Below are 57,149 nucleotides of genomic sequence, written 5' to 3'. Positions count from 1 at the left end.
TTTGATAGTTCCTTTAACATAGAGGTCCCCGCCAGCTACAGCGCTTCCCTGGAGGGTACCGTTTACAGTTAAATTTCCACCGGCAGCCACATTAATGACGTTATCCTCGCCGAAAACAACTTTCAGATTGTTGATATCCCCCAGGGCAAGGATATCCCCTCCGGCAATAATTAATTTGTCCTGCTTATCCAGGTCACCGGCAGTAGCCAGGGCAAAGGTATACAGGGGTCGCGCCAGATCGACCTCTACGGCCCGCTGAACACCACCAACCTGGGCCAGAGAGCGAAGGCGGTAGCTCAATACCTGCTGGCTAATATCTACTCTCTGGATATATCCCTGGACGCCAGTTAAAGATGTTTCCCCCAGCCCCTCCCGCCAGCCGGGATCTTGGCGTAATCTTGCCAGGGCCAGGTTGATGCCGGCTTCGGACAAATAAGTGGCCTGGGTAATTTTGACTTCATTAGCCGCGCCCTGGCGCTCCACCAGGGAGAGAGAAAGAAGCCCGGCCCCCAGGAGGGAAAGGACCAGGATTGCCAGCAGGACCCCCGGCAGGGCGCTGCCGCGCCGGTACCAGCACCTCCCCGGCAACCTCACCGCATCAATTCTTCCCTTGCCTGTAGCTATACTCCGCCGCCAGGTGCCGGCCAAAGAATATCACCTGCAATAAAAATCTTTACCAGAATTTTTACCAGCAAGTTAAATGCTAACCTCCAGGGTTCATCACCCTGAGCCGCAGGGCTGCAGCGGTAATTACGTCAAAGTCCCGTCCTTCGGCGTCCCGGGTAACAAGGTGGATGGTTACGGTTTTACTGTTTTCCGGCGCCTCTGGATGGTCATAAAAAAATTCCAGGGTCTGCACCCCATAGGCCAGGAGATTATAGCCGCTGAAGCTTAAAGATCCTTTATTTTTAACAGCCCGCCGGAGATCGCTACCACTAAGCTCGTATTTAAACTGGTTTCCGGCCGCGTCGGCAATTATAAGGGTATATCTCCCCGAACCGCTAACCACCTGGCCGGCCGCCTGGATCTCCCTGGTCATCTGCATCAGGGCCACGCGGGCGTTCTGCTGGGCATCCATACGGTCCCAGCCGCGCTGCCACCATTTTAAACCCGCCTGGAGGATGCTCAAGGAAGCCATAAGGACCAGGACCATCAGGCTGGCGGCAATTACAGTTTCAATTAAAGTAAGGCCGGCCCGCCGCCACTTCACGGCCACCTGGCAACCAGGGTTGCCAGTTCCACCTGCCCCGCCGGGTCATTCACCGGGCGCACCCGCACCATCACTTCCTTCACCTGTAGGACGAGGTCATAATCTGTTATAGTTATCTGGTACTCATATCCCGGCCGGCCGGGGTAAGCCTGCCAGGTGCCGCCAGCTCCAGGCAGGGAGGCCAGGCCATTATAACCGGCTGCCAGGCAGGTTTCCATACGTTCCCGGGCCAGATTCAAAACGATGGTTTCCTGGCCGCCCCTGGTATAACCCCGGGCGGCGGTGATAAACATACCCAGCATAGGCGCCAGCACAGCCGCCAGCAAGGCTGCTGCCACCAGGACTTCAATCAGGGTTAGACCACGGTTGTTACCAGGCCAGCAACACTTTTTCACGTCGTTTTCCCCGCCTTGACCCGGCCGGTAACCGGCATAATGGTTATATAATACTCCCGGCCATAGCGGTCCTTCAGCACTATATCCCCGCTATTTACCGGTTCCCCCTCGATCGTAAAGGATATTTCACTACCCAGCCGGGAACCGGCATGCTGTAAACGTAATTCCATAGTTATGCCCGCGGGAAGTTTGGTTTCCCGGATAATCTCCGTATTTTTTTTCAAGAAATACAGTTCGTTGACGTCGTCAAGGAGGAGCTTCCACTGGCGGTCCTCGCCGCCCATGGCCCTCTGCTGTACTTCCCGGATATCGCTGACCAGCTGCCAGGCCGCCGTCTGCACCTGCCACCATGCCAAGCTCTTAGCCACTACCGGCAGGACCACCGTAGCCAGGAGCCCAGTGATGGCCATGACAGCTACCATTTCTATCAGGGTAAAACCGCGCTCTCCCTGCACCGCCTGCGTGGAACTATATTTTTCCGTCCCCGCCATATCAACCGCCGCTATATAAACTGCTCACGCTTCGCGTTTCATTGCTTTACATAAACCTAACAAGATACCAGTGCAACATTTTCTCGCCAAAAAACAACGCCAACAGCCCCCCTATGGCGATAAAAGGCGCGAAAGGAAGGGGGTCCTGCCGCTTTTTCCGGCCGGAAACCAGCAAGCAAACGCCCGCCAAGCCGCCTGTGACCAGGGAAAGGAAAAGAGCCAGAGATGCCAGGGGCCAGCCGAGGAAAAGCCCTACCATACCTGCAAGCTTGACATCCCCGCCGCCCATGCCACCTTTACTTATTACGGCAACCAGCAGCAAAAATCCTGCTGCCGCAACAATTCCCCCTAAGGCAGCCCAGAACCCCACATCCCGCGCCAACAGGCTTAAAAGAATACCGCCGCAGGCACCGGTCACCACGAGGCGGTCAGGGATCAGGTAGTGCTCCAGATCGATGAAGCTGGCGGCTACCAGCACGGCGCTTAGAAAAAGGTATTTTACCAGGATCCAGGAGAGGCCGAAATTATAAAAAAGGGTGGTAAATACCACGCCCGTGACAAGCTCGACTAAAGGATATCGTGAGGAAATCGGCAGGCGGCAGTAACGGCACCTGCCCCGCAAAAACATGTAGCTCAATACGGGTATAAGGTCGTACCAGGCCAGCGCCCGCCCGCAAGCCGGACAATGCGAACGACCCCAGACCACCGTTTCCCCGCGCGGCAGGCGGTAAATGACCACGTTAAGGAAACTGCCGATAAAAAGACCCAGTAAGAAAAAAAACACCAGCATGACTTTTTCCTTTTACCCCTGCAAAATTTGCTTAATCATCATAGCTGTCAAGCACTAATCTATTCCAGTCTTACGTCATGACACGTAAATCTTCACGTTACCTGCCAGCTACACCTGTAGCCAGAAGCAAAACTGCACAGTGTAGTATATAACGCTTCCTAATTTCAATTACAATCCTTCCCATAAAAAATGACATCTGCACACCATCCCCCCCCTGCCGGAAAAGGGGCGGGACGGATTAAGGTGGGGCCGGGTAGCCTGCTACGACGTATGAGCACCGCAGGTAGGCTACTCCGACCGCTCGATATCGCGTTGCAGGATGTTTTTACACGAATGACTGGCCAGTGATCTGATCCAGTAGCTTTCTTACTCGACAAAAAAACAAAATACAACAGCAGTAGCACGTTTTAATAGTTCCTATTTAACCGCTATCAATATATTGACTTCGGTGGTAGTACTAGTCTGATTGGTGAACTCTACTACACTATCACTAAGATCACTTACTATTTTGTTTGCGGCACTTAAGGGGACACCAGTCAATTTAAGATACACCGCTGCATCATTGCCACTTTGGCCATCCCAGTCTATATATGGGCCGTTCTGGAATTTATAATCTCCTCCCCACGGATTCTTGTCTTTCCAGCGCTCCAGGTAAGGGCCGTTCCAGCCAGGTTTGTTACCAACGTTGGTAGTCAACCCGGGATCTGAGTTAGCTGATTGATGTTCCGGCCACTCACCTACGTCCGTATAGTAATTCAACGCCGCCGCTTTAATCGCTTTGTAATCCGCTTCGGCCGTCGCCACTTTGCCCTTCTCAATGGCCTTGAAGGCATTAGGAACAATTATGGCGGCCAAGATGCCGATGATGGCGATGACTACCAGCAGTTCAACCAGAGTAAAGCCCTTTTCGCCTTTACATACTTGCTTCAGCAACCAGACTCCCTCCTTCTTAGAAAGATTAGTTTTGCAAGGGTAACAAAGCAACCCCGCTAAGACGGAAAACAACAAAGAGTATTAGTTACATTTTTCGACATCTGACAAAACCTTGCCCTATATCAAACGTAACCGCAATTATTAATACCTAGAAACCAAAATCTTTACTAAACTACCGTCAAACTTGACAATCTCTTCTCCCAGATCATTCTGCAATTGCTTCGCAGCACCAGTGGATGAACTCCCGTTTGCACCTGGTACACTACTTAATTCAATCCACCTAGCAGGGCTTTCCCATGGAGAGTCATTGCCGGTCCAATAAACATACTTATAGTAGCCTCCCCACGGGTTCTTGCTCGGCCAGCGCTCCAAATATGGGCCGTTCCAGCCCTCGTAACCTGAGTCAGGCTTTGTCACAAGGTAGACGTCAGCAGGAACTCCAGACTCCCAGGGGTTAGGCGGCCACTGGCCCGTGTCCGTGTAAAAATTCAACACCGCAGCCTTAATCGCCTTGTAATCTGCTTCCGCGGCCGCCACCTTGCCCTTCTCAATGGCCTTGAAGGCGTTAGGGGCGACGATGGCGGCCAGGATGCCGATGATGGCAATAACGACCAGGAGCTCCACCAGAGTGAAACCCCGCTGGTCCCGCGCCTTTTTCAGTCTCTGCCACATGAATCAATCAACCTCCCTGATTTTTTTGCCTGCGCTTTTTACTTTCCTGCTGCCAGCCCGCCGGGGAAACCTAAAAGTAAATCACCCCCGTACTTGCCTGGCTAGCGAGTACCGGCTCCCAGTAGCCGGGGAAACCTACAAATAGATCACCCCCCTCTTACCCGCATTATTATCCCCGATCTCAAACGCGGCAGGATGCAGAGTTATCCTGGCACTCCTCGACATGGAGCCGCCGGCCAGGGCATTGTCATGAGGGCAGGCTGCTAGGATAGCCACCGGCAAAATGAGAAAAAAGATACCCCGCGCGCCTCTACCTTATGCCGCCCAGCATCTGAAAGTAGGGCAGAAAGACCGAAATTACGATCACCCCCACAATGCCACCAAGCCCGACAATCAGGATTGGTTCTATGAGTGAAGCCAGGCGGGCCACGACCGCCTCCACCTCCTGCTCATAAAGAGTCGCCACTCGTTCAAGCATGGCATCCAGGGCCCCAGTTTCCTCGCCTACCGTAATCATCTCCACCACCATGGGAGGGAAGACGCCGCTCGCTTCCAGTGGAGTCGCCAGGCTCTGCCCGTCGCGAACGCTTTCTGCCGCCCGCTCCACCGCGCCGGCCACCACAGCATTGCCCACCGTACGCCGCACTATTTCCAGGGCCAGCAGGACCGGTACACCGCTGTGCAGGAGGGTACCCAGGGTACGGCTGAAACGAGATAGAACCGCCTTATGATGCAGGGGACCGAAAATTGGTAAACGAAGGAACAAACGATCGACCTGGTAGCGCCCCGCTGGCCTTTGCTGCCAGCGGTAAAACCCATAACCGGCGCCGGCCATAAAAAAGACCAGAAAAGGCCACAAGCGCCGTAACCCTTCACTTAGTCCCAGAACCAGGCGCGTCGGCCAGGGCAGGGGCACCTGCAGGCTGTTCAACATGACCTGGAAGGAAGGCAGGACATAAGTCAGGAGAAAAATAACTACCAGGAGGGCAACCATGCTGACTATCGCCGGGTAGGTCAGGGCCGACTTGACCTTTTCCTCTACTTCATGTTCCCGTTCCAGGTGCCCGGCCAGGCGCTCCAGGGTCTCGTCCAGGGCCCCACCCAGTTCACCGGCCTCGACGGTGTGAATGAAGATAGGCGGGAAGACCCGGGGCTGCCGTTCCAGGGCCCGGTAAAAGGCCTCCCCGGACTCCAGGTCCTGGAGAAGCATACCAGTACTTTCTCGCAGGGAAGGATTTTCTGCCTGTCGCTGTAAAATATGCAAGGCCGTCACAATCGGCAGGCCAGCCCCCAGCATGGTCGCCAGCTGGCGGCAGAAGAGGGCCAGGTCGCGACGGGATACCGGCCGCCGGAAAAGGCGCCGCCAGTCCCGGGCTGGGGTTACAACTGCCGGCCGGCAGTAAGTAATAAAAATCCCCTGCCGGCGCAGTTCCCGGATGGCCAGTTCCTGGCTTTCCGCTTCTATATTCCCGCTAACTGCATTCCCCCTGGCATCCCTTCCCCGGTAGGCAAAATTCATGCTTTCCCTCCAAAATATAAATAGCCACCGGCAACAGGGAAAGATAGAACTCTTCCCCGGCAGCCCGGCGGCCATGACAGCGTCTACAGGCCCGTAGCTTTGCGCCCCTGGCTTTCGCCAGGTTTGCCTTGAACGAGGATATATGGACATTTATTCGTCATAAAAAGGCAAATTCCTGCTAATCCTGGCGCCATTAACCATTGTTTAATTCTCTATCCGCTATCACCCCCCTGGTGACCAGCTGCCGCAGAGCCATGTCCATGGTCTGCATGCCGTAGCGGGCTCCCGTCTGCATGCTGGAAACAATCTGGTGGGTTTTACCCTCGCGGATGAGATTCTTAACAGCCGGGGTAGCAATCAGCACTTCCACGGCTGCCACCCGGCCCTTCCTGTCGGCCCGCGGTAAAAGCTGCTGGGTGATAACCCCTTCCAGGGTGTCGGCCAGCTGGATGCGGACCTGCCCCTGCTGGTGGGGCGGGAAAACGTCAATGATCCGGTCCACGCTCTGGATGGCACTGCTGGTATGTAAAGTCGCCAGGACCAGGTGGCCCGTTTCCGCGGCCGTGATGGCCGTGGCAATGGTCTCTAGGTCCCGCATCTCGCCGACCAGGATAACATCCGGGTCCTGGCGCAGGGCGGCCCGCAGGGCACTGGCAAAGGACTGGGTATCAGAACCCACTTCCCGCTGGTTGACTATACTGCGGCGGTGTTGGTGCAGGTATTCAATGGGATCTTCCAGGGTTATTATATGGCAGCTGCGTTCCCGGTTGATTTTATCCACCATGGCCGCCAGGGTGGTGGACTTGCCGCTACCCGTTGGCCCCGTCACCAGGACCAGGCCGTGCTGTCGTTCCGCCAGCTCGGCCACCACCGGCGGTAATCCCAGGGTTTCCAGGCTGGGTATTTCCCTGGGTATAAGGCGGATGGCTGCGCTAACGCTCCCCCGCTGGTGAAAAACATTGACCCGGAAACGGCTTACGCCGGGCAGGGAGTAAGCCAGGTCTATTTCTCCCCGCTCTTGCAATACCTCCCACCTCTCGCCCACTATAGGCCGTACCAGGCTGGCAGTCATTTCGGAATCCAGGGGCTCCCACTGGCGCTGGACCTGGAGTTCGCCGTGGACCCGGAAAACCGGCGGCAGGCCGACAGAGAGATGGACATCGGAGGCCCCGGCGGCAGCCGCCGCCCGCAGGATGATTTCGATATCAATCATCTTAATCCTCCCGGATAAAGCCAGATAACAAAGGCAGGGATTTCTAACAGCCAGCTACCAACAGTGTCAATGATCAACGTATGGGGCCGGGCTGGCTGCAAAGGGCGAGACTGGGAATTCAACACCTGTGGTCACTGGAAGTATATGCCACCCAGGCCCCAGATTCCAGCAGTACAGTCTGGTCTTTACAAACCGCCCAGGGAAACACGCAGGACTTCACTCACCGTGGTAATCCCCTGACGGACTTTTTCCAAGCCGTCCTCGATTAAAGGCACCATACCGGCAGCTACGGCCGCCTCTTTCAGGGCCATGGCCGGTGCCTTGGCGGTCACCAGGCTGCGGAGTTCTTCATTCATCACCAGTACCTCCTGGATAGCCGTCCGGCCAGCATAACCGGTAAAGCTGCAGCGCTGGCAACCCCGACCCCGCCAGAGTTCTTCTACTTCCGGCAGCCAGGTCTTTTCCAAAGACCCCGGTTCGGGCCGGTAAATCTCCCGGCAGTGGGGGCAGAGCCGGCGTACCAGCCGCTGGGCTACTACGCCGATAAGGGAAGAGTTGACCAGGTAAGGTTCGACGCCCATATCTAAGAGGCGGGTGACGGCCCCGGCGGCGTCATTGGTATGAAGGGTGCTGAACACCAAATGGCCGGTGGTCGCCGCCCGGACGGCGATGTCGGCCGTCTCGCGATCGCGAATTTCTCCTACCATAATGATATCGGGATCCTGGCGCAGGATAGACCGCAGCCCGGAGGCGAAGGTCAAGCCTGCCTTGGGATTGACCCGCACCTGGTTGATGCCGGGCAACAGGTATTCTACCGGGTCTTCAATGGTAATGATGTTTTTTTCCGGTGAGCTTAAAATGTTAAGGGTGGCATAGAGGGTCGTCGTTTTACCGCTGCCCGTGGGCCCCGTAATGAGGAGCATGCCGTAGGAACTGTGGATGAGGCTCGCAAAGCGCTCTTTTATGGCCGGCAAAAATCCCAGGTCGTCCAGAGACAGGAGCATGGCCTCCTGGTCCAGCAGGCGCAGGACGACCTTTTCCCCGTAAACCGTGGGCAGGCTGGAAACCCGCAGGTCGACGTTGCGTTTACCCAGGGTAAACTGAAATCGACCGTCCTGGGGCAGGCGCTTTTCGGCAATATCCATGCCCGCCATGATCTTGATCCTGGAGATCAGGCTGCTTAGAACCCCCAGGGGCAGGCGGGTTAACTCCCGCAGCAGGCCATCCACCCGCAGGCGTACGCGCACTTCCCCCTCCTGGGGTTCAATGTGGATATCGCTGGCCCGCATCTGGATCGCCTGCTGGATAAAGCTGTTAACCAGCCGTACAGCCGGTGCCCCTTCGGTACCGCCGGGACCGGGAGCTTCCAGGGCAGCGGCGGCCGCCGCCTCGCTCATGCTGGCAGCAGTTTCCTTCTGCCAGAACCTGCTCAAAGCCTCTTCAATTTCCCTTTCAGCAGCTATAGCCGGCATGATCTCCTTGCCGGTAGCCAGGCGCAGGTCGTCCAGGGCCAGCAGGTTCAGGGGGTCGGCCATGGCTACCAGGAGACGGTTGCCGTCCAGGCGAATAGGGATGGCCAGGTAGCGCCGCGCCAGGCCCTCCGGCACCAGGCGCACCAGCTCAGGGTTCAGGTGGTAGTCGGCCAGGACGACTTTGGGTATGCCCAGCTGAAATTCCAGCACTTCCAGGATGCTCTCTTCTGTGATGAAACCCAACCGCACCAGTACCCTGCCCAGGCGTTCGCCGGTACGCTTTTGTTCCCGCAGGGCCTCCTCCAGCTGGGCCGAGGTGATCATCCCGGCCGCAATTAAAAGGTCCCCCAGCCGCCGCCGGGTGTCCATCTTGCTCCCCTCCCGCAACATTCATTCTTTAGCAGGCCAAGGCGCCCAGCCCCCGGCAATTCCTCAGCATATTACCGCCATAATCTCCTCTAAACTAACCGGGGTAACCTGCACCCTGCCCAGCCGTTCCGGCAGTACCATACGCAGCTGGCCCTGGCGGACTTTTTTATCGTGGCCCAGGGCCGCCCGGAAAGCGGCAGGGTCGACGGCAGGCAAATCAACCGGCAGGCTCGCCCGCTGCAGCAACCGCACCAGGCGGCTGGTTTCCTCTTCCGAAAACATTCCCCGCCGTACGGCCAGGCGGGCGGCAGCTACCATCCCCATGGCCACCGCCTCACCGTGGCGGTAGGCGGCAAAATCTGTTGCGGCTTCTACGGCATGACCGATGGTGTGGCCAAAATTTAAAATAGCCCGTAAATCGCTTTCCCGCTCATCCCGGGCAACTATTTCTGCTTTCAGGGCACAGGAGCGCAAAACGATGGTTTCCAGGACCCCTTCTTCCCTATTCAGGGCGCCTTCCAGGTGTTCTTCCAGGTAGGTAAAAAAGCCGGCATCCATGATCACGCCATATTTGATGACTTCCGCCAGGCCGGCCCTGACTTCCCGCGGCGGCAGGGTGGCCAGGGTTGCCAGGTCGGCTATGACGGCCGCCGGCTGGTAAAAGGCGCCGATGAGGTTCTTGCCCCGGGGATGGTTGACGGCCACCTTGCCCCCTACGCTGGCGTCGACCTGGGCCAGGATAGTGGTGGGAATCTGGATAAAAGGAACCCCACGTAGCCAGGTGGCGGCGACAAAACCTGCTACATCCCCGACCACGCCGCCGCCCAGGGCCATGATGGCTGCCCCGCGCTCGATACCGGCTGCCAGGGCAGCATCATATAGTTCAGCCGCAACTTTAAGGGTTTTGGCCTCCTCCCCTTCGGGAACCAGGGCGAGATGCGGCTGAAAACCGGCTGCTTTGAGGCTTTGCTCCAGGGTGGGCCAGTAATGGCCAGCTACAATGGCATTGCTTACCACCAGGCAGGGAGCGGCCAGGTCCAGTTTTTTAAGCAGGGAGCCTGCTTCCGGCAACAGGCCGGAACCGCAATGGATTTTATAAGTACGCTCACCCAGGTCTACTTTAAGCTCGCCAGCCATGATTTTAAAGCCTCCTTTATTTCCCCGGCCACGGCGGCTGCATCTTTGCCATCAGTGTCGATATAAATGTCGGCAAAGGCATAATAGGGTTCGCGGCGCTTGAAGAGCCCGGCCACCTCTTCCCGGCGCCGTCCCTGGAGGAGGGGGCGGTCCCCCTTCACCCCGGCCCGCTGCAGGGCGGTTTCCAGCCGTACCTGGAGCCAGACGACTTTGTTGCCTTCCCGCAGGCGCCGGACATTGTCTCCGGAAAGGACGGCCCCCCCACCGGTGGCAATAACTGCCCGCCGGGAGGCGGCTGCCCGGGCAACTGCCGCCTGCTCAAGTTCCCGGAAATATTGCTCTCCGTAGTGGGCAAAAATTGCTTTAATAGACAAACCGGTATCCTCTTCGATCATGGCGTCGGTATCCAGAAAAGACCAGCCCAGGTTGGCGGCCAGGATCTTCCCTACTGTTGTTTTGCCGCTGCCCATAAAGCCGATCAAAACAATATTGTCCGGCATCCGTCTTCGTCTTCCTCTTTCTCTATCTCGCTCAAGGGTGGTTGTTTTGCTCGCTCCCCCACAGGATCATAGACCCTTACCTGTTAAATACCGCTTAAATACTCCCGGTAAGCCGCCATTCGCTCCTTAATTTCCGGTAAATAATCGCCGCCAAATTTCTCCATCACTGCCCCGGCCAGGACCCAGGCCACCGCTGCCCAGGCAACGACCGCTGCCGCCGGGACGGCGCAGACGTCAGAACGTTCCACAGCAGCAGTAGCAGGTTTTTTTGTCAGGAAATCAACGCTGGGCAGGGGCTGCATAAGGGTGGGGATTGGTTTCATGGCCGCCCGCAGGACAAGGATTTCTCCATTGGTCATACCACCCTCCAGGCCGCCGGCGCGGTTGGTGGGATGGTAAAAGCCCTGTCCTTCCCGGTAGGCAATGGCATCATGGGCCAGGATTCCCGGAATACTTGCGAGCTCAAAACCGGCTCCGATTTCTACCCCTTTGATGGCCGGGATGCTCATTAAAGCCTGGGCCAGGCGCCCGTCCAGGCGCCGGTCCCAGTGAACATGGCTGCCCAGCCCGGCTGGTACGCCGGCCGCCAGGACTTCCACCACCCCTCCCAGGGTATCCCCCTTTTGCCGGGCTTCTTCAATAACGGCTACCATGGCCCGGCTGGCTTCCGGGTCGGCACAGTAGACGGGCGACCCCCAGGCCTGCCGGGCAGCACTCAATTCTACCGCCCCTTTGACTGCAACCGGTCCAATCCGGACCACATGGGCCGCCAGTTCAATCCCCAGTTCTTTGAGCAAAGCAGCAGCCACAGCCCCGGCCGCCACCCTGGCCGCCGTTTCCCGGGCACTGGCCCGTTCCAGGATATTACGCAGGTCCGCCTGGTGGTATTTCAACCCCCCCGCCAGGTCGGCATGCCCCGGCCGCGGCCGGGTGACTACCCGCTCGGCCCGGGCCTCCGGCCCGGGAGCCATAATCTCCTGCCAGTTGGCCCAGTCCCGGTTGGCTATAAAAAGGGCGACGGGGCTGCCCAAGGTATAACCGCCTCTCACCCCTGCCAGGATCTCCACCCGGTCCCGTTCAATGCTCATGCGCCCGCCGCGGCCGTAACCGCCCTGGCGGCGGGCCAGCCAGGTATTTATCTCTTCAGCCGTCAGGGGCACCCCGGCCGGCATACCCTCAACAATCACACTTAACCCCCGCCCGTGGGATTCCCCCGCAGTAAGATAACGCAGCAAAGTATCTCCTGCCTCTCCTAATTATCCAGCCTTCCGCCAGAACTCCAGGCTGGTATTGTCTTGCTCGCTCCCTGGTCCGCGCGGATCAACCCACGTCTCAGCCCCGGGCTGCTTTACCGCTCGGACCAAATCGCTCGATAAACAAATGCCAGCCTGTTATTTTCATCCTTCTGATGGTGCCGATTTAGCGGCATGAGAGTCTTGTATTGCTTTCCGGAGGACTTCTCCCATTACCTCCACCGGTGCCGCCTTTCCCGTCCACAGGGTGAAGGCCGCGGCTCCCTGGTACAGGAGCATCCCCAAACCGGATATAACCCGGCAACCCCGCTGCCGGGCTTCCCGCAAAAGCTTCGTTTCCAGGGGGTTATAGACCAGATCGTAGACCCATTGCCCGGCGTTGAGCCAGGCGGCCGGCAGGGGTACGGCTCCCTCCATGGGGGCCATGCCGGCACTGGTGGCATTTACCACCAGGTCGGCCTCTTCTACCCTGGGACGCAGCTCTTCCTCTTCCAGGGTGCAGGCCTTTACTGGGGGGCTTAAGCCTGCCAGGGCGGCTGCCAGGTGCCCGGCCCGTTCCAATGTGCGGTTAGCAATGGTCAGCCCGGCACAACCTGCCCCGGCCACGGCAAAGGCCACCGCCCGGGCCGCCCCCCCAGCCCCGAGGATAACTGCTTTCTTGCCGGCCGGATTAAAACCTGCCTCCTGGAGGGAACGCAAAAAACCGCTGGCGTCAGTATTGTAGCCTGTCAGGCGCCCGTCATTATTAACAATTGTGTTCACGGCTCCGATGCGGGCTGCCGCGGGATCAATTGCATCCAGGTATTTGATAACTGCTTCTTTATGGGGTACTGTAATATTGGCGCCCCGGAAGCCCAGGGCTTTAAGTCCGGCCAGGGCAGCCGGCAGGCCGGAGGGGGTAACGGCAAAGGCCAGGTAAACCAGGTCCAGCCCGGTGGCGGCAAAGGCCGCATTTTGCATTAAAGGCGATAAAGAATGTTCTACCGGGTACCCCAGCAGGGCCACCAGCCCGGTTGAAGCTTTTACCTGGAGCATCCTTCCACCTGCCGTTTTCTTTTAGGATCTGGTTAAAGGCGCACAATGATTACCCGGACAATCTCCGCGAAGTTAAATTAAGCATATCGCTTTTTCCGTTCAATTAATAGTTCATGCAAAATAACGGGCTTTTATATCCGGTTCAAGCAGCCGGGACGGTTATAGACCATCAAACCTATGTGCTGCTATCGTTACTATTAAACTCGCTGAGCACCAGGCGCCTGGTTATCAATCTTTCTAACTGGCGCATCATCCTGGTGCCAATGAATTCGCGCCGGTTAATGGGCATCACCAGAACTGTGTACAGCCCCAGGCGGTTTCCTCCCAAGATATCGGTAAAAACCTGGTCACCAATGACGGCAGTATTGCCAACTGCCGTATCCATGACGGCCATGGCCTGGTAAAAGGCCCGCCGCCTGGGTTTACCGGCCTTGGAAATTCCGGGAATACCCAGGTAAGCAGCTATTTTTTGTACCCGGACATCCCGGTTGTTGGATACAAGGCAGGCCCTTAAGTCTTGCTTCTTTAATTCCGTAAACCACCGGTATATTTCCTGGTCCAGGGTCGCCCGTCCCCATTCGGTCACGGTATTATCCAGGTCAATAATCAAACCGCGGATACCCCGGGCCTTTAAAGCTGCCAGGGGTATATCCCGCAGGGAGCGCACATAGAGGTCCGGTTGCAGCAGCTTGAGCATGTTTCACCCCTAATGCAGGCACTTACAGGTTATTATACCACAAAAAGACTGCTAAGGGGAAAACATTATTTTCATTGTTTTCGGGAAAACTGACATATTTTGTCGGAAAATGTTGGTAGGGAGGAAAAACAGGGAAAAAGCGCGAATATGCTAATTTAAGGAAGCTACCACACCGGGGTGAAGGAAAGGGTTGTTCAGGGGTAAAGCTGGATTGATTCTGGCCCTTACCTTTGGGTTCATGCTTCTCTTGGTGCTGCAAAAAGGTTATGAAGCAGTCGCTGGAGCAACTTATCCAGTTTATAACGTGACGCAGCGGGTGTACGCCAGTGACTTGCAGGCTGCCCTGGATGGAGCTAGGCCGGGCGATTTCATCCAGGTTGTTGCCCAAAATGCTAGTTTTATCACAAGCCTAAACTGGCAGGTAGAGGGTGTAACCCTTGATTTAAACGGCGCTGTTATTACCGCTCCCTCCGGGAAGAATGCTATCAGCGTGGCCGGGACGGTCTACAGTCTTACCCTCCAGAACGGTACTTTAAAGACCAGCGGTATAAATGATAATGGTATAGAGGTTACCAGTGCAGGAAATACCTGCCTGGAACTGCGGTTGGAAAACATGGTGATAGATGGCGCGAAAGCAGTCTACTTTAAACGCAACGGACGTCTGGAATGGTCGGGCGGGAGGTCTGGAAGCCTGGACCATGGTGTCAGGGTGGAATATGGGGTTAATGATTTTTCGGGGGTTTTTCGGGACGTAACTTTCACGCGCAGTTCCAGGGGAGCCATCTATTTCAGCGGCCTTAGGCAGAACAACCCGGTCACCAGGTTCGACCTGGCGAACTGCCGGCTGGGTGAGGATAACAATCCATTAGCCGGCCCGGCCCTGTGGATAGAAGCAGGTATGACAGAAATTAATATCCAGGGCTGCACCTTAACTGCAGGCGGAAACGGTAGCGATTTTATTCATATCAATGCCAGCGGCACGGTATCCATTAGCGATAGTTCCTTCCAGTGCCTTAGTAGAACTGCTGTCTACACCCAGGGAGTCAATTCCCTTATCCTGACAAGAAACCGGATCGTAACCAGGCATGGTTTCGAGAGCCCGGCTATTAAGGTTATTTCTCCCTCTACCGTACAGGTGGAGGGTAATACCATGATGGGGCCAGGACCTCTGGGTATTATGGTGGTTGGAGGTCGAGTTATCCTCCAGCAAAACCAGCTCCAGGGTTTTACCGCCGGCATAGACCTCCAGAAAGGTGACGCAATGGATATGCTCGTAACAGCTCTAGAAAATACGGTCACTGTCGACGGAACAGCTTTTACGTTAAACAGTGCTCTGGAGGGCAACCTGCAGGGGAATGAATTAAAGGGCGATATCGCCTTGCAGCTACTCTCCAGCCAGGGAGTACAGGTGGAAAACAATTTTCTTCAGGGTTCATCAGCTGCCCTGCTGGTTAGCAGTAGCCAGGGAGTAACAGTGAGAGGGAATACTTTTACATATAACGCCACAGGGATATCTGTACTCAATAGCAGGAATGTAAGCATTAATGCATGTGATCTTAGCTGCCGCAGTGGCGATACAGCGGGAACTGATATCACCGGGTTATTGATAGACAATGGTTCTGGGGTGAGCGTTACTAAAAGCACTTTTAGCAGGAATAGCACTGGTGTAATTGTTACCGGCAGCAGCGCAGTGACGCTAAGGGAATCGTCCTGGAAAAATAATGGCACTGGCCTGCGCCTGGCTGGTAGAGTTGAAGGGGAGGTAACCGGCAACACCATTACGGCCAATGCGGTAGGGCTTGACCTGCTACAGGTGACAGAGCCAAATTTGCGGTTTATTGGGAACAACATATACAATAACGAGCAAGGTTTGCTGGCTTCTCCAGGGAATAACCTGGCAGTTCTTGAAAATTACTGGGGTAGCAGTAGCGGGCCGTACCATGCTGCCTTAAACCCCCAGGGTCACGGGGATAAAATTACAGGCGACCTGAGCTTTACCCCGTGGGCGCCATATGCCTATTATGAAGACGATACTCCTCCGCAAGTAAGTTTAGCCCTTCCAGGGGAAATGTGGCTCACAGACGAGCCTGTGCCGCTACAGGTTTCCCTGGCCGAAGAGAAATGGCTCGACCGGGTGATGCTGGGGGTTTATGGGCCAGGTGGCGAGACAGTAATGGCGAAAAGCTGGTGGCGGGATGAATGGCCACCTTCCAGTGCATCCCTGTCCTGGGAACCGGATACAAAAGATAAAGATGGGGTCTATCGTTTCACAGTCCTGGCTATAGATGGTAAAGGTAATCAAGGCGAGGCTGGAGATTACCTGATTTTAGACCGTCAACCTCCAACCGTGCTGCAAGTATGTATCAACAACGAGGCTGAAGAAACTTCCAGTCTTACAGTGGAACTCACTCTCAGGGCCGCAGATGCTAATGGTATAGACGCCATGATGATAACTAACGAGGGCGGCCCACCAGGTGAGTGGGAATCTTACCGGGAAACCCGGAGCTGGCAGCTACTGCCCGGACCACCGGGCTCACGCCAGGTAATAGTGCATTTCCGCGATGGCGCCGGCCGTGAAAGCGTGACCACGGCTAGTATTATTTTCAAACCGCTCAGGGAAAGCTCTGGTAGTGACAGCGAAAGCAGTGGTGGCCCCGGACAGGATCCCGGTGGTGGCAGCAGCGAAGAACCGGAAAGCATTAAACCGCCCGCAGAGAATACTACATGGAGAGGAAGTAAGGGTTCTCAAGATTCGCCCGAGAAAAATAGCGAGGATATGTCTGGCGTGGAAAGTGAAGAACCAAGCAAAGAACAAGTCCCAGTAAGGGTGCCGCAGGGAGTGGCAGAGTTCGTTGACGTGCCGCCTGAACACTGGGCGTGGCCGGCAATAATGGCTTTAGCCGGTGAGGGCTTGCTCCGAGGCGATGGCGAGGGAAGGTTTTATCCCGACGCGCCTCTGAGCAGGGCGGAAATGGCAGCTCTGTTGGACAGGATGCTAGATATTACTCCTGATACGCCCCGGGTAAAGTGGGTAGATATACCTCCGGATTCCTGGTATGCCAGTGCTGTAGCGAGGGCAACAGGGGCAGGATTAATGGAAGGTTATACCGGCGGTACATTCCGGCCCCTCCAGGGGGTGAGCCGTGAGCAGGCGGTTATAATTCTGGCCCGGGCAGCAGAATGGCTGCTTTCCAGCAAAATAAAAGCCCCTCCTACCTGGCAGGCGGTAGACCCGCTGCCTCATATACTGCCTTCCTTTCCGGACGAGAGTGATATTTCACCACCAGCGCAAAGGGCGGTTCTCTGGGCCGTAAAAGAAGGGCTGCTCCGCGGTTATCCGGACGGTACCCTGCGGCCTCTTGCCCCCATGACCAGGGGAGAAGCCGCAGTGCTTATGGAGCGCTTCCGTATGAAGTTTAGGCAAATCATAATACCTGCAGCAACAGGCACTTGAGGTAACGCGACTCATCATAACCCAAAAGCACTGGGTGGTCGGGTGCCTGGCCGCGCCTGGCCAGCAGGCGCAGGCGCCGATGGGCATCCGAGGCTGCATCCCGTATAACCTCCAGAAAGAGATCCTCCGGCATGTGGTAGGAACAGGAGCAGGTCACAAGAAAGCCGCCAGGGGCTAAAATCTTCATCGCCCGCAAATTTATCTCCTTGTAGCCCCGGATGGCTCCCTCTAAGGCCCTCCTGGCCTTGACGAACGCCGGCGGGTCCAGGATAACCACATCAAACCTTTGTTCCCGGCGCTCCAGCTCCCGCAGAGCGTCAAAGACATTGGCCACTTCAAAAAAACATAGGTCCCCATAGCCATTGAGCACCGCATTGCGTCGCGCCACAGCGATGGCTTCTGCCGAAATATCCAGGCCCAGTACCTCGCGGGCGCCGTAATGGGCGGCGTGAAGGCTAAAACCACCGGTATGGCAAAAGCAGTCCAGTACCCGCGCCCCCTTCACAAACGGCTGGATGGCGGCCCGGTTTTCCCGCTGGTCCAGGAAGTACCCAGTCTTCTGTCCCCCGGCCAGGTCCACATAAAATTTAAGGCCGTTTTCTCGAATGATTACCAGCGGGTCAAAGGGTCCTTTGAGGAATCCAGACCGCAGCTCCAAGCCCTCTAGCTCCCGTACGGGAGCATCATTGCGCTCATAGATCCCCGCTGGCTGGATTAACTCATCCACGATTTCCACCAGAGTATCTTTAAAACGGTCAATCCCTAAAGCCAGCGTCTGGACTACTAGGTAGGGGCCAAACTTGTCGACAATCAACCCGGGCAGGAAATCTGCTTCGCCAAAGACAATGCGATAGGCGTCCGTTCTCGTGCCCTGGAGAACCCTCTGGCGGTAATCCCAGGCAGCCGCCAGGCGCCGCCGCCAGAAGGCCTTATCGATTTTCTCATCACGATTATAGGTAAGGAGGCGGACAGTAATCATGGAGGCCGGGTTGATATACCCCCGGCCAATAAACCTGCCACGGTGATCCTCTACGGTAACTATGTCTCCCGGTTCAAAGGTGCCATAGATGGTCTCAATCTCCGTCCGGTAAACCCAGGGATGACCTCCTTTAATACGCCCCTCTTCGCCCCGCCTCAGCTGCACCCTTGTCATATTAAACATCACCAGTTTATTAGTTTACACCTGCAACCATTAATCTCATGCCAGGCTCCTGATGGCAGGCTGGCAAAATTATACCACAGGAAACCTGCTCTTTACACGGGTCCCTGCAAATAAAAAACTGGCCATCTTGCCAGGCCAGGGGATAACCTTTTGAGGTTCACCTGCTACACCCTTCTGCCGACAGCTCTTTCAAGAGCTTCTGGATGGCCTTTTTCTCGATGTGTGCAAGTTAAAACACTACTGCAAGGGGGTTCTTTTAAGTTCTTCTGTGGGGTTAATACTGTAAGTTCTTCGCAATGATCCGGGAGATTTTTGCCCGGCCCGGTAAAGGGAAGGTTAAAGTACCCTTCTATTTCCAGGCTGCCGTCAGCATATATTTTTACCCTCTGCACCAGCTCGCGGGTAATATTCTGCTTTTGAAAAAAGTTTAGTTCATCCACCGACCGTGCCAGGTTTTCAGCGTACTGGCGCAGGAATTCTACGCCTTTTTGCACCTGTTCCTGGGCGTTAATTACGGCTTCGAGCCTCTTGATATCTTCTTCTATTCTTACTAGCTCTCCTTCTTGTTCCGCCCGGTAACGCTTGTAGTCTTCTTCTGGCAACGCCTCCAGGATAAAATAAGCCCGGTCAATTCGCTCGATCACCCGTTGCACTTGCTCTAGCCTCTTCCGCGCTTCCTCCAGGCGCCTCCGGGGTATGCTGGCTGTTTCAAGCTTCTCGCTGGTAATATACTGGTAAAAAAGCTCCGGGTTCTTAATTATAGAAGCTATAGTATCCCATACTGTCTTATCTATTTCTTCCGTCCGCCAGGGTGGGAGCCCGCACCTGCCTACCCGGCCTTGGTTGTCAAACTTGGTTGGGTAACGTCCGGGGCAGGTATAATAGCTATACTTCGCCTTCTGGGGATTGTTATGGGTGACGACTGTAAGCCTCCGCCCGCACTCCCCGCATACCAGCAACCGCTGCAACAGGAATCTTCTCCTGGTAGTCTTAGGGTTAAAACGCTTGGACCTGACAAGCATCTCCTGGGCTCTCATAAAGGTTTCCTGGTCAATTATGGCCGGCACAAGGACCGGTTTCCAATCAGGCTGCTCATCCTTGCGCCTTAACCGGCCGGTATATACGGGATTTTTCAGCATCCGCACCACCGATGAGTGGACCCAACCCTTGCCCCTGGGACCCTGGGGGTACACCTGGCCCAGCTTCTGGGTAATCTGCCAGGGGGTTAAGGGTTCCAGAGGATCCGTCAGCCACTCAAACATTTGCTTGACGATTTCGGCTTCCTGGGGATTAATTACCAGGGTATCCCCCTCGGCGTCCCAGTCGTAGCCAAAAGGCTTGGCGTAGCAGCGGATCTTGCCGCTGGCTGCTTTTTTGGCCTTGCCCCTCTGGGTACGCTCCTTGATGAGCGCGTGCTCGAATTCGGCAAAGGCCCCCCGCATCTGCAAGAAGAGCATGCCCTGGGGCGTCTTTTGCCAGTCAAAGTTAACAAACTCCAGCCTTACCCCCGCCTTATCAAATTCCCGGCAAAGGATGAGCAAATCTGTAAGGTTGCGGGAAAGCCTGTCGGGGTCATAGACAACTACCAGGTCCACTTTTCCGGCGGCTGCGAGCTGTCTCACATAATCCAGGCTAGGGCGGTTTAATTCCGTGCCTGTATAGGCGTCTTCTACGACTTCGACTTCTAAAGCCCCTAAAGCCCTGGCCTTCTTCTCGCAGAGTTCTTTCTGGGTGGCCAGGGAAAAACCGAGAGCCTGGTCCTGGGTGCTTACCCTAGCATATATCACGGCCTTCATCTTTCTTCTTCCCCAGAGTAGGTTTCATGTTTATTTCCTTCAACATTTCTTGTTGATTTTCCTGCCTGTCAGGGCAGGCCTGGCGTATAATATCAACCACACGGGCATAGGCCCTTCTATGATCGGAAACATTCCCCACAGGAATAACTCTTATCCTTGGTACAGGCCGCTCTATTTGCATAAGCACTCCCCCTTTCCCTATGAAAATATGCGCGACGGCTTGTTCGCCCGGCATGTCCTGAAAAACAAAAAACCGGGTATAACCCGGTATTTTATGGAAGGATAGGTTTTTTGCCGCCGCCCTTGCCTTTCTTGAACCCGGTGGCGGCTGGTATATTACCCAGTGCTGATATTTTTAACGGCAGGTCAGCTGGCCGGCTTGTCGGTTCCAGGTTGCATATGTATTTATTGCGGCTACCGTCCAGTTCATAGGCGCTCCCTGCCCACTTAAGCCAATCCCCGCCGCCCACCTGCACCCTCCTGGTCGACATCTCGGCGGCATTTACGGCCTGCTGATATTGGAGCCAGGCCATGATAGCGGCCTCTTCCTCATTGGTAGACCTTTGAGTGGTACCACCATGTTCGCCAACCCTACGGTTAGCAGTAAGTCCCATACGTTTTCTGGCCATAGCTACTGTACTTCGTTTAACTCCCAATTCATTAGCTATTTCAACATCGGTCATCCCTGCGGCATGGAGTTCTTTAAGCTTCTCAAGGTCTACAAGGAGCGGCCGGCCCCCGAGGTTTTTGACATTTCCCGATGGGCAGACTACGGCCATATAGGACAGGTCCGGCAATTTAATCCTCTCCCTTAGATTTTTTGTTTTTTAATCCTAAAAGGAATGGTAAGGTCAATATCGAATATGTATTTTGATGCCAAAACATGGGAACGCCAGCAGCAACATAAATTATCCGTCAGTCCCTGTAGAGAGCTCCTCCTTGCGAGAACGTAACGGTGTATCTAAAAAAAATACATCTTCAAATTTTACACTAGGAAATGCTTTCAACAATCCAGCAATAAAATCCACCCCTGGGTCATTATGTCTCGGATCATGATCTGGCAATCGAACTCTCCATAATTGAACAGTAGAGATGTTTAGTTTTTTAGCTATCTCATTGTCCTTTAGCCCTTGAGTTAACTTACTAAAAAATTGATGGTTAAGTTTTATAGAAGCCATATATTCACTCCTCTGCCGTTTCGCCTTCGCAAGACAATTTTATCATAAGTCTTACGGAGACGCAAGAACTTTATAAAAAAATTACGCACTCGTAAGTATTACGTTAGCGTAATGATTGGTTTATAATATTAAAGAGGTGCAAAAAATGGCTAAAGACATTGGCGAAAAAATAAAGGAACTAAGGCTGAAAGCAGGATATGAAACATTAGGTGACTTATATAGAGCCTCTGGTGTTTCTGTTGCAACACTTTCCAGAATCGAAGCGGGCGTACAGATCCCCTCTCCAACTACGTTAAAAAAACTTGCTCCACACTTAGGTGTTACGGTTGAATACCTAATGACTGTTGCCGGCTACCTACCAGAAGAAGAAAAGCAGGCCAAACCTATAGACACAAAAGAATGGTATAACCGTGACGACCCTCCCACCAATATAGAATTAGAAGAATTCCTTAGACAAAGCAACGTCCAATTTAATGGGGCACCCCTGGACGAAGAGGATAAAGAGGACATAATAGAATTCCTAAAGTTCGCCTGGAAAACCCTGAAGAAAGAAAAAGAGAAAGGTAAATAACAGCTGCCTCTTGACCTTAAAATTTGAGCAACGCAAGTATTTAAAAGCTACTTCCTGTGAAAGGGAGTAGCTTTATTGATATAGCCATATTTCGACAAATATCGATCCAAGGCTTCCGGGAGCGACGGCTTATGCAAGAATACATCATCAAAGCTGTAAATGACCTGGTGAAAAAATATAACACCAGGGATCCCTTAAAGCTTGCTGATTACCTGGGCATCAAAATCATCCCTTTCCCTTTCCGCAAGATAAAAGGTATGGTCTTGGAATTTATGGGTCGCAAACTTATCGGGATAAACTCTTCCCTTCCCAGAGAAGAGCAAAGGGTTATAGTCGGCCACGAAATCGGCCATGACCAGTTATCGCCCGCCGGCCTCGGTTACTTTTTTATGGTGGAAAACACCTGCATAATCACCGGGTCGGAGGAATACCGCGCCAATGCATTTACCGCCGAACTATTACTGGGGGAAGAACGTCCCAGGTATGGACAAACCATAGAAGAATTTGCGGCTGAATTAGGGGTGCCGCCGGAGCTGGTAAAGATAAAGTTTCTAAAGTGATTAGGTGCCAAATAGTATCTTCCCGGAGATAAAATGCAATACCTGTTGATGAACAATTGTTCTTGGTGATATAAAAGTGTTAAAGACTACCATCAAACCAAAACATTCCCCGGGAAGGAGTGCAAAAAGCATGGAAACCGGCCGTGAACAAGCCCTTGCTAAAGTCCTGGTAGAGATTGAAAAAAAGTATGGCAAGGGCGCCATCATGCGCCTGGGCCAGCAGGAACGCCTGAACGTCGAAGCCATGCCCACAGGAATACTCACCTTGGACCTGGCCCTGGGCGTAGGCGGCTTGCCCAAAGGCCGCATAATCGAAATTTTCGGCGAGGAAGGATCAGGCAAGACGACGATTGCCCTCCACGCTATTACCGAGATCCAAAAAGGCGGCGGCAACGCCGTCCTGATCGACGCCGAGCATGCCTTTGACCCCAATTACGCTAAAACCATCGGGGTGGATATTGAGAATTTGCTGGTCAGCCAGCCTGAATATGGCGAGCAGGCTCTAGAAATAGCCTCAGCTCTTATCCAATCTTCTGCCGTGGATATAATCGTGATAGATTCCGTTGCCGCCCTGGTGCCGAAAAAAGAATTAGAAGGTGAATTCGGGGATGCCAATGTCGGCCTCCAGGCCAGGCTCATGTCCCAGGCCATGCGGAAGTTTTCCGGGATAGTTTCCAAGTCCAAGACGATAGTCATTTTTATCAATCAACTCCGGGAAAAGATAAACACCGGCGGCTCTTTCGGCAAACCGGATTACGTGACGCCCGGAGGCAGGGCGCTTAAGTTTTATTCATCGATAAGGATTGAGGTCCAGCGAGGGGAGACGCTTAAAAACGGGACGCAAGTAGTAGGACACAAAATGAAAACGCGGGTTGTAAAAAACAAGGTTGCGCCCCCGTTCCGGGGATGCGATTTAGATTTGCTCTATGGTCGGGGGATATCCAAAGAAGGAGCGCTATTGGAAATGGCTGTTGAGAAAGGAATTGTGACTAAAAGCGGCGCCTGGTACTCATGGCTGGGCGATCACCTGGGTCAAGGTCATGAAAATGCCTGTGAATTTTTGCTGCAGCATCAGGATGTTGCCCGGCAAATCGAAAGTGCACTAAAAGAGAGCCTCAATGGAGTTTTACCTCCAAGGAAAGTTATTAACGGTGGACTAGCGGCAATTAATCTTGAACCCACAACTTAAGAAGGCATAACAAGAAACACACCACTTCTACCCCTATCTCCCACGAAACCTTCATACACTATAACTATCACTATAACCAGTAGCAAATTTAGGCTTTTTACTTGACATTGGGGTTCACCTTATTATTTGGCGAAAAGGAGTGAAATTTGTATGCAATGGATTAATACTACTGATCTTAAAAATTGGGCTTCAACACGTGATTGCGAAGAATATCTGCCACTTGTAATCCGTCGTCTTATACGAGCAACTGCGGAAGACATTTGCCATATAAGAATTCCTGCTGGAGATAGCGTTGTTTATCCTGGCTGGGACGGAATTCTTGAAACAACTATTGGTAATGAATACCTTCCTGAGGGTTTTTCCGTATGGGAAATAGGGACTGATCAAAATATCAAAAAGAAAGCAGAAAAGGAATACCAAAAACGAAAAGGAAACCCTTTGGGAGTTAATCCTAAAGAAACAACGTTTATATTTATCACTCCTAGAATTTGGACAAGAAAAGACGAATGGTGTAAGGAAAAAATAAAAGAAGGATTTTGGAAAGATGTAAAAGTTTATGATGCAGAAGTGTTAGAAGAATGGCTTGAGCAGGCACCTGCTGTGGGTGCATGGCTGGCCAAATATTTAAGAATATATCCGGAAGGTGCCATAGCCCTAGAAGATTTTTGGATCGAATGGAGTTCAGTCACTAACCCTCCTCTTACGTCAGAAGTTGTTTTAGCAGGTAGAGATAAACAAGCTGAATCAGTTCGAAAGTGGCTGAATTCTTCCCCATCACCACTCGCAGTACAAGCAGCAACTAGTGACGAGGCTCTAGTGTTTTTAGCATCGGTAATAAATACCTTGCCAGAAATTGAACGAGAATTTATCTTGTCCAAAGCTATTGTTCTAGAAAGCTCGGATTCTTTTAGGCATATAACTGTTACTGGAAGAAGAGGGCTATTACTTATTCCACGATTTGCAGAAATTGAAGGGACTCCTCAGGCAACACAAAGGGGACATCATGTCTATATTCCATTAGGCCCTGATAATAAAGTAACCACTGAAAAAATTGAACTTCCTCGGCTTAAACGTGAGTCATTTATTGATGCACTAAAAAAGATGGGTCTATCAGAATCGGATGCTCAAAGATTTTCCAAAGAAACAGGCCGAAGTCTTACTGTACTTCGCAGACGATTAACAAAGATAGCGAATCAGCCGGAATGGGCTCAAGCAGACTCCGCAAGAGATATCATTCCTTGCTTATTGGCAGGGCGCTGGTCGGAAAAAAAGGCAGAAGACAAAAAAATCATCAGTCAATTTGCAGGGAAACCTTATGAAGCATTCTCTGAAAAACTATTAACATGGATGCATAAATCAGATTCCCCAGTACTGAAAATTGGCGAGTGGTGGCGTCTGGTATCACCCATAGACGCCTGGTTTGCACTTGCTCCGTTTATAACTGAAGCAGACATTCAAACATTTAAGAAGGTTGCTCTAAAAGTTCTTGGTATTATAAACCCTGCTCTTGAACTGGAACCCCAAAAACGTTGGTTAGCTTCTATTTACGGAAAGGAGATGCCTTATTCAGAAACTTTACGGGAAGGAATTGCCCAAACCCTTGTTCTCATAGCTGTCTTAGGCGATGATACAGGAATACCTATATCGACATCGGCTCAGACGTATGTTGATCATATAGTAAGAGAATTACTTCATGATGCAGACTGGAAACTCTGGTATTCTCTCTCCGACGTGCTTCCGCTTATTGCTGAAGCGTCTCCTTACTCGTTTCTAGAGGCGGTGGAAATGTCAATTTCTCAAGATGATACGCCTATTATGGGTATGTTTTCTGAAACAGGAGACCCAATAAGCTCATCAAGCGCTCATCCTAGTCTACTGTGGGCATTAGAAGGTTTAGCCTGGAATCCCCAGCTGCTTGGACGTGTAACTCTTATTTTAGGAAAGCTGGCGAAACTCGATCCAGGAGGAAAGCTATCCAATAGGCCAATCAATAGTCTACGTGATATTTTTCTTTTATGGTTCCCTCAAACATATGCTACTCTAGAACAACGTTTGGCAGCGATAGACACTTTAATAGAGCGGGAACCTGAAATTGGGTGGAAATTATTAGTCGGTTTAATGCCGCGTTATCATGATACTTGTACCCCTACCCATAAAACACGCTGGAGACAATTTTCCGAGAAAACAGATGTCAAAACTATAACCGAACTTTTGGAAGGTATAAAAGCAATAACAAGCCGGCTGCTTATACATGTTGGCAGTAATGGTCATCGGTGGGCGGAAGTTCTAGATAATTTTTCCGCTCTACCTCCTGAAGACAGAAGCAATGTTATAGCAAAACTCTTGTCTACCGCAAAGGAAATATCTAAAGGCCGCCTTGAAGTATGGAATCGGATTAGAAGCATTTTGTCACGACACCGCTCTTTCCCTGATGCTGATTGGGCCCTTCCAGAGAAAGAATTAAAAGAAATAGAAAAAGCTTACTCTCTTGTTGAACCTCAAAATCCCATAGAACGCTATTGCTGGCTCTTTGAACATTGGCCTGAGCTCCCTGAAGGCAATGAAAGAGACGATTACAAAAAATTAGAACTCATTATTGCACAACGTAGATTAGAAGCTGTAAAAGTAATTAAGAGCATGGGCGGACTTCAAGGATTAATCAAACTTGCAGAACAAACCAACAACCCCTTGCTAGTAGGTACTAGCTTATCTGAAGTAGGATTAAAAATTGAGGAAGAGGAGATATTACTTTCTTTGCTTGAAGGGGAAGATGATAAGAAAGTCCATTTTGTTCAGGGTTATATACATGAACGAGCCCTCAAAGAAGGAATTAATTGGATAAATAGCCTTGTTGAAAAAGCACGTTCGCAAGAATGGCAGCCAAATAAAATCGTTAATCTCTTTCTGGCATTTCCCCAATATCGAGTTGTATGGGATTTATTAGAAACGTTCAATGAAGCAATCCAAGAAGCTTACTGGAGACACTGTACATTATGGATTTCCGGTTTGCCAACAGAAGATAAAATTTATGCCATTAACCATTTAATTCGCGTCAAGAGAAATTTCACAGCTATTGAATATTCTGCTTTATTTGCAAAAGAGATCCCAGCCATATTAATTGCACAGGTGCTACGAAAGGCAGCTACGGAAGCGAGTTCAGATGACTCTCAAGGGCTGAGGTCTTATCATATTGAGAAATTGTTTAATGAACTAGATAAATCTACTGAGATAAAGAAAGAAGTAATAGTTCAGCTAGAGTGGTTGTATTTACCTATTCTCGCAGGGGTGACAAGTACGCGACCACCTAAAATGTTACATAGGGAATTAACAACTAACCCCGAGTTTTTTGTTGAAGTTCTTAAGTACATTTATACACCTAAGAACAAAGATCAGGAAGAAGAGAAGGAATCCATTCCTGAAGACTTATTAAGGCACCGTGCAAACTTTGCTTATGAATTGCTTCATAGTTGGAAAACTCCTCCCGGGAGTAATAGTGATGGGCAAATAGATTATGAAAAATTGAAAGCATGGGTGGTAAAGGCAAGAGAATTATGTATAAAGTCAGATCGGAGAGAGGTTGGTGACTATCACATTGGCCAAGTTTTAGCATATGCAAAAGCTGAAAAAGATAATATTTGGCCCCCCGAACCAGTCTGTAAAATACTTGATGATATCCAGAGTAAGGATCTGGACAAAGGATTTAGTATAGCAATTTATAACAAAAGAGGAACGGTTACAAAATCCCTCTATGAAGGTGGACAGCAAGAAAGAGAGTTAGCTGGACGATTCCGGCTGTATGCAAGTAAATGGGCTATTCGCTATCCAAGAACAGCTACTATATTAACAAAGATAGCCGAGGATTATGAGAACGAGGCAAAACAAGAGGACAAAGAAGCAGAAATAATGGACTTGGAATATTAGTTTATGGGATAATAACAACCTTACTTCACATTATCTATATACTGTAACAACAATCCAACAATACGAGATCATATAAAAGAAGTGTATAAATATAGGATCGCCGCAACGTTAGCCGTAAGGACGTCCAACGTTGCGGCGGCCCCGCCTACGTCTACGGTTAAAAATTCTTCTACTTCTTCTGGCGCCGGGACTACTGTAGCGCCAGTAGTCCCAACCCCAAGTCCTGCGAAAAGCTCTGATATTACTGTTTATATAACAAAGACTGGTAAGAAGTACCACCTTGATAGGTGCAATTCCCTGGCAAAGAGCAAAATACCGATTATCCTGGAGGAAGCAAAGAGCAAGGGATATACGCCTTGTAAAGTGTGCGGGCCACCGCAGTAAAATGAAGGAGGGTCATAAATGGGAATTAATTTGGCGGATATGTTTTTAGTGAACCCATTCCTATTCATCTTTGGACTCCACCTTAACGCGCAACCGTGCAGAGAATACCGTTGTTATGTTAGTAGAACATCGGATATCCTTACCAACATTATTTCGTGGAAATATGTTGTCGGGGGATACCCCGGGTGCCAGGCTCAGACGAGCTAGGCTGGCTAAAAACATGACCATCCATGACCTTGCTGTAGCGACCGGCCTAAGTGTAAAAACCATTGGCAACTTGGAAGCAAATAGGACTCGTGCTTTGCTTCCCCACCTCCGGGTTTTGGCCCAGGTTCTTAATGTACCGTTATATTATATAGGTTGCTTCGAGAATTTACCTGAAAAAACCTTGGGCCAACGGATTAGAAAAGCCCGGGTGTTCCATGGTTTAACAAAAGAAGAGTTGGCCCAGTCTATTGGCGTGAACCCTAAGACCTTGCAGAGTTGGGAACAGGACAAGCGCAAACCGCTTCAACGCTATCTTACTGCATTGAAGGCCTATTTGGCAATACTGGGAAAGTAGCCTGAGATTAACGGCAGCCAACGAAAAAAATAAAGGCTGTTAAATGGTACTTAATCGTTGGCCCAAACTTTATAAAAAATTAATGAAGTTGGCGATCATCAATTCCCTGTGGTATAACAGAGGTGGATAATTCTTAGGAAGGGTGATAACCGCCAACATTACCAAGATATAACAAGTCAAAAGAAAACTAAATATCCTTCAGAAGCTTTTCTAACTTGCCCGCTTAAGTACAAGTATCTTTAATACTATGCTCACTAAAAGCCAAATAGCAATATATCCCATGTATTTCTCTAAATAAATATCTTTCCCAGCTCGTATTAGTGAGGGAGCCTCAAATCAGTAAAGAAGGTGGCGAGAAAACTACGCGGTATTAGATAGGAAGCCGCTAATATCCTTCCTACCTCCTCTTCCATCCAGGCTCCAGGGGCTTTCGTGGCCAGAGCAGCAGTAAAAGACCTAACTTTTTCGCATAACCTGTTAAGGCCTTCACAGGTAAGAACTTTCGTCCCTGCAGGTGGGAAAGCGTCCGGGGCTGCTTTATTGCTAGGATGTACCAAAATTGGCGTCATCTCAGCCTCACCGTATTCGCTTCTAAACCAGTTAACGCTGTTAGCAAGTTGTCCCGCTTCCTTCTTTGCTATGAAGTCACGATTGGGATCAACCTGGTTTTTTACTTCAATTACCAGGTAATGCCCTTTTGTAAGCACCCACAAGACGTCAGGGCCGCGGCCGTACTCCTTTTCTGGCCTTTGCGCCCTAAAGCCAAGGATGTTCCCCAGGTCTTCAAAGGCCTGTTCGAAAGTATTGCTATCTACTCCAAAAGCTAATTTGTCGAGAATGCTGCTTACATATACGAGCATGGTATTAGGATCCTCATACTGCCGGACCCACTGGACCACCCGGCTAGCCTGTACTCCTGCATAAGCTGCAATCTTCTTATATTTTATTCCTTCTAGGGGCCGCAGCAAATTTCTATTTAGTTCATGGGCTTTTCTCTGGATTTCTTGAGCCCGGGCTGGATCGGTACGGTGACAAAAGTGAGCGGCAAGTTGCAAGTACCAGCCCTTATCGGCGTTGTCATTTAGTTTTAATTCATCCAGAGCCTGCTGGATAACCTGTGCTGCTTCAGATCCCTGGTTAGCCTGGAACAGCTTTATTGCTTTTCTTTCCACCACTGCAAGCTGCCTTGGCAATGGGTTTGGTTGCACTTCTTCCAAGTCTGCTAACCGCTGGCGGTGAAATTTTTTCCAGCCAGGATCTTGCTTCAAGCACTGCTCGATAAGTTGCCCCAGCTTGTTCAGGATATCCCCACCACTATCCCGGATTCTCCTAGCAAGATCACGCCCTATCTCGAGCTGCCGCCGTGTCTCAGGCGAGAGCAGCTGCTGGTTCTGCTTTGTAATCACGAACGAAACCAGATCATGGTCTACCAGCAGTACAGCACAATAATCACTACCCGAACGGACACCACGCCCAAGCCCTTGCTCTATCTTTTGGGCTTGGACTAGTCTCACTTGCTGGGAATCGGGACGCATAGCCATGACATACTGCTCATACAAGTCTCCCCCAACGGGTAACCCATCTAGAACAAGGATACGGCATGCATCTCCGGGTAAGTCAATACCATCGTACCTGTTTACAAGGACGATAATATTCCCTCTAGAATCATGTAGCTGCTTGATCGCCTCTTGTACTCCGATGTCCCTGCCTTCCCCTGCAACCCTGGCACCAATTTGTTGCCACCGGCTTGCTGCGTTAAAAGAAGGACATAAGACCACGATATTATAGCCCTTCCTAGCAAACGTGGCAACCCACGGGTAGATTTCCTCCTTTGAAATACTACTATCGATAAGACCAGGAGCAATGATCAGCCTCTCGCCAACGTCCCCCTTGATTTTTGGATGGAGTGGATTACTAAAGATATCCTCACTCAAGCCAAAATCTCTGATGAGGGCGGCATCATCTATCAGGGTAGCAGATAGATAGAATCTCCGTTTAGCCCTTTTAAAAGCCGGGATACGTTCAACTGGTAGTACATGAGGGGTGATCAAGATCTTTCGACCTGAGACAAGGCAATGGCAAATTTCAAGGCAACCTTGCATAAGGGGCCAGGCGAACTTTACATTTCCCTCTTCTTCCCTGCTTAACTGGCTAAGAATACTTGCTACATCATTCAAGCAATTTAACCACGCCCAGTACGGGACAGCAAGGAAAGCAGCTGAATCTCCTTCAAAGATGCTAGCTGCTGTACCGGCTGATTGCTCTTCTAATACTCCCCTAAAAAGGCCCAAAAACTGACTATATCCTACTTCTTCCCTCTGAAACGTGATGCTTGCCTGTTCCCTGGCAATAGCCAGGCAACTATGGGCGTCATCGATCACTATAGCACCCACTTCAACAGGGGAAGAGGATCTACCCTCAACCCCAAAGACCGATTGGCCGTTAAAAAATCTGGAGAACGTAGTTACAAGAATGGCCTCACTATTTAGAAACTCAAAAGGTAACGGATTCCTAGGAACATCCCGTAATACGGTTATACCATATTGCCTTGCCTGGTTTACCACCTGATCAACTAGCTGGTGAGTAGGGCAAAGGTAGAGAGCTGGTCCAATACCCTCATTGAGGGAGGACTGGAGCATCAAAAGTCCAACCAGGGTCTTACCTGAGCCAGTATTCATCTTCACAATAGTATCTCGTTTTTCCCTGTTGCCATACCATGCATCCAGGACATCGACCTGGACATCACGCAAGTACTCACACCCTGGCGCCCTTACCAGGCTATGGAATAATTCTTTGGGATCGACCGGGGATTGGTTATTGCCTTCTTCTATTAAACTAGTAAAGTCTATCATGTAATCCCCCCAAAGCAGATAGTATTATCCTTTTCTCCTCCTAGTTAGTATTGAGTCTCGCCAATAATGAAAATAGGCTTATCACACGGCAAGATCAAAAGGCAAGTCAGTAATGTCGCGGAAGCGACGGCAACTTACGAGGGTATTAAGCTGCCTGGTCTTCATTACCACTCTCCAGGATGCTTTTTGGAGCTCGTATAGCGCCCCCATGGTAAGTGTTATCTATATCACCAGTGCCCAGGACAATCGAAGCCAGCCGTGAGGGCATGGGCTTAAGGGTTACAATAACTATATGTTGCGTCTTCCCCTTGCGTTTCCTGATAAGGTTAAGCACCTCAGTACACGTGTTCTGTGCCCTGTCGTTCCACATAGTCCATTTACAGATAATTAAAGTTATGGGTTAATACGGCAGCAGGATCGATATCGAAACCAAAACCTATTCTAAATCCGATCTGGCGGAAACCCTCGTCGAGGCCTCCTGCCCCGGAAAAGAAGCTCAATACCCGCAAGTCATTCACAATTATCTTCCCACTCCTTTAGTATTCGACAGCAAAAGGTAAAAACCTTCCACGATTGGTTACAAGCTCCTTATTATAATTAACCCCCTATAACCAAAATTTCCTCTCTCTATCCAGGGATAATAATAGATATTGGTAATAATCGTTTAATTAACCATAGAAGGGGCAATTTTAACTGCTCCAGGTTTACCGTTACAACTTAAAACAACCACCGCATTTTAACATTTGCAAATTAAATATTCTTACCGCTGGTAACAATTGGGACAGCGCTAATCGCAATTACTCCAAAGTCTCTTCCAGGGCCAGAAAGAACTTTTCTTTTTGGCCTGGGGCAATACTGGCCGCAAAAGCTCGGCAAGTTCCTCATCCGGCATACATAAAGGATCGGGGTGGTGCGGCATCACGTATACTTTTAACTCCGGGATTCTCCTTATTTCCCTCACCTCCCGTTCCGCCGGGGCCACCAAGGCCAGGCGGAATGAAGCCAACGGCTCAATCTTTAATAAGTCACCCCAGCGCCACCTGGCGGCACTGGCCACCAGGACGGCCAGGTTGGATCTAAAAGCCTCCCTGGTCCTCTTTTTGTCAGCTACACCTAAATCGCGGACAATATATTCATACCGCCCGGCACTCAACTCCGGCAAAAGCTCGTCAAATATAAAATTATTACCATCACCTTCTATGAATTTGTCAACCTCGGTTTTAGCAAAAGGAAACACATCAAAGCGTTTTATACGTCTTGCCTTGTTTACCCGGCCGGCGTCCGCCTTGATAATTTTAAGGTAATCCTTCATTACCGGCTCCTGGCTGTCTTCCACCAGGGCCACATTATGGCCCTGCCTGGCTAAAAAAGCGCTGATGGCCAGGGCAGTATGGGTGCAGCCTAACCCTGACGCGGCCCCGGCCACGGCAATAGTCACCACCCCCACCGGGCGCTGCTCGATGACTACTTTTTCCTTTACCTGTTCTTCTCCAGTTAAGCCAGTCATGATATGCCACCGGGCGGCCTGGGCGTAGGTTGCAGGGACGCGGTTAAGGGCCTGGGCGACTAAATCACCCCAGTCGTCCCTAAACGGGCCGCTGATAACATCATACACTCCTAGGCCCACCAGGGAGGCCACCGTCGCATCTCCAGGCTCCCGTCCAGGGGCAAGGAGGATCACCCGGACCGTAGGCCTGGATATGCGGTAACCCTGGACGGCGGCCACCAGGTCCGGACCCGGCCCGGCATCTATATCGAGAATCAGGGCGTCAGCCGCCACCCTGGCGGCAGATTGGAGGGCATTGCGAATGCCCAAGGAATCCATCGTCCCGGCCTGGTCGAATACCACTTCACCGTGTTCTTTCACGGCTTTTCTCACCTGTTCCGCCCTGGCCGGAGTAAGGATTAAAGCATACATAATGAGTCTCTACCCCTTTCATATAACTACCAGTAATTCCAAATTGTTATTGATATTTCCACCTTCGCTATTGCCTCCGAGTGCTTTTTAGGCTATATTAAAGTAAAATCGGGGTGATAATCCGTGGGAGAAAAACCAACATTATACCTGGAGACAACCATCCCCAGCTACCTTGCAGCCAGGTTAAGCCGCGATTTGATAGTAGCTGCCAATCAACAGGCAACCCGTGAATGGTGGATTTATGAAAGGGACAAATTTCAAATATACATCTCCCAAGCTGTTGTAGTAGAAGCGCAAGCTGGGGATCCTGAAGTTGCTTCTTTAAGGTCCAGTTATCTCGAAGGCCTTGAAATCTTACCTGTAACAGATGAAGTTGAAAAGCTGGCAAGAAAATATATCACTGTGCTAGGAATTCCCCAAAAATCAGCATTAGACGCCGTTCATCTCGCATACGGAGTGGCATATAACCTGGATTACATTTTAACCTGGAATTGCAAACATCTCGCCCACGGTGAGGTTCGTAAAAAACTAAAACGATATAACGCTTCAGTAGGATTAGAAACCCCGGAAATTGTTACTCCACTTGAACTAATGGGGAGGAATTAAGTTATGGCCTACGATGATCCCATTGTGAATGAAGTAAGAAAGACACGTGAACTAATTCTAGAAAAATGTCAAGGTGATATGGATAGATTTTTTAAATTCATCCGCGAAGAACAAAACAAAAACCCGGAAAGACTTACCAAACCTGCAGTCGTAAAAAAATCACTACAGAAAGTAAGCTTATAAAGGCCAATATGATATACCCCCTCAAGATTAGAGGGGGTATATCTATATTTTTTAGCTATCCCTTACCAAAGACCTAGCAAATACCCTTTGTAGTACGCCCAGTACCCGAGCGGGGCTTTCACCCCGGCCCACGGCCACCGCCCCGACCAGGAGGGCCAATTCCGGCGTTATCGCCCGCCGGGGGACCTCCCGCCCGACGCCAAAAAGGATTTCCACCAGCAGCAAAAGGGGCTGAGCCTGCAACAGGGTATATTCCTTCAGCGGCACCCTTAGCGCCGGATTTCCCGGATCCGCCAGGGCCAGGGCCTGCCTGGCCACTTCAGCGTTTTTCCTGGCCAGGTCTGCCGCCTCCAGGTGGGCGGCATAAACCTGGACGGCATGCTCATATTTACTGGCCTCATCCATCTTCTCACCCTCCATTCGTTTACTTAAAGTAATTAATCGGGTTGACCGGCTGGCCGTGTACCCTGACCTCAAAATGCAGGTGCGGCCCGGTGCTCTTGCCCGTGCTGCCGCTGTAGGCGATCACGTCACCCGCCCTAACCTGCTGTCCCCGCTGGACGGCGATCTGGGACAGGTGGGCATAGATGGTAACCATGTCGCCATGCTCGATGTAGACAGCATAACCGAAGTTCCCCATCCACCCGGCCACTACCACCACTCCGTCGGCGGCGGCATGGACCGGTGTCCCCATGGGCGCGGCGATGTCCACTCCGGTGTGGAAGCTGCTATTGCCGTTAACCGGATCTATACGGTAGCCGAAAGGTGAAGTGATGGCGTTAATGCCCGGCGTGGGCCACTTTACATTGCCCTCCACCGGCGTCCACCCATCCGGCACTCCCGGCTCCGTACCCAGGAGGAAGGAAAGGTCCACCTGGAGGATGTTCTTCACCTTCTCCCGCTGCTTGACGTTAAACCTTAAATCATCAAGAACTTCATCCAGGGAACGCAGCCGGTAGGTCGGGTAGCTGGTACAGCTCGGCGGGTCGCCGCCGTCGCAGACTTCGCAGCTCCCGGACTCTTCGATGAACATCCGGGCCAGCTCTTCCGCCCTGCCCGGATTGGCCTTGCGGAAGTCCTGGTCCAGCCGCACGGCGTCGATGGCCAGCAGGGGCTGCCAGTCCACCGTAACCCCGGGGTCGCAAGGGGACTTAGTGCTGTCGCTCACCTTTTTGGCCGCGTCCACGTACATCTGGGCCTGGGAAGGGGTGACGATGGGCACCCGTTCCCATATGGTAATCGGCCCGGCGAAAAAAAACAGCAGCAGGGCGACTGGAGCAAAAAGTATCGCCAGTACCCACATCAGGGCTTTTTCCGGCTTCTCCGGCAGGAAGGCCAGGACCACCCGGACAACCAGTCCTGCAGGGGAGGCCATCATTGACCGCCCCCAACCAGGTAGGGCATTTCATAAGGCGCGGCTTCAATCCGTACCTGCACCCGTTGGGTCCCGGCCACCAGCAGGCCCTCTCCGCGTTTAGCTGACGCCAAAAGATCGTGCTCGGCTTCCGAGAGGTTCATAAGAGCGGTGATGGCTTCCAGGTCCTTTTCCCCCTGGGCCAGTAGCAGCTTATAGGTGGGGTTATCAAGCAGCGCTTGGCCGTGGCGGGCCACTTCCGGGGCCAGGAAGTCCACCACATTCTGGCTGATGACCACCAGGCCGCCCATATATTTTCTAATGCGCTTCGAGGTGTCCCGCAGAAAAGCCAGGGCCTGGGGCGTCTGGGGGTCCACTAAAAGCCACGCCTCATCCACCACCAAAAGGGTCCTTTCCTGGCGGTCCTTTTCAATTTGGTGCCACGCAAAAGAAAGGACATTGAAATACTGCGCCCGGCGGACGGCATCATCGGCGTTCTGCAGGTCGTGGACATCCAGGATGATCAGGTCGCTGTCGGCAGATGCCGTGGTCGGCCCTGCCCACAAAGAGGCGTCGGCCCCTTCCGCCGCCCGGCGCAGGAGTACCGCCAGGCGGCCGTAAATATCCGGGCTTTCTCCCGCCCTGGCTGCGACATAAGCGTAAAGCTCCTTGGTGGTGGGCCACTCCTCCGGGGGTATAACGGCCGGGTCGGTCTGCCAGCCGATACCCGCCCGGCGGTAAACCTCTACCAGGGCTTCTTCCAGGGCCGCCCTCTCCAGGTCGCTTAAATCCCGCAGGTAGAGGGAAAAGAAGGTCCGCAGGGTCTGCAGGTGCAGGGCCAGGGGGCCCCTGGCGGTTGCCTTTTCTTCTTCCCCTTCTTCGTCCTCAACGGGCACGGGCCGTACCTGCAGGGGGTTGATGCGCCCCTTGCCCCCGGCGCAGTTGATCCAGGCGCCGTCAAGCAAGCGCGCCATCTCCCGGTACTCCCGTTCCGGGTCGATGATGATCACCCTGGCCCCCCGGGCCAGTTCCCGCAAGATGAGCATCTTCACGGCGAAGGATTTGCCGGCTCCGGGCTTGGCCAGAACGGTCCAGTTGGAGTTCGTCCTGTCCCCGCCACGCTGCCAGATGTCCACCAGCACCAGGCCCCCGTCGCGGTCGCGGCCCAGGACCACGCCGCTGCCGTCGTTGATGCCGCTGGCTGTAAAAGGAAAACTGGCGGCCACCGTCTCCGCCGGCATATTTCTCGCCCCGGCGTCCCTGATGCCGGGGGGCAGCACCGCCCAGGGGCCAGCCGCCTTCAAGCCTTCTTCCTGCCGGAAGACGGCCACCCTTCCCCGCATCCCAGCGGCGGCCAGGGCCGCTTCCACCTGCCTGGTCCTCCGGTCCAGGGCTTCCTGGTCCGGGGCCAGGACCAGGAGGATGACGGTCACGTAGAAAACCTGCTGCTGTTCCTGGTCAATCTTTCTCAGCAGCTCCTGGGCGTCCTTAAGGGCCTGCTCGGTGCGCTGCATCACCAGGGCGTTGCCGCCCAGCTCCAACCGGCCGGTGTACTCGCCGATGGCCCGGTTGATGGAAAGCACCAGGTTCGCCGGGTCGGTAGGGGTCACGTGGATGGAGGCCACCACCCCCGGCAGCCCGGCCACCCGGGCCAGCCAGGCCGGCCCTACCCGCGGGGGATAATCAGTTATGACCAACACCCTGGCCATCTGCTCACCGAATGTTATTTGTCTCGCCCCGAAGTCCAGGGCCTGGGGGGAGAGGACATCCAGCAGGCCGGTCAGGCCCCCGGTTGTTGTCGTGTTTTTGCTCCTCGCCATACGTCTAAGCTCCTTTCACCTGGGGCGCTAGATACGGCCCTGGTATTGGCGGCCGCTCGAAGGCCGCCTGGGCGGGATGGGTAAAAACAAAGACCAGGTCGATGATCTCCTGGTCGCTGCATACCCTAACCTTTAAGCCAGACCGTTCCAGGTTGCTTGCCAGTTCATGCGCCCTTTGCAGGACTTCTACCTGCTCCTTCCCCGGAAGCAAAATGTAATATCTTCTTTCCAGCGCTTCCCCGCTGGCCACCAGGGTGGCCACATAACGGGTGTACTCCTGCAGGAGCTTCTTCCGCGCCAGGTTGCCAGTCTCCCGGGCCAGGTCCTGCAGGCCCCGCAGGTAGGCGTCCAGGTCCACCGGCCGGCCCAGGGAAAGGATTTGGAAGGCCTCCCGCTGGCCGTTCAAGGCTTCGTGGACAGCGGTAATGACGCGCATCTTCTCATTCTCCGATTTAAGGGCCAGGTTGAAGGGCTCAACCTTCAATACGGCCACCACCTGGCCGTCTTTCCTGGTTATCACCCCGCCGGCGATGTCCTTCCAGGGCAGCCAGTCCTGAACCGCCTTCCGGGCCGCCGCCTGGTCAACCTGCTGCTGTTTGGCAGGTTTCTTTTTTCCCGATAATTTAAAAACCATATACTCACTCTCCCTTCAATTTGCAGGAAAAACCCATAAAGAATAGAAATAGCAATCAGTTATCCTCTGAGTTTTACTTTGTAGCGATTTTCTATTTGGAGGTACTATCATGGATATCACCTTTTTATTTCTGATAATTTCCCTTTTTCTTTTATCCGTTGTCCTTAATTTTTTAACGTCTCGGTCCAGCTTGGCTAAAGAAACACTAAATACTAAAGAGACAATGAAAACAACCCTCTCTAAGTTAGGTGTTAATGGTATTGATTGCATAAAATTCTTGCAATCCATTATCCCTCACAAACCGTTTAAATTAGTAAAAAAAGAAAGAAGCGTTGGGGCCCGCTTTGTTATCATAAATAGACGTTTAGAATTTGGAAAATCCCTGGAGAACAATACTGCAGAATCCATCATTGATGGGTCCCATGAATTTGCCCATACATTGCAGTCTCAGGGTTATTGGGTGCTCCTTTCTGTATTAAAAATTGGTACAATTATACCTTTGGTGGCACTAGTTCCAGCTATCTTTATATGGGGTCTATCTTCTCATACTATAACCATTGCTTTTATTTGTTTTATTATGTCTACTGCCGGAAGTATCCCACAAGAAGTTAATGCAGTAATTAGTTCCCTTTTTTTAAGTAAAATATATCTTATGCACAAAAAGCTTGATGAAGAGAGTATTAAAGAGTTTTTGGCGTTTGCAGAGCGTAAAATAAAAATAACAGCCACGTGGTATATACTCATGGAAATGGCTATCATCCTTAGGTTAACCATTGCATTTATCATAGTCTCAATACTAGTAAAATGGATACTGTTAAAATCGATATCATTGCCATAAGCGAAACCATAACAGCTAAAATTCTTAGACCAACCCACAATAAAACAGGAGCACTCAATGCTATTAATAAAGAATATACTATCCATCTTAGTAAAACCAAGCGTCTTTTAACATCAGACAAAATCCTCTCCCCCTTTAATTTAAAAATCCCATCACTGCTATCGGACATAATCCCCCATAATCTTGGTCTGACATTTACTTGCTCTTTCCCACGTAAAGGTAACGCCGCTGGGCCATGGACCAGCGCCGCCACTGTTGGATCAGGTCCAGGAGGCTCTGGCCGTTAGGCCCCTGTTTGGTGACGAAGAAGGCCAATCCCGGCGGCAGGACGAAGAGGACAAAGCGGACTACGGATTTGGTAAACAGGCCGGAAAGGAAAAACAACGCCAAACCCACTAAAGCCCCGGCAACTACTGCCGCCAGCTCAAACCACCCGAAGCCGGGGAAAAACTCAAATCTAGCCGTGACGTTGCGTGGTATCAGGTACAAACCTCATACCCCCCTCATGAACATGCGCCGCATGATATACATGGTCCCAGCCGCCTGGCCGGCCTGGCCCATGGCCCCTCCTAAGCCGGTGTGGTAGGCGAACTGCCGCAGGACGGCAGGAGTCTTGAAGGCCACCCAGAGCCAGCCGATCAGGAGGAACAACTTCAACACGTCGGAGTTAAAGGTAAAAGTCATGATGGTCGCGAGAAATCCCTTCATCATGAAGGTCTGCAGGGCCTGGGAACCGGACAGGACCACTAATTCCCGCCACCACACCGCCGCCACCCCTTCGTCGGCCCGGGTCAATCCCACCGCCATAATCGGTCCCACGGCGGCCAGGGCGGCCACCTCCACCGCGCGGATGCCGGTCTGGATGAGGATCAAGGCCCAGATGACGATAGCGATGATGGCGGTAATCATGATCAAGAAGGGCGTCGTTCCCACGGAAACGATAGTGTCGATGAAGTTGGCCGGGTTGGGATTTACCGAGGAAAGACTGGCCACGCTTTGAGCTAAATCGTTGCCCCAGGTGTAGACGGTCTTCACCAGCCAGGGCCCGGCCCCAATGACGGCTGCGGCCATAGCGGTGCGCTTCAACAGCCCCCCAGGGTCTGCCCCCGGGTCGCCGTGGGTGTGCAGGATGTAGACCTGCAATGCTTCTGCTCCCACCTTAACGGCCAGCAGGCTCCCGGCCACCGCCTGGGCCAGGTGGACGGCACTCTGGACATATACCGAGTCTAAAATCTGCAGCGCCAGGGCCATCTCGTTGCCAGCAAAGGCGGCGAAGGTGGTAAGGGCGTTCTCCATGATGCCGGCCAGGAACTTGTTGATAGCATTGATAATCAGGTTAGCGATTACATCCAAAATTCTTTCCCTCCCCCATAAAGGGAGCAGGCCCGGCAATACCGGGCCTGCGCTATATAAACCTAACCCTGGAAATAGCTTAAAAAGACCTTGGTAATGCCTACCGCTGATTCACCAATTGCGCCGCCAATAAGCACGTTGCGCATAGCCCGGTTGTGGGCAGCGGCCGTAGCCGGATCGCCGTCACTCATCTGTTTCATCAGGGCGTGGTAGCCGATTGCGGCACCAGACCCAGCGGGGATAATGCCTAACAGCCAGGAAGTGGCGTCATTCAAGAGGTTGATGGCCCCGGTGACAATCTGGGGCTGACCGCCGCTGGTGGCGGCAAAGGCGGCTTTGGCAAAGGCAAGCAGGATGACGGGCACATACGGGCCGGCTTTCTTTAGGACACCGGCAAGCTTTTCCAACATGGTTTCTCGTCCCCCTTTTAGAGATTAGAGATAACATCTGCGTCATTGTCCCCGGGCTCAACTGTAACGGCCTCTTGCCTCCCCGCCGTCGGCCCGGGTAACCACACCGGCGGGGCCGTTATCACCCCCTGATCAGGTTTTTCTGTAGCGGCAGGCGTTAAATCGCCAGCAATGGGCCAGGCCGAGAGGTCCAGCAAGGGCAATCGAGCCGGGTTTTCCCTGGCCTGGAGAATTAAAGCCCATCCCTTTGGCCAGCGCCGCACCTCGTCCGGTAGGAGCAAAGGCCTGCCGGTCAGACCCTCGGTGGTACCATGGGAATAATCGGTGGTCCTTACCTGGCTGGAGTAGCTTTCCGTCCGTACCGTATATTGGCCCGTCATGGCTGAAACAATTTTGGCGGTTTCTTCGTTCGTCGTGGACAAATAAACCCAGGTGGCGCAGTTGCCGGTGATGGTCCCGGCCGCTTCTTTGTACTTGGCCTTCAATTGGGCCAGGTCCTGGACGGCCAGGAGGAAACGCATCCCCCGCCCGGCCGCAACCGTGAGCCGATGGTCAAAATCAGGTACAGGAGGTAGGTTTCCTATCTCGTCCAGGAGGAAATTAACCCGGACCGGGAGCCTGCCGCCGCATCTATAGGCGGTATCCACCAGGGCCTGGTAAACCTGGCTGATGTACAGGGTGGCCAGGACGTTCCTGGTGCTCCTCTCGTCGGGCACAACCAGGAACACCGCTGCTTTTTCCAGCCCGAGGATTGTTATGTCGTGATCCTGTACTGCCGTCAGCCAGGCTACCTCCGGGTCGGCCCAGAGCCTTAGTTGCGCCGCCGTTCCAGTAAATATGGAGCTCCTGAGCCTGTCTTCGGACAGGGCCGCCACGCCGTAGGCCGCCCGGGCCGGGTGGCCCTGGGGAAAACGCCGGAAGTATTCGTCCAGCTTTTCTCCGCCGCCGCTGCCCAGTTCCGTCAGCAGGGCATAGGCGCTGGCCAGGTGCTTGGTTCCTTCGAGGGCCTGGTCCGCTACCGCCAGGGCTAAAGCCGCCGTCAGGCTCTCCTGGGCCTGGGGCCAGATGCTGTCCCCGTAGTGGGGCTGCTGGTGGGTGACGATGTTGCCTATATCCCAGGCCGCCTGGCTGGCGGCCGGGATATTCCCCTCCCGGAGGGCCTTGCTCACCGGCTCCAGGGGGTTCCAGCGGTTGCCCCTTAAGGGCTGGCGCAGATCTATCAGGACGACGGAATACCCCTGCCGCCTGAGATATCCCGCCGCCATGGCATAAAGCTCGCCCTTGGGGTCGGTGACCAGCATGGATTGCCCGGCCCCGGCCAGTGCCCAGATGGTGGGCATGATGATCCGCCGGGACTTGCCGCTCCGGGTGGCCCCGATGACCAGGCAGTGGGTATCACCAGCATCCAGCCAGGCGGTAAACCCCTTCCCCTCTTCCGCCCCTACCACGAAGCCGCCCGAAGATTTGCCGGTTAGATCCCAGGGGGTCAAAGTGGTGGCGATCTCTTTCCTCGTCCGCCACCGGGCTGTGCCGTGCTGGCCCTGGCCGGCCGCCTCCGGGCCGCCTATATCATCTTTTGCCTTACTTTTCCTCCTGGTAGCCGGCCACAAAATAGAAAGGGCTGCAGCTCCATAAGCGGGCTGCAGCCAGATCCAGGTGTTACGCATCTTTTCATCCTGCACCAATATTGCCGGCCCGGCCAGGGGGTGAGCCAGGATTTCTTTCTTCCAGGCTTCCAGGCCGGGCTTAATGCCGTGGGCTTTCATGAATAAGGGCAACTTTAACACCAACGGGGCCAATATTAGGTCCAATAAAACCAGGAGCAACAAAATGACATGGCGGAATTTTATTTTCACGGCATCCCCATCTCCCTTCTTTCTTCCCTTGCCCTCCGCCGGCGGCGTTCCAGATCCCTTTCCGTCGCCAGCAGGGCCTGGGCCTCGGCCCGGGTGCGCTCCCGCTCCAGTGCCCGCCAGGCGGCCTTCCAGACGTCATGGGTTATGCCCGTATTCCTCACCATTTGGCGCGGGATATTTACGTCCCAGGGCGACGGCGGGGCCTCGTCTATCCCCAGTTTGGCCATCAACCTGTCCCAGCTCCGTTTGCCCAGCCAGAGGTCATCCTGGCCTATGGTTACCCGGTCCAGGACATCCAGCAGCCTGGCTTCCGTTATCTTCACCCCGGCCCGCCGGCACCAGCTGCGTAGTATTTCTTCCCGGCCGGCTTCATCCACTCCCAGGGCTTTCATGGTTGAGGTCATGGTCGCCATGGTCCAGCGCAGTTCCCTGGGATCATCCGGCCTGTCGCCGGCTTCCCTGATAGCAGTTAAAGCCGGGATAATGCGCTCTTCTACCAGGCGGACGTTCAATTGCTCCCTTAACTCCTGTTTTTGTTTATCCTCCGGCCCGGGCCTCTTTATGCCGAACCAGGGATAAAGGAGGTCGTGTTCTTCCAGCCCCAGGTTTTCGGTCAGGCGCTGCCAGGCGTCTCTGCTAATGTGCCGGGGAGCGCTCAGGCCCTGTTCTTCGCACTTGCGGGCCAGTTCTTCCATGCGGCTGATCTCGTTGGCTATTACTTCTGCGATCTTATCCTCATTCAACCCGGCCTGCCGGCCGAACCTTACTGCTGCTTCCCGGACTATCTCGGGAGGAGCTTCCAGTCGGGTCATAGCCCGGTAGATGGTGCCTACCGTCCAGTAGATCTCTGCGTAGTCGCCCTTAATTAGGTCTGCTCTGGCCGCCAGGAGTTTTGCCGCGGCTTCCATTTGCCTGCGGGGGTGGAGCACCATTTCTATATCCGGCACTTCCCGGGGTAGTAAGTCATAGGCCCTGGCCACCGCCTGGTCGGCTATGTATTCTAGGAGGCGAGTGGTCTTGTCCGGGTTGCTATTATTAAGCTCGCCGAACCTCCCCTGTAGCTCTTCCCGGTTAAGGAGCAGCATGGCGAGGTCTCTGGCCTTCTTCTGTAGGTCTTCCGGGAGGTAGGCGAGACCCGGTTTGCCCTGCTGATCAGGCATTGTTTCCGCTAGCTCTTTAAGGCGCTCGATTATTTCTTTTTGCAGTTCGTCTTTTAGTTGGGGCTTTATGACCGGGGCTTCTGGTTTTTCTCCGCGGTAGGCCCTGTTTACGCCACGGCATACGCTCCGCCAGAGCCTTTGGGCGCTCTCTTCTGAAGTCACATAAACTATATGTCTTGGTATCAGATGCCTTTCGCTAGCCTGTCCAGTAACCAGGATCAGGGCTTTTTCTTCTGCCGCGTCTTCTTCTACCACCGGGCTGATAGTGGGTTCCAGGAGCTCCAGGTGTTTCTGGATGGCGGCTGCTCCTTTTAAGACTTCCTGGGCCAGTCGGTCGCGGATGTCTTCGTAGGCCTTCCGGGCCGCCTCGTCCAGGGCTCCCGGCTGCATGGTATAATGGCTTGCTAGCTGCCGCGCCAGCTCCCGGTAACGTTCCGTGGACTGTCTAAAGCTAGGTTGTTTTAAGAGCCAATCCGCTGTTTCCCTGGCCTTCTCCTTAACTTCTTCAGGCATGTAGGCCAGGGCGATGCGCCCTTTCCCCGGCATTACCCGCGCCAGGTCCAAAAGCCTCCCACCTAGCTCGTCTTCCCTGCCAGGGGTAAGGACGGGCAGCATCTTCGGATTTGCCCCCGTCAAGGCCCTGGCTTCCAGCCGGGCCATTTGCACCTCGCGCATAAACTCCGTAACTTTCGATATATCGTTGCCTGCCAGTTCCCTGATCGCGTCCCTGATGGCCGTCTTTTCTGCCGTAAGGCGGTCCCTTTCCTCACGAAAAACCTCCCGGGCAAAGGAACGGAAAACCCCTTTTCTTTCTCCCGGCTCCAGGTAGCCCTGCCTCCTGGCGGCGCCGTGTTCTTCCTCCCAGATAACCACATGGCAATGAGGATGGCCCTCTTTGCGGTGGAAGGCCGCCACCCAGCGGGCATGGTCCGGGTCCAGGTGCATGGCCGTGATGGCGTTGTTAACGCCGTTCTCAATGGCAGCCTGCCACTTTTCCCGCTCCACCAGGCCCAGGCGTTCCGCGTCGTCCTGCCGCAGGGAAACTATCACCCGCCAGACAGGCAGGTTGTGCCTGGTCAGCTTGCTCCCTATCTCCTGCCAGTCGGGGACCGGCTCTCCTTCCGGCCCGAAAAGGCCGGAACTTCCGGGCCTTTCCGCCGCATACTTTACATGCCCGGCGGCGGTACCTCTTTCAATGGGGTAATCCTCATCCCCGACCCGGAAGGAACCGGCATCACCCCTGTCGGCTTCGGGCTTGGTGGCGATATACCGGATATGGTTATAATTACAGGCCATCTTTTTGGTGCCGGGTTGGTAGTATGCCACGTTGACGATGACCACGCTTTTGCTCATCCGTTAACCTCTCCATCATTTTCAGATAAACGTAAATATTCTAGTGCCTTTTTCCTGGCTACGTGGTAGATATTCGCAGCATCATGTTTGCCCAGGTCATTGAGTACCTGGACATTAAGGAACATGGCCGTGGCCCCGGCCATGGTAGATTTGACCATCAGCTTTGCCAGCCGGTCCACGTCTTTTTTGATTGCCCGGCGTATCGCCTGGTCCAGAGCTTCGCGGCCTTCGATGGCTGCTCCTTCGCTCAAGGCCCGGTTTAAAATTTCCCGCACTAAAACCGCAATTGAAAGTTCACGCCGGATTGCTTCGGCTTTTAATCTGGCGGTCAGGTCATCGTCGATCCAAAGGTTTACGCGGTGCTTAAAACGTCCTTGTTTGGGCATCGTCAATAACCCCCCACGTAAAAATATAGAAATATCAAGTAAAAGTAGATATGCCCCCGCTAGTCATGTCACCTAATCATCATTGCCCCCTCCCAAATTTGCACCCCAAAAAATTCAAATACCACGCGGCTCTGCCGCGTGTGTGGTGGCGCGCCCCCCCGGGGCGCTTAACCTGCCTTCAGGACGGCCGGCAAGGTCCGGCCGTCCTGGGGGGCGCCGAAGGCGCTCCCCGGCCTTCAAAAAGGAACGCACCGGCGTTGGCCGTAATGCGGCGCTCCTTCCGTCAAGGTTTGCCTGGCTCCTGGAATCAGGAAGGCCTGCACTGGCAGGCCAACCTTTGGTACTCTGGTCTAATTTAAGTTGCCCGGTATTTACCAGGTCCTGGGCCCGTCAATCAAGTCGCACCTGGGAAAATAAAATAAAAACACCCGGCAGGTTTCACTACCAGGTGCATTACAATATTACTTTTCCTTTGCTTATGATTTCATCATGCAGGAACTCCCCCTGCTTGGCATTACGGTATTGTTCAAGGGAATACGGGCGGGGAGACAGGTCGTAATCAATTTGTTCCGCGAGCTTCTTTAGCATAATGGCTTCCTCTATCCTGTCTTTCCCAAAGTCAGGGCTAATAATGGCCACATCGATATCGCTATCTTCGCCGGCGCGGCCCTCTGCATAAGAGCCAAAAAGGATGGCAGTAGCGACGTTAATCTTGCTTTTCCTGAGTAATTTTACATACTCTTTTACCGTCAATTCAACTTGCTTGCCAGCCATTGAAACACTTCCTCCGCCTTTTTAATAATGTCTCGGGTATGTTCTTCTGTGCATTTGGCGCTTAATTCGGCCTTTTCTTCGGGGTAACGAGCTTCGATATAATATACCGTTAATCGTCGCAAATAATCGATCATGTCGTTATCGCATTCCTCAAGAAGGCCAGCGGCTTTCGCAAGAGCTACCAGGTCATGTTTGCGCGGCGGCACTTTCTCATACCGCTCATAATAAACTGCTTTAAACGCTTTCTCAAGGGCTTGTTGACAGAGGAATATTGCCCATAAATATCGTTTCCCCTCAAAGTTATATTTTGCGGTATCTAAATCCTCTGCGGCAATTTTTAACCATGCTTCAGTTTGCTTTTTCATAAAACCACCTGTCCCGGGTTTATATACAGCTTTTTCCACTCCAAAAACATAGTACCATATGCTATCGCCAAAATCAATCAAACAACCCTTATCTCCAGCCCTGCTACCAGGGCATCGTCTATCCCTTTTTCCTCTTTCGACCTGGCTTTCCATATCGCTTCCCGTACCGTTATGCCCAGTTTTTTTAATTCTGCCGCCAGCATTCTTTTACCCCTGGCCACTTCTTTGTTGGTTTCCTGGTCCCTGTCGTAAGCGATAACTACTTCTTTTGCCCCTAACTCTAGTACTTCCGGGACCACCGGTTTCCAGGAGGTGGCGCCCTGGGCGCCGATGACCACAGCGTCGAGGTATGCCGCGGCAATATCCGCCTTTAACTGTCCTTCAGTGATCCATACCCGCTGGTCCTTTATCTCCGTTGGCCTGGCCACATGGGCGGGAGTGCCGCAGGAACAGCCGCCCCGGTCACTATGTCCGCTGAACAGCATATATTTCCCGTTTCTAATGTCGTCCATCCGCCGCTGGAGGGCCTGGATCCGGTCTTTGGCATCCCGGATGGGAATAAAGTAGCCGGGAGAGGAATTAAATGTCCAGTAACTGCCGCCGTATTTGCTCTTGGCCCGGTAAAACCCGGGAATGCCGGCCAGGTCCAAACCGCTTAGGGTTAGCTTCTTGCATAATATCCAGGGATTTACATGCTCGGGTATGGATTTATAACCATTCCTCTTGATATCCTGCTCGCTTAAACCGCGGCACATTAACTCCTCTTTATGCCGGGGATACAGGTCTAACAGCCTTAAAAAATGGCGGTAAACCCTGTCCCGCGCTTCTACCGGCGCCGGCTGTACTTCTGGTGCTATAAATTCCTCCCATTGCTTGCCGGGAACGACCCTTCCCGGCTCCAGCCTGTGCAGGTGGGCCACCTGGCCGTTGCTGAGGATGATATGTTTAAAAGCTCCTTCGCTTACCCTCATGCAGCTGCAAAGGTAGCTGTTAAACCCGCACCAGTCCGTTTTGCCGCATACAGGGCAGGGCTCGCGCCGCGAAGCTTTTCTAAAACCCTCATATTCCAACAACCTGGCCGCTCCCATTTCTCCTCTCCTCCTTTGCTTACGGCTTTATCTGTCAACCCTCCTGGCTTTAAGGGAGGTAACGCCGCACCAGTAGTCTGAGGGCTTGAGGCCCCACTTCTTGCAGGCCAGGCGTTTCGCCTGGCTGGAATCCCTGGCTTCCACAACCAGTTTCCTCCCGCTAGGCGCCTTGACTTCGTACTGCGGCATTAGTTGCTGCCTCCTTTGTGTTCCCTTGCCTCCCGGGCGGCAGGCTGTTTGCCCGGGAGGCAGGGCTATAATCCGGCTCGCTATTCCTTATGCCTTCCTATCCGCCGTCATGCCGGCTGCCTCGAAGATACGACTTAACACTTCCTCCACCTCCCCCAGGACCGCCATAATCGCCTTCAGGGCCGTCTTCGGGTCCTGGCCGGCGTAATGCTTGATGTACTCCCACCCGTGCCAGAGGTAACCTTTCGCCCCGTATAGCTCGCATAAAACGCAGGCCACCGTTTCCGCCACTATCTCCTGGTCCCGGTGCTGGCCGCCCTTTAAGGGCCGGATGGTGTTATGGACCGCATGGGCCAGTTCGTGGAAGAACACGTCCACGTCATGGGAGTAAAGGATTACCTGCTTCTGCCCGGGCCGGAAAGCACCGGCGGCCTGACCGGCAAAAGGCAGGTATTTCACTTCCACCCCGAACCGCCTGGCCACTTCATAAAGGGGCGGGAGCTCCGGCGGGGAATAATCGGCCTGCGGCAACGGTTTCCCTTCCGTATCCTCGTACCTAAAAACCGGCACTCCCTTAAAGCCTGTGCAGATAGCCTTTTCCTCCTGTTTCTCTTCTCCGGTTTCCGGATCTATCACTTTCTGGATAACCTTCCTGGTCATCGGTGCCAGGATGTAAAAGGCCTTCGCCCCCTTTTTCACCTGCCGGCCGGCTTCCCGCCACTGCTGGTAGCCCCTGGCGTCCTCTGTCCCAGCAATGAGCATCAGCAGCTTGTTCCCCAGGCTCCACTTATCGCTAGGCCTGCCGTATCCCGCCCTGGCGTTGATAAATGTCCGCGCCACCTTTTCCGGTAAATTGCCGCTAGCAAACATCTCCAGCAAACTGTCTACTGCCTGCTTGACCCGGCCTTCTTCCAGCTTTATGGCCATCCGTAACGCCTCCTTGTCTTTTTGGCCTTTCGGCCCTTGGCCTTCCGGCCTTAATAGACAAGCTTGCCGCCCGGCCGGGAGGCAAGGGCGGCCCGCAGGGCCGGGCCGAGGAATAAATGGAGGGGACCCACGAAGCGAAGCGGAGTGGGGCGGAGGCCGTTTATGCCGCAGGCCGGACCCTTGCCGGACCGGCCAGGGCGGCGGTATAATCCGAGGCCGGCCGGAAGGCCAGGAGGCTTAAATTCAAGGCAGCAGGTGCGCTTAAAAGCGCTCCTGCTGCCTACCGCTGTTTATAATAAGGCCGCCGCTACGTTAGCCCGTAAGGGCGTAAACGTTGCGGCGGCCCCCTATTTTCCCTTTTCCCTTTACTCTCTGAAATACCGGCAGGCGGTCCCATAAGGGTTAAGTCTTCTACCGGTTATTTCACAAATCCCGCGTTTTTTGTTCCAGTAATGCCGGCAGGCAGCGCATACTTTGGCCGCGGGGGGCTGTAACGCCTTTATATTACCCCCGGATCCGGTTTTTGTAGCCATGTTTCTCCCCTCCATGAGTTATCAGGTAACAACTTTTTCTAGCCTTTTTCCCCAGAATACCTCGTAAGTGTGGGTGGCAAACAACTCCTGCACCTCAAACTGCATCCTCTTGACCGCCATTTCCAGGTAGGCGGGGTTCAGGTCAATATAAATGCTGTTTCTCCCCAGCTGCTTTGCCGCCAGGGATGTGGTCCCGGACCCGCCGAAGGGATCCAGGACCGTGCCTCCAGGGGGACAACCTGCTAAGATACACGGTTTGATCAGGTCGAGAGGATAAACAGCAAAGTGGGCTTCCGGAAAAGGTTTGGTCGGTACAATCCACACTGAGCGTTTATTGCGCTTTTCCCAGGGTTGATACCGGGCATTGAAGCCGGTATAACGACGGTTACCTGTTTCAGCTTGTGTCCTGCGGCCGTTGTGGGGAATGCCTATCACCGCCGCCGAACCCCGCGGGCTGTCGGGATCCCCGCTGACGGCATCTTCCTGGATAGCCTCGTAGTCGTAGTAATACCTTTCGGATTTGCTCAGGAGGAAGAGGTATTCGTGGGCCTTGGTAGGCCTGTCAACCACGCTTTCAGGCATGGCGTTGGGCTTGTACCAGATAATATCGCTGCGGAGGTACCAGCCGGCATTGCGGAGGGCGAAGGCCACCGCCCAGGGAATACCCACCAGATCTTTATTTTTCAGACCCGGAACCCTGCCCCGGTTGGCCTGCATATGATAGAGACGGCGCCCAGTCCCCTTCTGGCGCCTCTTTTCGTCCCACTTTCCCTCTTTACCCGGGCTGGCGTAGCAGTCGCCCAGGTTTAGCCAGAGAGTCCCGTCTGGCCGGAGCACCCGCCTGACCTCGGAAAAAATATCTACTAACTTGGCAACGTATTTTTCCGGGGTATCTTCTCCTCCCACCTGGCCCTCCATCCCATAATCGCGCAGGCCCCAGTAGGGCGGGGAAGTAACGCAACAGTTGACGCTTTCTGCCGGCAGCCCTTTAAGGACCTCCAGGGCATCACCAAGGTAGAACTTATGATGGGTATTCATCCTCCTTACACCTCCCGCCATAAATTAGACTAATCTGTATAATTCCCGGTACTTGTCATTCTCTTTGCCGGATCCGGGCGGCCTGGGTGGTTCCCTTTTCCCTTTCCCGGCTTGCTTCCTAGCCGGTATCGGCCCAGGCAGGTGCCGGTAGTCCTCCCGGCAGGCCTCCAGCAGCCAGCCCACGGCGTTAGACTTCTCTTTTCCTTGCTTCATCATGGCAATCTTACCGAGAACGTAATCCAGAGGATAACCCGACAATTCACCCATTATCTCCCTGGGTAAGGGATGTCCTACTGCTTCTATGAACGCCTCCTGGACTCGGCTGGCGAAATCCTGATACGCTTGACCCCCATCTTCGCTTGTTAAGCCGTTACAGGTTGTCGGTGCTTCAAAGGAGGCACCCTCATCTGCAGATTTGCCCGTCTGTTGGGTTTTATTTTCCTGGCCAGGTTTTGTTTCCGAGTGGGGCGTTACAACAACAACATCATCTTTTCTATACTTTTCTTTTCTTACATTCCGCTCCAGGAATACCTGTATCGGAATACCCGGGACTTTAGTCCCAGGAAGTTCTGTATCGGAATACCTCCCCTCTTCCCCGGTGTGTTTGAATGTCCCCTCGCGTATTTCCCGTAAAGGGCCTTCATAACCCGGGTCATCGTGGACGGCATAACGGTTTCTCCACCCGGACGGCCCTTCCCGACCGGCCAGTTTACCGTAATCCTTAGTTATATCCAGCAAACCCACCCGCCAGAGCATTTCCGCCAGGCGGTAAAACCTCTGCTTGCCCATCTTAAACTTCTGGCAGAAGTAATCCACCGTCCAGGGCATGGTGGCTTTGCTATCCGGGGAATCCCGCCGGTCAACGAACCTCTTCAGGGCTGTATAAAAACCAGCCAGGTCGATACCACCGATCTCCAGCAGGCCGTCGATGATACGATTATCAACTACCAGATGCCCCTTGCTACGGCCGCGCACAATTTCGCTCAAGTTACCCTCTCCCCTTTAGCCGGCAGTTGTTGCCCAATCCATAAGGTGTACCCCAAAAAAATAGCCGGGGGCTGAAATACGCCACCGGCCTGGGAGAGGCTGCTTTCAGGTTGTTACTTTTGCTTCTTGGACTTTAAAAAATTTAGCCAGTGGCTTTTCGGACCACCGGCTAAACAGGGACGATTAATTTAGTTTTTGTGTAATGGCTCTTCTGCCAGCCTGGCTACTAATTCCCCAAGCTGTTGCAGGTACCTCTTGCCTTGCTCTAAATATTCTTGGACCTCTTCACGGGAAAAATCTTTATCCCTGTAATCTGCTTCTGTGCGGGCCGTTTGCAGGCCATGGAGAAACCTTCCAACTTCCCTGGGCAGCAGCCCCTCTTTCACATAAATACGGTTAACCGCGCCTATTACTGCCGAGTGTTTGGTCGGGATCTTCTGCTGGAAAGCAAGTAGAGCCAAACATGCCCTGTAAAATGCATAGTATATCCTGTTGACCGCGCCAGGGTATTTTCCACCCTTGAAAGCCCATTCCGCTTCATCCCAGGCTTCCCATGCCTTTTCCATTTTAGCCCGGGCAAATAATTTTTTCAGGTCGTTATCGGTCATAAAATATTAATCCCTTCCCGGCTTATATTTTGATAAAAGGGCCCGGCCCGGAACAGGGGAGATTGAAACTCTTTGAGATCGTATACAAGGGGTATTACCGGGATATCTTCTTTAAGGCTAATTTCGTATGCTTCGTCTATAATGGTTTCACGGATTTTTTTATCAAGCTTTTCAGTAACCACAAGAACATCAATATCAGAGTCCGGTTCGTAGTCTCCCCTTGCCTGGGAGCCGAAAAGGATTACTGACTTAACAGGGAGGTTCTTCTTTCTCAAAGTCTCTGCATATAGTTTAACAATATCAATAGCTCTCTTGTTTGGAGACATAAGATATTCGCCCCTGGAGAATAATATCATGTATATCTATACAAAATTTACCACTTCCAATGATTATAGTACCATATAACCAGAGGAAAAGCAATCGGCATGGTTTACAACTTCTTTCCACGATGTAAACATTTGAATGTAACGGCCCTTTACGTTCCTGTTGTAGGGCCAGGCCGGCATATAGACCTGCCCTACTGTTTCATGGAGCCCTGTCGCCTCTACAGGGTCGTCTTCAAAGAACAGTCCTATCCCATAATGAGCCGCAAACACTTTTTTATATCCCCTGGGCAGGAAAACAATAGAACCGCGCGGGAAGCCGTGGGCAGCAAGCCATTCTCGGGTTATATTTGCTGCTATGACCGGCCTGCTGGTAATGTATATAATCTCGTGTCCATGAAGTGCGTAATTCTTCAGAACTTCCGCCGCGCCAGCAAGGGGTTTCGCCCGGGCCAACAACGTTAGCCCCTCTGTGGTGGAGAAAAAGCCTGCCGGTAGCTCAGGGAAAGGATATACATCCAGGGATACATGATAGCACTTTAAAATTTCCGCGTTGACATTGGCTATAGTGTTGCAGATATCAACCCCTATCCTCATCCTGCCAGGTCCTTCCATCCATTTCCTTGACAACATTTTGATCGCTCCCCCTATTTTTTATCCGGCCTTCGGCCCCTGGCCTTCCGGCCTTAACAGACAAGCTTGCCGCCCGGCCGGGAGGCAAGGGCGGCCCGCAGGGCCGGGCCGAGGAATAAATGGAGGGGACCCGCGAAGCGCAGCGTAGCGGGGCGGAGGCCGTTTATGCCGCAGGCCGTACCCTTGCCGGACCGGCCAGGGCGGCGGTATAATCCAGGGCCAGCCGGAAGGCCTGAAGGCTTAAAATCAAGGCAGCAGGTGCGCTTTAGCGCTCCTGCTGCCCACCGCTGTTGCCTTTATGATAAGGCCGCCGCTACGCTAGCCCGTAAGGGCGTAAACGTTGCGGCGGCCCCCATGGTTCCACCGTCAAACCCCGCCGGCCATAACGCAAACCTTCCCCCAGCCAGGTTGCGGTTTACCCAATAGATAGCCCTGTCCGTACTCTACGCCCAGGTCCCTTAATGCTTTTAACTCGCCCGGCTTCTCGATACCCTCGGCAATTACCTCCGCCCCCAGGTAACGGCATACCTCCAGGGCCTGGGCCAGCAACAGGCGGTTGGAAACATGGCAGTCGCAACCCCTTACCAGTGAACGGTCTATTTTTACAAAATCAGGCCGCAGGTGCAGGGCCGCCCGCAGCTGGCCTATATCCGGCCCAACGTCGTCTATAGCTATCCTGGCGCCATTCCCGCGCCAGGCACTCAAGGCGCCCGTTAATTGCTGTATATCCCTGTAGCCATACTCGGTTAACTCGATGACAAGCCGTGGGTTCGCATAGGCGCCAGCGTCAATATCAACCAGCCCTGCCGCCGTTACGTTAACGCTTAAGTACCCCTCCGGCGGGTAGCTGCCGGCCAGGGCGGCCAGAAAGCAGGCCGTATCCAGCTCGCCCAAAAGCCCCCAGGCCGCCGCGCTCTTAAAGAGCCGCCCAGGTTTCGCCAGTACCCCCTCACCCCGCAGCAGGGCCTCATATCCCCATAGCCGCCCTGACGTAAGATTCACTACCGGCTGGTAATAGACCCGTATCCTGCCAGGATTTTTTATTACCGCTTCGATATCGCTTTTTTTGAGCAATGAGATCACCGCCTTCCCGCCAGGGACTGTACAGTTTCCGTTCGCCGGCAAAGTATTTTTCCACCTTTTCAATCTGGGCGGGACCAATATAGTAAACCGTCACGGGCGGCTGCCCGGGCGGCTTTAAAACGATAATTTCGCTCTCAGGTATAAGGACCAGCCCCGATACCTGCACGTGTACTGGTACAAACGGGTTCTTCTCCCCCACCTCTGGCCACCACCTCTCTTTAAAAATCAAAAACCCCGGCCAGGGTTTCCCTGAACTTCACCGGGTCAATTCCTTTCCCATTCTGATTGCTGGCCCCTCGGGCAGGAGGCGCAAGTCCCCGTTCTTCCAGGCGGGCCAACCTTTCCTCAATACTTGCCAGACGCATCCCCAGGTCCAACCACTCCCGGGCTACCTGGCCCCTTAACCGGGGAGGATACCGGAAAACAGGGTGGTCTGGAGGGATACGAATTTCTAGCCTTTTCAATGCTTGAGGCAACCTTTTTCCCTTCCTTTCCCGCCGATATGTCAATGTTAGGCCGGACTCTAGCGTCTTTCCCGCCGATTACTTAAAAAAATGCCTGGAAACCTAGCATTGGTAAGGCTTAAGCCATCCCGCCGACCATCTCAAAATAACCTTGGGCGTTGGCGAACAGGGGGTCTTGAGCCACCCGTGCCCCCGGCAAGGCCCGCAGGAATTCATCCTCAAAAAGACAGGCCCCGCCGCCAGCGAGGAGCGTTAGGGCCACAAACCCGGCCCGGCCGCCCCAGGCCGCCAGAACCCCCTGAGCGATGGCCTGGGCGATATCACACCTGGCCTTCTTAAACGCATCTTCCAGGTGTATATCCCTACCTCCATAGTGGATAGGCCGTCCCACCAAGGCACATTCAACGGCGTCCTGGTACATGACCGGGGCCAGGGGGGCTCCTGTCTGGCGCTGGAACTCGGCCGCCAGGGCGCGGTGCAGGAGGTTCACGCCCGCCTCCAGGCTGCCGCAGGCCTCCGGCAAGGGGCGGGGGATATTGTCGCCATGGTCTTCAAAAAGCAGGTAGTCGGTGGTATAGGTCCCCACATCGACCACGGCGAGATACCCGTTCTCTGGCAGGGCTACTTCCCCCGCCAGGACCACGCCCGCCCCCTGGGGGAAAACCAGCACCCGGCCAAAGCTGATATGCTTCTCTTCCCCGCCGTCCACGCTCACCCAGGCCGCCAGGCCTTCCAGGCGCTTTTTCAAGGTGTCCTTCTGGGCGCGGAAATAGGCCAGGGGCAGCCCCACGGCAAGGTCAACCTGTTTGGGGAATGGTCCTTTATCCCCGCCGCCCGCCAGGTAGGCGGCCGCCAGCAGCATCAGGTCATGGAGGGATGCAGGTTTCTCCCGGCTTAAGGTGGCAGTGGCCGCCAGGGACCTTAAGGCCGCCTCGCCAACCAGCTTTTCCTCTACCTCCCCGTTAGCCTTCCGCACCCGTACCCTGTGGCCAGTTCCATCGTGAAACAACCCACTTAAAGGGTCCTCGATATAAGGCGCCACTACCGAGGGGAAGGAAACCCTGGCCACCGGCGAAACGGCCTTGACGAAACCGTAACCCACGTCTACGCCTACGGCCTTGACCTTGGTTTGTGCATGTAATGTTTGGTTATTAACTTGAAGTGCCAGCATAAAACCACGCTCCTTTTGGAAGTCAGATTTAAGTTAAGACCTCACAAAAAAAGCCGGGGCATAATTTAACCCCGGCTTTATCAAATAAAATTAGTCGTCAAATATAGCCCTTCTTCTGTTGTATACAGCTGAAACTTGCATTTGTTCGGGATGCCCGGCTAAAAAGTTGATAATGTTATTCCTTATACCTTGATCCACATAATTAGCGAAACGTGCTAATTCAGCAGGAGTCATCACTTCTTCAAAGTCGAACATGGTAACTGGCAAAGACGGTTCAAATTCAGACTGGTAGTGCCTTTCGGCATTATAATTCTCGCAACCTGCAATGGCAGAAATAGTGACCTCTCCCTCACAAGCTTCTGCACCACGTAACCCGCCAATTCCATTAAATATATCGCCCATGAGGACAAGTGGAGAAAATAGTCTTAGTCTTGCCCAGCGGTTTTTCTTTCGGTTTACTAGTGCATAGTTATCCTGGGTAAACTCCGTATAAAATTCCCCTGTTCCTCCGGGCGGTATAGGTCCTCCCGATACCCTACCAGGCATCAACTCTGGCTCTATATCGCCGTTGGGTTGCCTGTGGGGGGAAGCTATACTTAGATCATTAAAAGAAGCAGTAAAGCCAGTTTGATTAGATACGACCACCCTGGCCCGGTAATAATACCGGTAGGCAGTTATCTCGTGACCATACTCATCGTATCCACTGCCAATTTTTTCTTTTTTATATACAGTCAGCGTAGATCCATCCGTCTTATAATAATTGGGGTCATACTTATCCTTGGGGCCAGCCGCGCGCAAACTGTCTATATCTTCCTGGGTGGCTAGGATAGAAGTAGGCTCTACTGCTACAGCGTGAAGGCTACCAACCTCTACGGTTTTCCAGGCATAACCAGGCACCAGATCATACTCCGGATGTCCTACGCGCCAGTCGCCCGGGTCGTCCGGTACCCACCGCAAGACTTTTTTAAAGGCTGGAAGCAATACAAAGACCTTCTGGGAATCGCGCTCATCGTACCATTCAGGACCGCTAAATTTCAGCCCCTGGATATCCGCATACATGGCTACCACATCCCCATCATCGGCCCGCGGGTTATACCTGTACTCAGGAGGTGCCTGCGGGTCATAATTCTCTATTACCTGCGCGTGAATAAAAATATATGTGGTACTATAAGCATTACTACCACCCGCCTTGGCACCGGAGGGTATTTTCAACATCACCCACTTAGTGTCGTAGGGGCCTATAGTAACATTACCGGTCCAGTCATCCCCATTTAAAAAAGCGTGGACACGCAGGGTGACTGGCCATGGGTTCCTGTTCAAAAGAGGAATTATAACCCCCCTCCAATCTTCTGCCAGAGTGCTACCATAAGGATAGGCAACTTTTTGCGGCTCCTGGCCATTGTACCGTATAGGCAATGATTCCCCACGGTATTCCGCACTGGGAATTATCTTGGGGGGATAAAGGTAATGTTTCGGTTGTTCTGTATCAATATACTGTACCTGATCATACCCATCCAGGATTTGTACCTCCTGTTCAACAAACTTACCGCTGTTGAGGTAAGCAAAACCCGTCATTTGGCCGGTGGCAGGGTCGCACTCGATCAGGAAGCGATAACCTCCGCTATCCTGCCAGAACCCGTAGACCTTGCTGCCGTCGGCCAGGGTCTCCCAGGAGGCTTGCGGGTGGCTGCTGCCTCCCGGGCTGGCGGCAGGATGTCCGGCAGCAGGGAAAAGCATTAACCCTGCAAGGAAGAGCCAGAATATTATTTTTTTCACCACC

General features: G+C 53.1%; 60 protein-coding genes and 1 riboswitch (1 of these 61 running past the window's edge). Of the genes, 10 read left to right on the top strand and 50 right to left on the bottom strand.

All coding sequences use genetic code 11. The annotated features are described in order from the left end of the window. The 15 genes from MOMUL_RS11955 to MOMUL_RS11885 form a co-directional block, all read right to left on the bottom strand. Positions 1-648 carry the 5' end (the start) of a hypothetical protein gene (locus MOMUL_RS11955; protein WP_062285219.1) on the bottom strand. It extends 783 nt beyond the left edge of the window, so 648 of the gene's 1,431 nt are visible here — the first part of the coding sequence; it begins with the start codon at positions 646-648; its stop codon lies beyond the left edge, outside the window. A gap of 55 nt (positions 649-703) precedes the next feature. Then, the gene (locus MOMUL_RS11950; protein ID WP_062285218.1) at positions 704-1,216 is read right to left on the bottom strand and encodes a hypothetical protein; all 513 of its coding nucleotides are present in this window, start codon (positions 1,214-1,216) and stop codon (positions 704-706) included. Then, a complete protein-coding gene (locus tag MOMUL_RS11945; RefSeq protein ID WP_062285216.1) occupies positions 1,207-1,605 on the bottom strand; it encodes a prepilin-type N-terminal cleavage/methylation domain-containing protein in 399 nt (132 codons plus the stop codon). Before MOMUL_RS11945 ends, MOMUL_RS11950 begins: the two co-directional genes overlap by 10 nt. Continuing rightward, positions 1,602-2,096, bottom strand: a complete 495-nt coding sequence (locus MOMUL_RS11940; protein ID WP_062285214.1) for a type II secretion system protein — start codon at positions 2,094-2,096, stop codon at positions 1,602-1,604. The genes MOMUL_RS11945 and MOMUL_RS11940 overlap by 4 nt, the downstream gene beginning before the upstream one ends. A gap of 46 nt (positions 2,097-2,142) precedes the next feature. Further along, entirely contained in the window at positions 2,143-2,886 is a 744-nt protein-coding gene (locus MOMUL_RS11935; protein WP_062285212.1) for a prepilin peptidase, read from the bottom strand. 417 nt (positions 2,887-3,303) lie between these two features. After that, positions 3,304-3,819 carry a prepilin-type N-terminal cleavage/methylation domain-containing protein gene (locus tag MOMUL_RS11930; protein ID WP_062285211.1) on the bottom strand — a complete coding sequence of 172 codons (516 nt, stop codon included), beginning with the start codon at positions 3,817-3,819 and terminating at the stop codon, positions 3,304-3,306. Between the two features lie 141 nt (positions 3,820-3,960). Beyond that, a complete protein-coding gene (locus MOMUL_RS11925) occupies positions 3,961-4,491 on the bottom strand; it encodes a prepilin-type N-terminal cleavage/methylation domain-containing protein (RefSeq protein WP_062285209.1) in 531 nt (176 codons plus the stop codon). A 310-nt stretch (positions 4,492-4,801) separates the two neighbouring features. Then, entirely contained in the window at positions 4,802-6,010 is a 1,209-nt protein-coding gene (locus MOMUL_RS11920; protein WP_062285207.1) for a type II secretion system F family protein, read from the bottom strand. 55 nt (positions 6,011-6,065) lie between these two features. Beyond that, positions 6,066-6,148: riboswitch (cyclic di-GMP riboswitch) on the bottom strand. A 55-nt stretch (positions 6,149-6,203) separates the two neighbouring features. Further along, on the bottom strand, positions 6,204-7,223 hold the full coding sequence (locus tag MOMUL_RS11915) for a type IV pilus twitching motility protein PilT (protein WP_062285205.1): 1,020 nt from the start codon (positions 7,221-7,223) through the stop codon (positions 6,204-6,206). Positions 7,224-7,408: 185 nt separating this feature from the next. After that, positions 7,409-9,064 (bottom strand): GspE/PulE family protein, encoded by a 1,656-nt coding sequence (locus tag MOMUL_RS11910; RefSeq protein WP_062285204.1) that lies wholly within the window; start codon positions 9,062-9,064, stop codon positions 7,409-7,411. A gap of 63 nt (positions 9,065-9,127) precedes the next feature. Beyond that, entirely contained in the window at positions 9,128-10,201 is a 1,074-nt protein-coding gene (gene aroB, locus MOMUL_RS11905; protein WP_062285202.1) for a 3-dehydroquinate synthase, read from the bottom strand. Next, positions 10,180-10,701: a shikimate kinase gene (locus tag MOMUL_RS11900; protein WP_062285200.1), complete on the bottom strand. Its 522-nt coding sequence runs from the start codon at positions 10,699-10,701 to the stop codon at positions 10,180-10,182. Before MOMUL_RS11900 ends, aroB begins: the two co-directional genes overlap by 22 nt. 83 nt (positions 10,702-10,784) lie before the next feature. Then, positions 10,785-11,936 (bottom strand): chorismate synthase, encoded by a 1,152-nt coding sequence (aroC, locus tag MOMUL_RS11895; protein ID WP_062285199.1) that lies wholly within the window; start codon positions 11,934-11,936, stop codon positions 10,785-10,787. A 162-nt stretch (positions 11,937-12,098) separates the two neighbouring features. Beyond that, entirely contained in the window at positions 12,099-12,989 is an 891-nt protein-coding gene (locus tag MOMUL_RS11890; RefSeq protein WP_062285197.1) for a shikimate dehydrogenase, read from the bottom strand. Positions 12,990-13,164: 175 nt separating this feature from the next. Next, the gene (locus MOMUL_RS11885; protein WP_062285195.1) at positions 13,165-13,686 is read right to left on the bottom strand and encodes a YqeG family HAD IIIA-type phosphatase; all 522 of its coding nucleotides are present in this window, start codon (positions 13,684-13,686) and stop codon (positions 13,165-13,167) included. Between the two features lie 211 nt (positions 13,687-13,897). Between MOMUL_RS11885 and MOMUL_RS11880 the strand changes: the two genes are divergently transcribed. Beyond that, a complete protein-coding gene (locus MOMUL_RS11880; protein WP_062285193.1) occupies positions 13,898-17,140 on the top strand; it encodes an S-layer homology domain-containing protein in 3,243 nt (1,080 codons plus the stop codon). On the opposite strand, the gene MOMUL_RS11875 is transcribed toward MOMUL_RS11880, so the two are convergent. The 5 genes from MOMUL_RS11875 to MOMUL_RS11855 form a co-directional block, all read right to left on the bottom strand. After that, positions 17,112-18,293, bottom strand: coding sequence for a class I SAM-dependent rRNA methyltransferase (locus tag MOMUL_RS11875; protein WP_062285191.1), 1,182 nt, complete (start codon positions 18,291-18,293; stop codon positions 17,112-17,114). The two genes, MOMUL_RS11880 and MOMUL_RS11875, sit on opposite strands and share 29 nt — an antisense overlap. A 173-nt stretch (positions 18,294-18,466) precedes the next feature. Then, complete coding sequence (locus MOMUL_RS11870) at positions 18,467-20,098, bottom strand: recombinase family protein (protein WP_062285189.1); 1,632 nt, start codon at positions 20,096-20,098, stop codon at positions 18,467-18,469. After that, entirely contained in the window at positions 20,076-20,333 is a 258-nt protein-coding gene (locus tag MOMUL_RS16295) for a hypothetical protein (RefSeq protein ID WP_169802201.1), read from the bottom strand. Before MOMUL_RS16295 ends, MOMUL_RS11870 begins: the two co-directional genes overlap by 23 nt. A gap of 37 nt (positions 20,334-20,370) precedes the next feature. Continuing rightward, positions 20,371-20,895, bottom strand: coding sequence for a GcrA family cell cycle regulator (locus MOMUL_RS16940; RefSeq protein WP_062285185.1), 525 nt, complete (start codon positions 20,893-20,895; stop codon positions 20,371-20,373). A gap of 111 nt (positions 20,896-21,006) precedes the next feature. Next, positions 21,007-21,276, bottom strand: coding sequence for a hypothetical protein (locus tag MOMUL_RS11855; RefSeq protein ID WP_062285182.1), 270 nt, complete (start codon positions 21,274-21,276; stop codon positions 21,007-21,009). 145 nt (positions 21,277-21,421) lie between these two features. On the opposite strand from MOMUL_RS11855, the gene MOMUL_RS11850 reads away from it, so the two are divergent. The 5 genes from MOMUL_RS11850 (at position 21,422) to MOMUL_RS11825 (ending at position 28,463) form a co-directional block, all read left to right on the top strand. Then, on the top strand, positions 21,422-21,847 hold the full coding sequence (locus MOMUL_RS11850) for a helix-turn-helix domain-containing protein (protein ID WP_062285181.1): 426 nt from the start codon (positions 21,422-21,424) through the stop codon (positions 21,845-21,847). 131 nt (positions 21,848-21,978) lie between these two features. Beyond that, positions 21,979-22,407 (top strand): ImmA/IrrE family metallo-endopeptidase, encoded by a 429-nt coding sequence (locus MOMUL_RS11845; RefSeq protein WP_062285179.1) that lies wholly within the window; start codon positions 21,979-21,981, stop codon positions 22,405-22,407. Positions 22,408-22,537: 130 nt separating this feature from the next. After that, positions 22,538-23,596, top strand: coding sequence for a recombinase RecA (gene recA, locus MOMUL_RS11840; protein WP_062285177.1), 1,059 nt, complete (start codon positions 22,538-22,540; stop codon positions 23,594-23,596). 150 nt (positions 23,597-23,746) lie between these two features. Further along, the gene (locus MOMUL_RS11835; protein WP_062285175.1) at positions 23,747-27,517 is read left to right on the top strand and encodes a hypothetical protein; all 3,771 of its coding nucleotides are present in this window, start codon (positions 23,747-23,749) and stop codon (positions 27,515-27,517) included. 499 nt (positions 27,518-28,016) lie between these two features. Next, positions 28,017-28,463 (top strand): helix-turn-helix transcriptional regulator, encoded by a 447-nt coding sequence (locus tag MOMUL_RS11825; protein ID WP_330219207.1) that lies wholly within the window; start codon positions 28,017-28,019, stop codon positions 28,461-28,463. A gap of 317 nt (positions 28,464-28,780) precedes the next feature. Here MOMUL_RS11825 and MOMUL_RS11820 read toward each other — a convergent pair whose 3' ends face one another. The 5 genes from MOMUL_RS11820 to MOMUL_RS11815 form a co-directional block, all read right to left on the bottom strand. Continuing rightward, positions 28,781-31,213 carry a DEAD/DEAH box helicase gene (locus MOMUL_RS11820; protein WP_161485015.1) on the bottom strand — a complete coding sequence of 811 codons (2,433 nt, stop codon included), beginning with the start codon at positions 31,211-31,213 and terminating at the stop codon, positions 28,781-28,783. A gap of 183 nt (positions 31,214-31,396) precedes the next feature. Then, positions 31,397-31,480: a hypothetical protein gene (locus tag MOMUL_RS17910; RefSeq protein WP_407937694.1), complete on the bottom strand. Its 84-nt coding sequence runs from the start codon at positions 31,478-31,480 to the stop codon at positions 31,397-31,399. Continuing rightward, positions 31,461-31,685 carry an NgoMIV family type II restriction endonuclease gene (locus tag MOMUL_RS17905; protein WP_084785622.1) on the bottom strand — a complete coding sequence of 75 codons (225 nt, stop codon included), beginning with the start codon at positions 31,683-31,685 and terminating at the stop codon, positions 31,461-31,463. The genes MOMUL_RS17910 and MOMUL_RS17905 overlap by 20 nt, the downstream gene beginning before the upstream one ends. Positions 31,686-31,692: 7 nt before the next feature. Next, the gene (locus MOMUL_RS16280; RefSeq protein ID WP_161485014.1) at positions 31,693-31,833 is read right to left on the bottom strand and encodes a DNA cytosine methyltransferase; all 141 of its coding nucleotides are present in this window, start codon (positions 31,831-31,833) and stop codon (positions 31,693-31,695) included. Positions 31,834-32,102: 269 nt separating this feature from the next. Next, complete coding sequence (locus tag MOMUL_RS11815; RefSeq protein WP_062285168.1) at positions 32,103-33,233, bottom strand: ParA family protein; 1,131 nt, start codon at positions 33,231-33,233, stop codon at positions 32,103-32,105. A gap of 123 nt (positions 33,234-33,356) precedes the next feature. On the opposite strand from MOMUL_RS11815, the gene MOMUL_RS11810 reads away from it, so the two are divergent. Beyond that, on the top strand, positions 33,357-33,839 hold the full coding sequence (locus MOMUL_RS11810) for a type II toxin-antitoxin system VapC family toxin (protein ID WP_062285167.1): 483 nt from the start codon (positions 33,357-33,359) through the stop codon (positions 33,837-33,839). A 3-nt stretch (positions 33,840-33,842) separates the two neighbouring features. Then, a complete protein-coding gene (locus MOMUL_RS11805; protein ID WP_062285165.1) occupies positions 33,843-34,022 on the top strand; it encodes a hypothetical protein in 180 nt (59 codons plus the stop codon). A 51-nt stretch (positions 34,023-34,073) separates the two neighbouring features. Here MOMUL_RS11805 and MOMUL_RS11800 read toward each other — a convergent pair whose 3' ends face one another. From MOMUL_RS11800 to MOMUL_RS11785, 4 genes are read right to left on the bottom strand one after another with little or no spacing between them, the layout of a single operon-like run. Further along, a complete protein-coding gene (locus tag MOMUL_RS11800; protein ID WP_062285163.1) occupies positions 34,074-34,427 on the bottom strand; it encodes a hypothetical protein in 354 nt (117 codons plus the stop codon). Positions 34,428-34,446: 19 nt separating this feature from the next. After that, entirely contained in the window at positions 34,447-35,400 is a 954-nt protein-coding gene (locus MOMUL_RS11795) for a M23 family metallopeptidase (protein ID WP_236713102.1), read from the bottom strand. After that, complete coding sequence (locus MOMUL_RS11790; RefSeq protein ID WP_062285161.1) at positions 35,397-37,196, bottom strand: VirB4 family type IV secretion system protein; 1,800 nt, start codon at positions 37,194-37,196, stop codon at positions 35,397-35,399. The genes MOMUL_RS11795 and MOMUL_RS11790 overlap by 4 nt, the downstream gene beginning before the upstream one ends. Positions 37,197-37,200: 4 nt before the next feature. Further along, the gene (locus MOMUL_RS11785) at positions 37,201-37,830 is read right to left on the bottom strand and encodes a TraC-like domain-containing protein (RefSeq protein ID WP_062285159.1); all 630 of its coding nucleotides are present in this window, start codon (positions 37,828-37,830) and stop codon (positions 37,201-37,203) included. A gap of 109 nt (positions 37,831-37,939) precedes the next feature. Between MOMUL_RS11785 and MOMUL_RS11780 the strand changes: the two genes are divergently transcribed. Next, on the top strand, positions 37,940-38,668 hold the full coding sequence (locus MOMUL_RS11780) for a hypothetical protein (RefSeq protein ID WP_062285157.1): 729 nt from the start codon (positions 37,940-37,942) through the stop codon (positions 38,666-38,668). A 195-nt stretch (positions 38,669-38,863) separates the two neighbouring features. Here the strand turns inward: MOMUL_RS11780 and MOMUL_RS11775 are convergent, their stop codons facing one another. The 21 genes from MOMUL_RS11775 to MOMUL_RS11680 all read right to left on the bottom strand — a co-directional run bounded on the left by MOMUL_RS11775 (position 38,864) and on the right by MOMUL_RS11680 (position 56,785). Continuing rightward, positions 38,864-39,157 (bottom strand): PrgI family mobile element protein, encoded by a 294-nt coding sequence (locus MOMUL_RS11775; protein ID WP_062285155.1) that lies wholly within the window; start codon positions 39,155-39,157, stop codon positions 38,864-38,866. A 3-nt stretch (positions 39,158-39,160) separates the two neighbouring features. Then, positions 39,161-40,021, bottom strand: coding sequence for a conjugal transfer protein TrbL family protein (locus tag MOMUL_RS11770; protein WP_330219206.1), 861 nt, complete (start codon positions 40,019-40,021; stop codon positions 39,161-39,163). 62 nt (positions 40,022-40,083) lie between these two features. Then, entirely contained in the window at positions 40,084-40,431 is a 348-nt protein-coding gene (locus MOMUL_RS11765; protein ID WP_236713101.1) for a hypothetical protein, read from the bottom strand. 17 nt (positions 40,432-40,448) lie between these two features. Continuing rightward, positions 40,449-42,281: a VirD4-like conjugal transfer protein, CD1115 family gene (locus MOMUL_RS11760; RefSeq protein ID WP_062285239.1), complete on the bottom strand. Its 1,833-nt coding sequence runs from the start codon at positions 42,279-42,281 to the stop codon at positions 40,449-40,451. Positions 42,282-42,283: 2 nt separating this feature from the next. Next, positions 42,284-44,800: a MobP3 family relaxase gene (gene mobP3 / locus MOMUL_RS11755; RefSeq protein ID WP_062285154.1), complete on the bottom strand. Its 2,517-nt coding sequence runs from the start codon at positions 44,798-44,800 to the stop codon at positions 42,284-42,286. Further along, positions 44,797-45,186, bottom strand: a complete 390-nt coding sequence (locus MOMUL_RS11750) for a ribbon-helix-helix domain-containing protein (RefSeq protein ID WP_062285152.1) — start codon at positions 45,184-45,186, stop codon at positions 44,797-44,799. Before MOMUL_RS11750 ends, mobP3 begins: the two co-directional genes overlap by 4 nt. A 453-nt stretch (positions 45,187-45,639) precedes the next feature. After that, a complete protein-coding gene (locus tag MOMUL_RS11745) occupies positions 45,640-45,960 on the bottom strand; it encodes a nucleotidyltransferase domain-containing protein (protein WP_062285149.1) in 321 nt (106 codons plus the stop codon). Beyond that, positions 45,936-46,406 carry a HEPN domain-containing protein gene (locus MOMUL_RS11740; protein WP_062285147.1) on the bottom strand — a complete coding sequence of 157 codons (471 nt, stop codon included), beginning with the start codon at positions 46,404-46,406 and terminating at the stop codon, positions 45,936-45,938. The genes MOMUL_RS11745 and MOMUL_RS11740 overlap by 25 nt, the downstream gene beginning before the upstream one ends. After that, on the bottom strand, positions 46,403-47,296 hold the full coding sequence (locus tag MOMUL_RS16935) for a DUF3854 domain-containing protein (RefSeq protein ID WP_236713100.1): 894 nt from the start codon (positions 47,294-47,296) through the stop codon (positions 46,403-46,405). The genes MOMUL_RS11740 and MOMUL_RS16935 overlap by 4 nt, the downstream gene beginning before the upstream one ends. A 144-nt stretch (positions 47,297-47,440) precedes the next feature. After that, positions 47,441-47,602 carry a hypothetical protein gene (locus MOMUL_RS16930; RefSeq protein WP_169802200.1) on the bottom strand — a complete coding sequence of 54 codons (162 nt, stop codon included), beginning with the start codon at positions 47,600-47,602 and terminating at the stop codon, positions 47,441-47,443. An 87-nt stretch (positions 47,603-47,689) separates the two neighbouring features. Then, on the bottom strand, positions 47,690-48,529 hold the full coding sequence (locus MOMUL_RS11730) for an ArdC-like ssDNA-binding domain-containing protein (protein WP_062285143.1): 840 nt from the start codon (positions 48,527-48,529) through the stop codon (positions 47,690-47,692). Positions 48,530-49,083: 554 nt separating this feature from the next. Continuing rightward, positions 49,084-50,100: a DNA-methyltransferase gene (locus MOMUL_RS11725; RefSeq protein WP_064774411.1), complete on the bottom strand. Its 1,017-nt coding sequence runs from the start codon at positions 50,098-50,100 to the stop codon at positions 49,084-49,086. 24 nt (positions 50,101-50,124) lie between these two features. Beyond that, on the bottom strand, positions 50,125-51,087 hold the full coding sequence (locus MOMUL_RS11720; protein ID WP_062285142.1) for a hypothetical protein: 963 nt from the start codon (positions 51,085-51,087) through the stop codon (positions 50,125-50,127). A 188-nt stretch (positions 51,088-51,275) separates the two neighbouring features. After that, positions 51,276-51,695, bottom strand: coding sequence for a HEPN domain-containing protein (locus MOMUL_RS11715; RefSeq protein ID WP_062285140.1), 420 nt, complete (start codon positions 51,693-51,695; stop codon positions 51,276-51,278). Beyond that, positions 51,692-52,021: a nucleotidyltransferase domain-containing protein gene (locus MOMUL_RS11710; RefSeq protein ID WP_062285138.1), complete on the bottom strand. Its 330-nt coding sequence runs from the start codon at positions 52,019-52,021 to the stop codon at positions 51,692-51,694. Before MOMUL_RS11710 ends, MOMUL_RS11715 begins: the two co-directional genes overlap by 4 nt. A 63-nt stretch (positions 52,022-52,084) precedes the next feature. Continuing rightward, entirely contained in the window at positions 52,085-52,651 is a 567-nt protein-coding gene (locus MOMUL_RS11705) for an LNS2 domain-containing protein (protein WP_062285137.1), read from the bottom strand. Positions 52,652-53,017: 366 nt separating this feature from the next. Continuing rightward, a complete protein-coding gene (locus MOMUL_RS11700; protein ID WP_169802199.1) occupies positions 53,018-53,653 on the bottom strand; it encodes an EAL domain-containing protein in 636 nt (211 codons plus the stop codon). Further along, positions 53,619-53,933: a hypothetical protein gene (locus MOMUL_RS16925; protein ID WP_062285133.1), complete on the bottom strand. Its 315-nt coding sequence runs from the start codon at positions 53,931-53,933 to the stop codon at positions 53,619-53,621. Before MOMUL_RS16925 ends, MOMUL_RS11700 begins: the two co-directional genes overlap by 35 nt. A gap of 19 nt (positions 53,934-53,952) precedes the next feature. Beyond that, positions 53,953-54,198, bottom strand: coding sequence for a hypothetical protein (locus MOMUL_RS11690; protein ID WP_062285131.1), 246 nt, complete (start codon positions 54,196-54,198; stop codon positions 53,953-53,955). Positions 54,199-54,316: 118 nt separating this feature from the next. Beyond that, complete coding sequence (locus tag MOMUL_RS11685; RefSeq protein WP_062285130.1) at positions 54,317-55,369, bottom strand: ParM/StbA family protein; 1,053 nt, start codon at positions 55,367-55,369, stop codon at positions 54,317-54,319. Positions 55,370-55,459: 90 nt separating this feature from the next. Further along, the gene (locus MOMUL_RS11680) at positions 55,460-56,785 is read right to left on the bottom strand and encodes a hypothetical protein (RefSeq protein WP_161485013.1); all 1,326 of its coding nucleotides are present in this window, start codon (positions 56,783-56,785) and stop codon (positions 55,460-55,462) included. A gap of 51 nt (positions 56,786-56,836) precedes the next feature. On the opposite strand from MOMUL_RS11680, the gene MOMUL_RS16270 reads away from it, so the two are divergent. Then, a complete protein-coding gene (locus MOMUL_RS16270) occupies positions 56,837-57,109 on the top strand; it encodes a hypothetical protein (RefSeq protein ID WP_153018385.1) in 273 nt (90 codons plus the stop codon). The last annotated feature ends 40 nt before the right edge of the window (positions 57,110-57,149 follow it).

The sequence above is a fragment of the Moorella mulderi DSM 14980 genome (genome assembly GCF_001594015.1).
GTDB lineage: Bacteria > Bacillota > DSM-521 > Neomoorellales > Neomoorellaceae > Neomoorella > Neomoorella mulderi.
The sequence above is the reverse complement of the archived record's forward strand: the minus strand, read 5'-3'. Positions and strand labels throughout refer to the sequence as shown.

Excerpts from the sequence above, each read along its gene's own strand:
- MOMUL_RS16295 (WP_169802201.1), bottom strand. The coding sequence starts at position 20,333 with ATGCCGGGCGAACAAGCCGTCGCGCATATTTTCATAGGGAAAGGGGGA.
- MOMUL_RS16270 (WP_153018385.1), top strand. The coding sequence starts at position 56,837 with ATGTTTCGGTTGTTCTGTATCAATATACTGTACCTGATCATACCCATC.
- MOMUL_RS11935 (WP_062285212.1), bottom strand. The coding sequence starts at position 2,886 with ATGCTGGTGTTTTTTTTCTTACTGGGTCTTTTTATCGGCAGTTTCCTT.
- MOMUL_RS11825 (WP_330219207.1), top strand. The coding sequence starts at position 28,017 with ATGTTAGTAGAACATCGGATATCCTTACCAACATTATTTCGTGGAAAT.
- MOMUL_RS11710 (WP_062285138.1), bottom strand. The coding sequence starts at position 52,021 with ATGTCTCCAAACAAGAGAGCTATTGATATTGTTAAACTATATGCAGAG.
- MOMUL_RS11790 (WP_062285161.1), bottom strand. The coding sequence starts at position 37,196 with ATGGCGAGGAGCAAAAACACGACAACAACCGGGGGCCTGACCGGCCTG.
- aroB (WP_062285202.1), bottom strand. The coding sequence starts at position 10,201 with ATGGCTGGCGAGCTTAAAGTAGACCTGGGTGAGCGTACTTATAAAATC.
- MOMUL_RS11925 (WP_062285209.1), bottom strand. The coding sequence starts at position 4,491 with ATGTGGCAGAGACTGAAAAAGGCGCGGGACCAGCGGGGTTTCACTCTG.
- MOMUL_RS11885 (WP_062285195.1), bottom strand. The coding sequence starts at position 13,686 with ATGCTCAAGCTGCTGCAACCGGACCTCTATGTGCGCTCCCTGCGGGAT.
- MOMUL_RS11780 (WP_062285157.1), top strand. The coding sequence starts at position 37,940 with ATGGATATCACCTTTTTATTTCTGATAATTTCCCTTTTTCTTTTATCC.
- MOMUL_RS11705 (WP_062285137.1), bottom strand. The coding sequence starts at position 52,651 with ATGTTGTCAAGGAAATGGATGGAAGGACCTGGCAGGATGAGGATAGGG.
- mobP3 (WP_062285154.1), bottom strand. The coding sequence starts at position 44,800 with ATGAGCAAAAGCGTGGTCATCGTCAACGTGGCATACTACCAACCCGGC.
- MOMUL_RS11915 (WP_062285205.1), bottom strand. The coding sequence starts at position 7,223 with ATGATTGATATCGAAATCATCCTGCGGGCGGCGGCTGCCGCCGGGGCC.
- MOMUL_RS11730 (WP_062285143.1), bottom strand. The coding sequence starts at position 48,529 with ATGGCCATAAAGCTGGAAGAAGGCCGGGTCAAGCAGGCAGTAGACAGT.
- MOMUL_RS11920 (WP_062285207.1), bottom strand. The coding sequence starts at position 6,010 with ATGAATTTTGCCTACCGGGGAAGGGATGCCAGGGGGAATGCAGTTAGC.
- MOMUL_RS16930 (WP_169802200.1), bottom strand. The coding sequence starts at position 47,602 with ATGCCGCAGTACGAAGTCAAGGCGCCTAGCGGGAGGAAACTGGTTGTG.
- MOMUL_RS11795 (WP_236713102.1), bottom strand. The coding sequence starts at position 35,400 with ATGATGGCCTCCCCTGCAGGACTGGTTGTCCGGGTGGTCCTGGCCTTC.
- recA (WP_062285177.1), top strand. The coding sequence starts at position 22,538 with ATGGAAACCGGCCGTGAACAAGCCCTTGCTAAAGTCCTGGTAGAGATT.
- MOMUL_RS17905 (WP_084785622.1), bottom strand. The coding sequence starts at position 31,685 with ATGTGGAACGACAGGGCACAGAACACGTGTACTGAGGTGCTTAACCTT.
- MOMUL_RS11890 (WP_062285197.1), bottom strand. The coding sequence starts at position 12,989 with ATGCTCCAGGTAAAAGCTTCAACCGGGCTGGTGGCCCTGCTGGGGTAC.
- MOMUL_RS17910 (WP_407937694.1), bottom strand. The coding sequence starts at position 31,480 with ATGAAGACCAGGCAGCTTAATACCCTCGTAAGTTGCCGTCGCTTCCGC.
- MOMUL_RS11900 (WP_062285200.1), bottom strand. The coding sequence starts at position 10,701 with ATGCCGGACAATATTGTTTTGATCGGCTTTATGGGCAGCGGCAAAACA.
- MOMUL_RS11940 (WP_062285214.1), bottom strand. The coding sequence starts at position 2,096 with ATGGCGGGGACGGAAAAATATAGTTCCACGCAGGCGGTGCAGGGAGAG.
- MOMUL_RS11745 (WP_062285149.1), bottom strand. The coding sequence starts at position 45,960 with ATGGCTGGCAAGCAAGTTGAATTGACGGTAAAAGAGTATGTAAAATTA.
- MOMUL_RS11750 (WP_062285152.1), bottom strand. The coding sequence starts at position 45,186 with ATGCCCAAACAAGGACGTTTTAAGCACCGCGTAAACCTTTGGATCGAC.
- MOMUL_RS11845 (WP_062285179.1), top strand. The coding sequence starts at position 21,979 with ATGCAAGAATACATCATCAAAGCTGTAAATGACCTGGTGAAAAAATAT.
- MOMUL_RS11875 (WP_062285191.1), bottom strand. The coding sequence starts at position 18,293 with ATGACAAGGGTGCAGCTGAGGCGGGGCGAAGAGGGGCGTATTAAAGGA.
- MOMUL_RS11870 (WP_062285189.1), bottom strand. The coding sequence starts at position 20,098 with ATGAAGGCCGTGATATATGCTAGGGTAAGCACCCAGGACCAGGCTCTC.
- MOMUL_RS11850 (WP_062285181.1), top strand. The coding sequence starts at position 21,422 with ATGGCTAAAGACATTGGCGAAAAAATAAAGGAACTAAGGCTGAAAGCA.
- MOMUL_RS11805 (WP_062285165.1), top strand. The coding sequence starts at position 33,843 with ATGGCCTACGATGATCCCATTGTGAATGAAGTAAGAAAGACACGTGAA.
- MOMUL_RS11815 (WP_062285168.1), bottom strand. The coding sequence starts at position 33,233 with ATGTATGCTTTAATCCTTACTCCGGCCAGGGCGGAACAGGTGAGAAAA.
- MOMUL_RS16935 (WP_236713100.1), bottom strand. The coding sequence starts at position 47,296 with ATGAGGGTAAGCGAAGGAGCTTTTAAACATATCATCCTCAGCAACGGC.
- MOMUL_RS11685 (WP_062285130.1), bottom strand. The coding sequence starts at position 55,369 with ATGCTGGCACTTCAAGTTAATAACCAAACATTACATGCACAAACCAAG.
- MOMUL_RS11715 (WP_062285140.1), bottom strand. The coding sequence starts at position 51,695 with ATGACCGATAACGACCTGAAAAAATTATTTGCCCGGGCTAAAATGGAA.
- MOMUL_RS11835 (WP_062285175.1), top strand. The coding sequence starts at position 23,747 with ATGCAATGGATTAATACTACTGATCTTAAAAATTGGGCTTCAACACGT.
- MOMUL_RS11855 (WP_062285182.1), bottom strand. The coding sequence starts at position 21,276 with ATGGCTTCTATAAAACTTAACCATCAATTTTTTAGTAAGTTAACTCAA.
- MOMUL_RS11800 (WP_062285163.1), bottom strand. The coding sequence starts at position 34,427 with ATGGATGAGGCCAGTAAATATGAGCATGCCGTCCAGGTTTATGCCGCC.
- MOMUL_RS11765 (WP_236713101.1), bottom strand. The coding sequence starts at position 40,431 with ATGTTGGAAAAGCTTGCCGGTGTCCTAAAGAAAGCCGGCCCGTATGTG.
- MOMUL_RS11910 (WP_062285204.1), bottom strand. The coding sequence starts at position 9,064 with ATGGACACCCGGCGGCGGCTGGGGGACCTTTTAATTGCGGCCGGGATG.
- MOMUL_RS11725 (WP_064774411.1), bottom strand. The coding sequence starts at position 50,100 with ATGAATACCCATCATAAGTTCTACCTTGGTGATGCCCTGGAGGTCCTT.
- MOMUL_RS11785 (WP_062285159.1), bottom strand. The coding sequence starts at position 37,830 with ATGGTTTTTAAATTATCGGGAAAAAAGAAACCTGCCAAACAGCAGCAG.